Annotated in this window: 60 protein-coding genes and 1 pseudogene (1 of these 61 running past the window's edge); 20 read left to right on the top strand and 41 right to left on the bottom strand. The window is 70.0% G+C overall.

The window, feature by feature from the left end:
• A protein-coding gene (locus ACIPQB_RS23255) for a TonB-dependent receptor (RefSeq protein ID WP_446487623.1) crosses the window boundary here: on the bottom strand, positions 1-508 show its beginning. Its footprint begins 2246 nt before the window's first position; only the first 508 of its 2754 coding nucleotides appear in the window; its start codon is at positions 506-508; its stop codon lies off the left edge, out of view.
• A gap of 218 nt (positions 509-726) precedes the next feature.
• Here ACIPQB_RS23255 and ACIPQB_RS23250 point away from each other — a divergent pair, with 218 nt between their 5' ends.
• Entirely contained in the window at positions 727-1785 is a 1059-nt protein-coding gene (locus tag ACIPQB_RS23250; protein WP_446487622.1) for a phytase, read from the top strand.
• Here the strand turns inward: ACIPQB_RS23250 and ACIPQB_RS23245 are convergent, their stop codons facing one another.
• The 4 genes from ACIPQB_RS23245 to ACIPQB_RS23230 form a co-directional block, all read right to left on the bottom strand.
• A complete protein-coding gene (locus tag ACIPQB_RS23245) occupies positions 1786-2586 on the bottom strand; it encodes a response regulator (protein ID WP_446487621.1) in 801 nt (266 codons plus the stop codon). It lies immediately after the preceding gene.
• Between the two features lie 153 nt (positions 2587-2739).
• Positions 2740-3882 carry a hypothetical protein gene (locus tag ACIPQB_RS23240; RefSeq protein WP_446487620.1) on the bottom strand — a complete coding sequence of 381 codons (1143 nt, stop codon included), beginning with the start codon at positions 3880-3882 and terminating at the stop codon, positions 2740-2742.
• A gap of 88 nt (positions 3883-3970) precedes the next feature.
• On the bottom strand, positions 3971-5257 hold the full coding sequence (locus ACIPQB_RS23235) for an adenylosuccinate synthase (RefSeq protein WP_446487619.1): 1287 nt from the start codon (positions 5255-5257) through the stop codon (positions 3971-3973).
• Positions 5258-5375: 118 nt separating this feature from the next.
• On the bottom strand, positions 5376-5945 hold the full coding sequence (locus tag ACIPQB_RS23230; RefSeq protein ID WP_446487643.1) for an acyloxyacyl hydrolase: 570 nt from the start codon (positions 5943-5945) through the stop codon (positions 5376-5378).
• Positions 5946-6081: 136 nt separating this feature from the next.
• Between ACIPQB_RS23230 and ACIPQB_RS23225 the strand changes: the two genes are divergently transcribed.
• From ACIPQB_RS23225 to ACIPQB_RS23215, 3 genes are read left to right on the top strand one after another with little or no spacing between them, the layout of a single operon-like run.
• Positions 6082-7059 (top strand): threonine ammonia-lyase, encoded by a 978-nt coding sequence (locus ACIPQB_RS23225; RefSeq protein ID WP_446487618.1) that lies wholly within the window; start codon positions 6082-6084, stop codon positions 7057-7059.
• A gap of 24 nt (positions 7060-7083) precedes the next feature.
• Entirely contained in the window at positions 7084-7206 is a 123-nt protein-coding gene (locus ACIPQB_RS23220; RefSeq protein WP_446487642.1) for a hypothetical protein, read from the top strand.
• 43 nt (positions 7207-7249) lie between these two features.
• On the top strand, positions 7250-8920 hold the full coding sequence (locus tag ACIPQB_RS23215; RefSeq protein ID WP_446487641.1) for a M28 family metallopeptidase: 1671 nt from the start codon (positions 7250-7252) through the stop codon (positions 8918-8920).
• Positions 8921-9246: 326 nt separating this feature from the next.
• On the opposite strand, the gene ACIPQB_RS23210 is transcribed toward ACIPQB_RS23215, so the two are convergent.
• The 5 genes from ACIPQB_RS23210 to ACIPQB_RS23190 form a co-directional block, all read right to left on the bottom strand.
• Positions 9247-9648: a DUF4870 family protein gene (locus ACIPQB_RS23210; protein WP_446487617.1), complete on the bottom strand. Its 402-nt coding sequence runs from the start codon at positions 9646-9648 to the stop codon at positions 9247-9249.
• A gap of 2 nt (positions 9649-9650) precedes the next feature.
• A complete protein-coding gene (locus ACIPQB_RS23205) occupies positions 9651-10022 on the bottom strand; it encodes a DUF4870 family protein (protein WP_446487616.1) in 372 nt (123 codons plus the stop codon).
• A 93-nt stretch (positions 10023-10115) separates the two neighbouring features.
• Positions 10116-10694: a hypothetical protein gene (locus ACIPQB_RS23200; RefSeq protein WP_446487615.1), complete on the bottom strand. Its 579-nt coding sequence runs from the start codon at positions 10692-10694 to the stop codon at positions 10116-10118.
• Positions 10691-11104, bottom strand: coding sequence for a dihydroneopterin aldolase (folB, locus tag ACIPQB_RS23195; protein ID WP_446487614.1), 414 nt, complete (start codon positions 11102-11104; stop codon positions 10691-10693). The genes ACIPQB_RS23200 and folB overlap by 4 nt, the downstream gene beginning before the upstream one ends.
• Before the next feature lie 27 nt (positions 11105-11131).
• Positions 11132-11887: an SDR family oxidoreductase gene (locus ACIPQB_RS23190; RefSeq protein WP_446487613.1), complete on the bottom strand. Its 756-nt coding sequence runs from the start codon at positions 11885-11887 to the stop codon at positions 11132-11134.
• A gap of 177 nt (positions 11888-12064) precedes the next feature.
• Between ACIPQB_RS23190 and ACIPQB_RS23185 the strand changes: the two genes are divergently transcribed.
• A complete protein-coding gene (locus tag ACIPQB_RS23185; RefSeq protein WP_446487612.1) occupies positions 12065-12535 on the top strand; it encodes an NUDIX domain-containing protein in 471 nt (156 codons plus the stop codon).
• Positions 12536-12646: 111 nt separating this feature from the next.
• Positions 12647-14086, top strand: coding sequence for an aldehyde dehydrogenase family protein (locus ACIPQB_RS23180; protein ID WP_446487611.1), 1440 nt, complete (start codon positions 12647-12649; stop codon positions 14084-14086).
• 9 nt (positions 14087-14095) lie between these two features.
• Here ACIPQB_RS23180 and ACIPQB_RS23175 read toward each other — a convergent pair whose 3' ends face one another.
• From ACIPQB_RS23175 to ACIPQB_RS23150, 6 genes are all read right to left on the bottom strand, one after another.
• Positions 14096-15484 (bottom strand): L-serine ammonia-lyase, encoded by a 1389-nt coding sequence (locus ACIPQB_RS23175; protein ID WP_446487610.1) that lies wholly within the window; start codon positions 15482-15484, stop codon positions 14096-14098.
• Positions 15481-15975: an NUDIX hydrolase gene (locus ACIPQB_RS23170; RefSeq protein ID WP_446487609.1), complete on the bottom strand. Its 495-nt coding sequence runs from the start codon at positions 15973-15975 to the stop codon at positions 15481-15483. Before ACIPQB_RS23170 ends, ACIPQB_RS23175 begins: the two co-directional genes overlap by 4 nt.
• A 54-nt stretch (positions 15976-16029) precedes the next feature.
• Entirely contained in the window at positions 16030-17103 is a 1074-nt protein-coding gene (locus ACIPQB_RS23165) for a patatin-like phospholipase family protein (RefSeq protein WP_446487608.1), read from the bottom strand.
• A 28-nt stretch (positions 17104-17131) separates the two neighbouring features.
• Positions 17132-17929: a 3-hydroxybutyrate dehydrogenase gene (locus ACIPQB_RS23160; protein ID WP_446487607.1), complete on the bottom strand. Its 798-nt coding sequence runs from the start codon at positions 17927-17929 to the stop codon at positions 17132-17134.
• A gap of 94 nt (positions 17930-18023) precedes the next feature.
• Positions 18024-18791 (bottom strand): peroxide stress protein YaaA, encoded by a 768-nt coding sequence (gene yaaA, locus ACIPQB_RS23155; protein WP_446487606.1) that lies wholly within the window; start codon positions 18789-18791, stop codon positions 18024-18026.
• A 33-nt stretch (positions 18792-18824) separates the two neighbouring features.
• On the bottom strand, positions 18825-18965 hold the full coding sequence (locus tag ACIPQB_RS23150) for a hypothetical protein (RefSeq protein WP_446487605.1): 141 nt from the start codon (positions 18963-18965) through the stop codon (positions 18825-18827).
• 81 nt (positions 18966-19046) lie between these two features.
• Between ACIPQB_RS23150 and ACIPQB_RS23145 the strand changes: the two genes are divergently transcribed.
• The gene (locus tag ACIPQB_RS23145) at positions 19047-19490 is read left to right on the top strand and encodes a hypothetical protein (protein WP_446487604.1); all 444 of its coding nucleotides are present in this window, start codon (positions 19047-19049) and stop codon (positions 19488-19490) included.
• Between the two features lie 15 nt (positions 19491-19505).
• Here the strand turns inward: ACIPQB_RS23145 and ACIPQB_RS23140 are convergent, their stop codons facing one another.
• Positions 19506-20915 carry an FAD-binding oxidoreductase gene (locus tag ACIPQB_RS23140; protein ID WP_446487603.1) on the bottom strand — a complete coding sequence of 470 codons (1410 nt, stop codon included), beginning with the start codon at positions 20913-20915 and terminating at the stop codon, positions 19506-19508.
• A gap of 67 nt (positions 20916-20982) precedes the next feature.
• Here ACIPQB_RS23140 and ACIPQB_RS23135 point away from each other — a divergent pair, with 67 nt between their 5' ends.
• Both ACIPQB_RS23135 and ACIPQB_RS23130 read left to right on the top strand, forming a co-directional pair.
• Positions 20983-21267, top strand: a complete 285-nt coding sequence (locus ACIPQB_RS23135; protein ID WP_446487602.1) for a type II toxin-antitoxin system VapB family antitoxin — start codon at positions 20983-20985, stop codon at positions 21265-21267.
• Complete coding sequence (locus ACIPQB_RS23130; protein WP_446487601.1) at positions 21264-21662, top strand: type II toxin-antitoxin system VapC family toxin; 399 nt, start codon at positions 21264-21266, stop codon at positions 21660-21662. The genes ACIPQB_RS23135 and ACIPQB_RS23130 overlap by 4 nt, the downstream gene beginning before the upstream one ends.
• Here the strand turns inward: ACIPQB_RS23130 and ACIPQB_RS23125 are convergent.
• The 4 genes from ACIPQB_RS23125 to ACIPQB_RS23110 are packed head-to-tail and all read right to left on the bottom strand — an operon-like array spanning position 21659 to position 24922.
• The gene (locus tag ACIPQB_RS23125) at positions 21659-21976 is read right to left on the bottom strand and encodes a 1-deoxy-D-xylulose-5-phosphate synthase (protein ID WP_446487600.1); all 318 of its coding nucleotides are present in this window, start codon (positions 21974-21976) and stop codon (positions 21659-21661) included. The genes ACIPQB_RS23130 and ACIPQB_RS23125 overlap by 4 nt on opposite strands.
• A 6-nt stretch (positions 21977-21982) precedes the next feature.
• Positions 21983-22960, bottom strand: coding sequence for an L-threonylcarbamoyladenylate synthase (locus ACIPQB_RS23120; protein ID WP_446487599.1), 978 nt, complete (start codon positions 22958-22960; stop codon positions 21983-21985).
• Positions 22891-24234: a YceI family protein gene (locus ACIPQB_RS23115; protein WP_446487598.1), complete on the bottom strand. Its 1344-nt coding sequence runs from the start codon at positions 24232-24234 to the stop codon at positions 22891-22893. Before ACIPQB_RS23115 ends, ACIPQB_RS23120 begins: the two co-directional genes overlap by 70 nt.
• Before the next feature lie 58 nt (positions 24235-24292).
• The gene (locus tag ACIPQB_RS23110) at positions 24293-24922 is read right to left on the bottom strand and encodes a YceI family protein (protein WP_446487597.1); all 630 of its coding nucleotides are present in this window, start codon (positions 24920-24922) and stop codon (positions 24293-24295) included.
• 168 nt (positions 24923-25090) lie between these two features.
• On the opposite strand from ACIPQB_RS23110, the gene ACIPQB_RS23105 reads away from it, so the two are divergent.
• Complete coding sequence (locus ACIPQB_RS23105) at positions 25091-26836, top strand: acyl-CoA dehydrogenase (protein ID WP_446487596.1); 1746 nt, start codon at positions 25091-25093, stop codon at positions 26834-26836.
• Positions 26837-26859: 23 nt separating this feature from the next.
• Here the strand turns inward: ACIPQB_RS23105 and ACIPQB_RS23100 are convergent.
• Positions 26860-26980: pseudogene (locus ACIPQB_RS23100) on the bottom strand (hypothetical protein); the annotation flags it as partial.
• A 6-nt stretch (positions 26981-26986) separates the two neighbouring features.
• Complete coding sequence (locus ACIPQB_RS23095; RefSeq protein WP_446487595.1) at positions 26987-27469, bottom strand: redoxin family protein; 483 nt, start codon at positions 27467-27469, stop codon at positions 26987-26989.
• 111 nt (positions 27470-27580) lie between these two features.
• Here ACIPQB_RS23095 and ACIPQB_RS23090 point away from each other — a divergent pair, with 111 nt between their 5' ends.
• Together ACIPQB_RS23090 and ACIPQB_RS23085 are read left to right on the top strand one after the other, a co-directional pair.
• The gene (locus ACIPQB_RS23090) at positions 27581-28165 is read left to right on the top strand and encodes a YqgE/AlgH family protein (protein WP_446487594.1); all 585 of its coding nucleotides are present in this window, start codon (positions 27581-27583) and stop codon (positions 28163-28165) included.
• A 132-nt stretch (positions 28166-28297) separates the two neighbouring features.
• Positions 28298-29005: a hypothetical protein gene (locus ACIPQB_RS23085; protein ID WP_446487593.1), complete on the top strand. Its 708-nt coding sequence runs from the start codon at positions 28298-28300 to the stop codon at positions 29003-29005.
• On the opposite strand, the gene ACIPQB_RS23080 is transcribed toward ACIPQB_RS23085, so the two are convergent.
• The 12 genes from ACIPQB_RS23080 to coxB form a co-directional block, all read right to left on the bottom strand.
• Positions 28966-30633: a putative bifunctional diguanylate cyclase/phosphodiesterase gene (locus tag ACIPQB_RS23080; RefSeq protein WP_446487592.1), complete on the bottom strand. Its 1668-nt coding sequence runs from the start codon at positions 30631-30633 to the stop codon at positions 28966-28968. The two genes, ACIPQB_RS23085 and ACIPQB_RS23080, sit on opposite strands and share 40 nt — an antisense overlap.
• 39 nt (positions 30634-30672) lie before the next feature.
• The gene (locus tag ACIPQB_RS23075) at positions 30673-31251 is read right to left on the bottom strand and encodes a GNAT family N-acetyltransferase (protein WP_446487591.1); all 579 of its coding nucleotides are present in this window, start codon (positions 31249-31251) and stop codon (positions 30673-30675) included.
• 95 nt (positions 31252-31346) lie between these two features.
• On the bottom strand, positions 31347-32609 hold the full coding sequence (locus ACIPQB_RS23070; protein ID WP_446487590.1) for a M16 family metallopeptidase: 1263 nt from the start codon (positions 32607-32609) through the stop codon (positions 31347-31349).
• Entirely contained in the window at positions 32606-34009 is a 1404-nt protein-coding gene (gene thrC, locus ACIPQB_RS23065; RefSeq protein ID WP_446487589.1) for a threonine synthase, read from the bottom strand. Before thrC ends, ACIPQB_RS23070 begins: the two co-directional genes overlap by 4 nt.
• On the bottom strand, positions 34009-34698 hold the full coding sequence (locus tag ACIPQB_RS23060) for an SURF1 family protein (protein ID WP_446487588.1): 690 nt from the start codon (positions 34696-34698) through the stop codon (positions 34009-34011). The genes thrC and ACIPQB_RS23060 overlap by 1 nt, the downstream gene beginning before the upstream one ends.
• Entirely contained in the window at positions 34691-35053 is a 363-nt protein-coding gene (locus ACIPQB_RS23055) for a DUF983 domain-containing protein (RefSeq protein ID WP_446487587.1), read from the bottom strand. The genes ACIPQB_RS23060 and ACIPQB_RS23055 overlap by 8 nt, the downstream gene beginning before the upstream one ends.
• 71 nt (positions 35054-35124) lie before the next feature.
• A complete protein-coding gene (locus ACIPQB_RS23050; protein ID WP_446487586.1) occupies positions 35125-35997 on the bottom strand; it encodes a cytochrome c oxidase subunit 3 in 873 nt (290 codons plus the stop codon).
• Between the two features lie 130 nt (positions 35998-36127).
• Entirely contained in the window at positions 36128-36799 is a 672-nt protein-coding gene (locus ACIPQB_RS23045; protein WP_446487585.1) for a cytochrome c oxidase assembly protein, read from the bottom strand.
• Complete coding sequence (locus ACIPQB_RS23040) at positions 36780-36926, bottom strand: hypothetical protein (protein ID WP_446487584.1); 147 nt, start codon at positions 36924-36926, stop codon at positions 36780-36782. The genes ACIPQB_RS23045 and ACIPQB_RS23040 overlap by 20 nt, the downstream gene beginning before the upstream one ends.
• A complete protein-coding gene (cyoE, locus tag ACIPQB_RS23035; RefSeq protein ID WP_446487583.1) occupies positions 36923-37993 on the bottom strand; it encodes a heme o synthase in 1071 nt (356 codons plus the stop codon). The genes ACIPQB_RS23040 and cyoE overlap by 4 nt, the downstream gene beginning before the upstream one ends.
• A 97-nt stretch (positions 37994-38090) precedes the next feature.
• Complete coding sequence (gene ctaD / locus ACIPQB_RS23030; protein WP_446487582.1) at positions 38091-39758, bottom strand: cytochrome c oxidase subunit I; 1668 nt, start codon at positions 39756-39758, stop codon at positions 38091-38093.
• A gap of 24 nt (positions 39759-39782) precedes the next feature.
• A complete protein-coding gene (gene coxB, locus ACIPQB_RS23025; RefSeq protein WP_446487581.1) occupies positions 39783-40691 on the bottom strand; it encodes a cytochrome c oxidase subunit II in 909 nt (302 codons plus the stop codon).
• A gap of 341 nt (positions 40692-41032) precedes the next feature.
• Between coxB and ACIPQB_RS23020 the strand changes: the two genes are divergently transcribed.
• The 6 genes from ACIPQB_RS23020 (at position 41033) to lpxK (ending at position 46107) form a co-directional block, all read left to right on the top strand.
• Positions 41033-41359: a PadR family transcriptional regulator gene (locus tag ACIPQB_RS23020; protein WP_446487580.1), complete on the top strand. Its 327-nt coding sequence runs from the start codon at positions 41033-41035 to the stop codon at positions 41357-41359.
• Entirely contained in the window at positions 41356-41922 is a 567-nt protein-coding gene (locus tag ACIPQB_RS23015) for a DUF1700 domain-containing protein (RefSeq protein WP_446487579.1), read from the top strand. Before ACIPQB_RS23020 ends, ACIPQB_RS23015 begins: the two co-directional genes overlap by 4 nt.
• A 10-nt stretch (positions 41923-41932) precedes the next feature.
• Entirely contained in the window at positions 41933-42721 is a 789-nt protein-coding gene (locus ACIPQB_RS23010; RefSeq protein WP_446487578.1) for a GIN domain-containing protein, read from the top strand.
• Positions 42722-42824: 103 nt separating this feature from the next.
• Positions 42825-43853: a cation diffusion facilitator family transporter gene (locus ACIPQB_RS23005; RefSeq protein ID WP_446487577.1), complete on the top strand. Its 1029-nt coding sequence runs from the start codon at positions 42825-42827 to the stop codon at positions 43851-43853.
• The gene (locus tag ACIPQB_RS23000) at positions 43850-45103 is read left to right on the top strand and encodes a 3-deoxy-D-manno-octulosonic acid transferase (protein ID WP_446487576.1); all 1254 of its coding nucleotides are present in this window, start codon (positions 43850-43852) and stop codon (positions 45101-45103) included. The genes ACIPQB_RS23005 and ACIPQB_RS23000 overlap by 4 nt, the downstream gene beginning before the upstream one ends.
• A complete protein-coding gene (gene lpxK, locus ACIPQB_RS22995; protein WP_446487575.1) occupies positions 45100-46107 on the top strand; it encodes a tetraacyldisaccharide 4'-kinase in 1008 nt (335 codons plus the stop codon). The genes ACIPQB_RS23000 and lpxK overlap by 4 nt, the downstream gene beginning before the upstream one ends.
• A gap of 4 nt (positions 46108-46111) precedes the next feature.
• Here the strand turns inward: lpxK and ACIPQB_RS22990 are convergent, their stop codons facing one another.
• Entirely contained in the window at positions 46112-47191 is a 1080-nt protein-coding gene (locus ACIPQB_RS22990; protein WP_446487574.1) for a phosphotransferase, read from the bottom strand.
• A gap of 206 nt (positions 47192-47397) precedes the next feature.
• The gene (purD, locus tag ACIPQB_RS22985; protein ID WP_446487573.1) at positions 47398-48681 is read right to left on the bottom strand and encodes a phosphoribosylamine--glycine ligase; all 1284 of its coding nucleotides are present in this window, start codon (positions 48679-48681) and stop codon (positions 47398-47400) included.
• 182 nt (positions 48682-48863) lie between these two features.
• Here purD and ACIPQB_RS22980 point away from each other — a divergent pair, with 182 nt between their 5' ends.
• The gene (locus tag ACIPQB_RS22980; protein WP_446487572.1) at positions 48864-49790 is read left to right on the top strand and encodes an amidohydrolase family protein; all 927 of its coding nucleotides are present in this window, start codon (positions 48864-48866) and stop codon (positions 49788-49790) included.
• Between the two features lie 45 nt (positions 49791-49835).
• Here ACIPQB_RS22980 and ACIPQB_RS22975 read toward each other — a convergent pair whose 3' ends face one another.
• Positions 49836-50198 (bottom strand): TonB family protein, encoded by a 363-nt coding sequence (locus tag ACIPQB_RS22975; RefSeq protein WP_446487571.1) that lies wholly within the window; start codon positions 50196-50198, stop codon positions 49836-49838.
• Positions 50199-50264: 66 nt separating this feature from the next.
• Complete coding sequence (locus ACIPQB_RS22970; protein WP_446487570.1) at positions 50265-50666, bottom strand: winged helix-turn-helix transcriptional regulator; 402 nt, start codon at positions 50664-50666, stop codon at positions 50265-50267.
• Between the two features lie 73 nt (positions 50667-50739).
• Here ACIPQB_RS22970 and ACIPQB_RS22965 point away from each other — a divergent pair, with 73 nt between their 5' ends.
• A complete protein-coding gene (locus tag ACIPQB_RS22965; RefSeq protein ID WP_446487569.1) occupies positions 50740-51606 on the top strand; it encodes an NAD(P)H-binding protein in 867 nt (288 codons plus the stop codon).
• A gap of 277 nt (positions 51607-51883) precedes the next feature.
• Here ACIPQB_RS22965 and ACIPQB_RS22960 read toward each other — a convergent pair whose 3' ends face one another.
• The gene (locus ACIPQB_RS22960; RefSeq protein WP_446487568.1) at positions 51884-52282 is read right to left on the bottom strand and encodes a DUF3597 domain-containing protein; all 399 of its coding nucleotides are present in this window, start codon (positions 52280-52282) and stop codon (positions 51884-51886) included.
• 83 nt (positions 52283-52365) lie between these two features.
• On the bottom strand, positions 52366-53286 hold the full coding sequence (locus tag ACIPQB_RS22955; RefSeq protein ID WP_446487567.1) for a glutaminase: 921 nt from the start codon (positions 53284-53286) through the stop codon (positions 52366-52368).
• Positions 53287-53417: the final 131 nt, after the last annotated feature.

Below are 53417 nucleotides of genomic sequence, written 5' to 3'. Positions count from 1 at the left end.
CCTCGCCCTGGTCGTTGGCCACCGACACGCCCGGCAGGCGGCGCACGGCCTCGGCGACGTTCTGGTCGGGCAGCTTGCCGACGTCGTTGGCGTAGAGGGCGTCGACGAAGTTGTCGGCCACCTTCTTGACCTGCAGGGACCGGCGGTCGGCGGCGCGCTGGCTGGTGACCACCACTTCCTCGACCTCCTCGCCTGTCCCCAGCACCACGACCACCGGCGCGTTCAGGTCGGCGGCCGTCAGGGCGCGGCGGCTGGAGCCGTAGCCGACATAGTCGACGCTCAGTTGGTGATCCCCGTCAGCGACGTCGCGGACCTGGAAACGGCCGTCGGCGTCGGCGACCAGGGCCCGGCCGTCGAAGGTCACCGTCGCGCCGGGCAGGCCCGCGCCATGGCTGTCGACCACCCGGCCTCGGAGATCGGCGGCCAGGGCCGGCGTCGCCGCCAGGGCCACGAACATCGCCACGGTGCTGGACCGGCGCAGCAGAGCGCCCTTGAACCTGACCGACATGAATTGATCCCCGACTTCGACCGGCCCTTCATCGAGGGCTTTCCGGGAGCAGGTATTGGTCTGCCGCGACAGGGCGACGACAGTATCGTGTCAGATTTACGTACAGTATCGTCTTCGATCACTTCGACGCCAAAGATTACAGCATCCGACAATTTGGAAGATTGACTTCCTCTGGACCGCGCCGCATGGCCGTGGTCGCAAACGAGGCTTGTCTGTTCATGCGAATTCCGACTGCGCGGATCCTGGCGCCGACCTTGCTGGCCCTGCTGACGGCCGCCTGCGCGACGCGGCAGGCTCCGCCCTCGGCCACCGTATCGGTTCCGGCCGTGCGCGAGACCGCGGCGGTGGACTCCCTGCGCGACGCCGCAGACGATCCGGCCATCTGGCGCGACGCCCGGCGACCGGAGCGGTCGCTGATCGTCGCCACCGACAAGCAGGACGGCCTCTATGTCTACGGCCTGGACGGCAAGATCCGCGGCTTCCTGCGGGCTGGCCGGGTCAACAATGTCGACCTGCGCGGCGACGTGGTGATCAATGGCGCGCCCTCGGTGCTGGTGGCGGCCAGCGACCGGACCGAGCGCACCGACGGCAAGATCGCGCTGTTCGCCCTGAACACCGAGACGGCGGCCCTGACCGCCCTGGGGCGCTTTCCCGCCCAGGTGACCGAGGCCTACGGCTTCTGCCTCTATCGCCGCGCCGCCGACCGGGCGCTGTTCGCCTTCGTGGTCGGCAAGGACGGGACGATCAGCCAGCTGTCGATCGACGTGGCGGGGCCGACGCCCAAGGTCGCCGTGGTCCGGCAGATGAAGCTGGCCACCCAGTCGGAGGGCTGCGTGGCCGACGACCGCACCGGCCAGCTCTATGTGGCCGAGGAGGACGTCGGCCTGTGGCGGTTCTCGGCGGCCCCCGACGGCGGCGACGGCCGCGAGGCGTTCTTCAAGGTCGACGGCCAGCGCTTGGTCGCCGACGCCGAAGGCCTGGCCATCCTGCCGCGCGGCCGCGACGGCGGCTATCTGGTCGCCTCCAGCCAGGGCGATTCGGCCTATGCGGTGTGGAACCTGCGCGACGGCGCCTATCGCGGCCGCTTCCGGATCGTCGCCAGCGGCGGCGTCGACGGGACCAGCGACACCGACGGGATCGAGATCGCGGCCGGGGACTTCGGCCCCGACTTCCCCGGCGGCCTAATGGTCGCCCAGGACGGCGACAACAGTCCCCAGGCCCAGAACTTTAAGCTGCTGTCGTGGCGCGCAGTCGAGAAGGCGCTTGATCTGCGCTAGCTAGGCGGCGCGGCCGGCGTCCTCGCCCATGAAGCCCATCAGGACGTCGATGCGCGCGATCAGCTCCTGACGGCCCAGGGTCTCGGCGGTGGGGCCGGTCGTGCAGGCCTCGAGAGCGGCGGCGGCCTCGGCCAGACGCGGATCGCTGATCAGGGTTCCGATCTTCTTGAGCTCGACGGCCTGGGCGGCCAGGGCGCGGCGGGCCTGGCTCGGGTCGCTGTCGAGAGCCGTGGCGGCCGACTTGACGATGCGCAGCGCCTGGGACAACCGCGCGGCCGGGGTGCCGGCGGCGTCGGCCTTGCGCTTGCGCGGGCCCTTGTATTCGGCCGAGTTGAAGCGGCGGCGGTCGGGCCCGACATATTGCACGGCCTCGACCCAGTCGCGCGGCTTCAGCGTCACCGCTTCCAGCCGGCGCTCCAGGTCCTTGATCGTGAACGGCTTGCGCATGAATTCGTGGATGCCGGCGTCGCGAGCCCCGAAGATCGCCTCGGCGGTGGCCTCGGCGGTGCACATGATGATCGGGTTCTCGCGGCAGGCCAGGTCGCTGCGGCGGATCTTGCGGGCCAAGGCCTGGCCGTCGCAGCCGCTGGAGGCGTGCTCGACGAACACCAGCATCGGGTCGATCGTGCGGGCCATCGACCAGCCGGCCTCGACGGTCGGGGCGCTGAAGATCTGGACCTGGCCGACGTGGCGCAGCTGGTCGGCGAGCAGACGGACGGCCGGCGTGCTCGGGTCGACGATCAGCACGCGCTGCATCTTGGCGGCGATACGCTGCAGGGTGCGGATATTGCCGTCGAACACGAAACTCAGCGCTCCAGCTGTGACTGGCTCCCAGACTACCGGCTGATGGTAAAAATCCGCTTATTGACGCTGAGGTGCGTCAGTTTGTCGGCCTCTCGGGCCAAAACGGATCGATATCGGGCTTGACCGCCCCCTATCCGGTCATGCCGGCGCTCAGATCGCCAGGCTGACGTTCAGGCCGGCGTCGAAGTCCTGCAGGATGTCGACCGCCTCGTCGATGTCGGCGACCAGCGGCTGGCCGGCCGGGAAGCGGTAGCGCCAGAAGCTGGCGATGTGGGCGATGATCCCGACCTTCTCGCCCAGCGACAGGAACATGTCGGGGGCGCGCAGCAGGAATTCGCGAAACGCCTGCGGCCGGCCGTTGTCGATCAGGTCCTCGAAGGCCCGGTCATAGACGTCGAGCGACCGCATCACGGCCCGGCGCTCGGCGACGATGCCGTGGCGCAGGCGCTTGCGGGCGTCGTCGACATAGCGGCTGGTCTCGATGTCGCGATTGCCGGTGACCACCAAGCGGCCGATCTCGCCGCCGACCACGTCCAGCTCCGGCCACAGCCGGGTCAGCATCCATTTGTAATAGAGGAAGCCCTTCCAGCTGAAGACCCCCTCCTTGAAGCTCTCGCCGTCCATGACCAGGGTCTCGCGCAGCGGCTCCAGCCGCTCGTCGACGTCGGTGGACAGCAGGGCCTCGACCAGCCGCGCGGCGTGCGCCCCGGCGACCACCCGGCCGGTGTCGCGATAGGCCAGGTCGATCAGCCGCGAGATCTGCACCGAGACGAAGCTCTGCATCTGCTCCAGATCGCCGCCCGACAGGGCGAAGTAGCAAGGCGCCACCAGCAGGCCGTGGCGGCGCAGGTGCTCGCGCAGCAGGAACGGATCTAGCGACGGCAACTGGTCGATCATCCGCAGGGCCGCCAGGTCCCGCGCCATGTCGCTCTGCTCGTTGCAGGCCTCGCGCAGCAGGTCGACCCAGCCGCGCTGGCCCACGAAGAACGACTGGCCGCCCAGGCCCAGGTCGCTGCGTTCGAACGGGATGATGATCTTGGTGGCGTTGGGCCGGATCTCGTCGAACAGGAACAGGTCGTCGGCCCGCAGGCGGTGCTTGACCACCAGAGCCGAGTTGAGGATGCGGTTGCGGAACAGCGGCGCCTCGCCGTGCTCGGGCCGGTGACCGCTCTGGGCCTGGATGGCCAGCAGGTTCAGCACCCGGCTGGTCGAGGCCGTCCGCTCCAGCGCCCGCAGACTGCGCGTCAGACGGTCGGTCCGGTGGACGGACTTCAACTTGCGGCGCGCTGACAAGGACGGCGGCTCCCCCGAGGAAGCCGCCGTGATAAACCATGGGCTGCTAAAACATCCCTAACTTCACCATGGCGGCGGGGCGCAAGCCTCAGCCCTGGAAGGGATCGCGCATCAGGATGGTGTCGTCGCGCTCGGGGCTGGTGGACAGCAGGGCCACCGGCGCGCCGATCAGTTCCTCGACCCGCCGCACGTATTTGACGGCGTTGGCGTTGAGGTCCTTGAACGAGCGGGCGCCGGCCGTGCTTTCGCTCCAGCCTTCCATTTCCTCATAGATCGGCTCGGCGGCCTTCTGGTCGCGCATGCCGGCCGGCAGGTAGTCGACGACCTTGTCGCCGATGCGGTAGCCGACGCAGATCTTCAGGGTCTTCAGGCCGTCCAGCACGTCCAGCTTGGTCAGGGCCACGCCGTGGATGCCGTTGATGGCCACCGACTGGCGCACCAGCACCGCGTCGAACCAGCCGCAGCGGCGAGCCCGGCCAGTGTTGACCCCGACCTCGCGGCCGACGGTCGACAGGTGCCTGCCGACCTCATCGTCCAGCTCGGCGGCGAACGGGCCTTCGCCGACCCGGGTGGTGTAGGCCTTGACGATGCCCAGCACATAGCCCGTCGCCGAGGGACCCATGCCGCTGCCGGCCGAGGCCTGGCCGGCCACGGTGTTGGACGAGGTGACGAACGGATAGGTGCCGTGGTCGACGTCGAGCAGGGCCCCCTGCGCGCCCTCGAACAGGATCCTGCGGCCGTCCTTGTAGGCCTTGTCCAGCAATCTCCAGGCCGGCTGGGCGTAGGCCAGCACCCGCGGGGCCAGCGCCATCAGGGCGTCGAACAGCTCGGCCGCGTCGGCTTCCGGCAGGTTCAGGCCGCGACGCAGGGCGCCGTGGTGGGCCAGCAGCCGGTCGATCTTCGGCTTCAGGGCTTCCGGATCGGCCAGATCGGCGACGCGGATGGCGCGGCGGCCGACCTTGTCCTCATAGGCCGGGCCGATGCCGCGGCCGGTGGTGCCGATCTTCTGGGTCGAGGCGGCCTCGCGGGCCTGGTCCAGGTCCTTGTGCAGCGGCAGGATCAGGCAGGCGTTGTCGGCCAGCACCAGCAGCTCGGGGGTGATCGCCACGCCCTGCTCGGCGATCTTGTCGATCTCCGACAGCAGGTGCCAGGGATCGACGACCACGCCGTTGCCGATGACGGAGAGCTTGCCTTGCACGACGCCCGACGGCAGCAGGGCCAGCTTGTAGACCTTGCCGTCGACCACCAGGGTGTGGCCGGCGTTGTGGCCGCCCTGGAACCGCACCACGACATCGGCCCGGTTGCTGAGCCAGTCGACGATCTTGCCCTTGCCCTCGTCGCCCCACTGGGCGCCGACAACGGTCACATTGGCCATGTTCAGATATGCCTTATCACCTGCCGAAAAGCGCCCGCGGCCCTTCGACAGGACTCGGCGGCGGACGTTTCATCTGTTGTGATCGGCGTGACGGCCCGCCAGAAGGGGGCCGCCCGGTTCAGAACTTGTAGACCAGCCGGACCCCGGCGTCGTCAAGTCCCTGGTTCTTGCCCTGGTGGAAGATCTGGCCGTTCGACAGGTGGGTGTAGCTGAGCTCGGCCGACCAGCTGTCGCTAAGATCGTAGCCCAGGGCCAGTTCCGGCTCGAACAGCACCTTCGAGCCGAAGTCGATGCGGTGATAGTAGAGATAGGTGCGGCGGGCCCGCTCCTCGTCGCTGATGTTGGGGGCGTTGGCGGGCGGCAGGCCGGCCTTGCCGTCGGTATAGGCCAGGCCCATGCCGGGACGCAGGTAGAAGCCACCCGGCTGGCCCAGCTCGATCCGCCAGTCGAAGCCGGCGGCCACGAAGTTGGAGGTGTTCTTGCTGTTGATCGAGACCATGGCGTGGACCTGCGGCTTGCCCAGCCAGCGCAGGTTCTCAAGGCGGTTGGTGCGGTAGCCGAGGTGGACGTCGACCCCGTCCTCGCGGCCGGCGGCGCCCAGGCCGACGGCGTCGCCGATGAAGGTGACGTCGTGCTTGTAGACGCCGACGAAGGCTTCGCCCGCGACGGCCGGCACGGCGACGGCCATGGCGACGCAGGCCGCGGCGGCGAGAAGGGCTTTGTTCACGGAATGCTCCCCAGCAGGATCGTGTTTTCTCTTACGGCGTGAACGGCGGGGCTGGCAAAGGGTTTCGGCGGCGCGCCGACGGCGATAGACCTTGGTCATGACCATCGCCCTGTCCGACATCCAGGCCGCCGCCGCCCGCCTGGCCGGCCGCGCCGTCCGCACGCCGCTGATCGAGAGCCCGGCCCTGAACGAGCGCCTGGGCGGCCGGGTGCTGATCAAGGCCGAGACCCTGCAGCGGGCCGGGGCCTTCAAGTTCCGCGGCGCCTATAACCGCCTGTCGCAGCTGAGCCAGGACGAGCGCCGGCGCGGGGTGGTGGCGTTCTCGTCGGGGAACCACGCTCAGGGGGTGGCTCTGGCGGCCCGGCTGCTGGACTGCCCGGCCCTGATTGTCATGCCCAGCGACTCCCCGGCCGTGAAGGTCGAGGGCACCCGCGGCTTCAGGGCCGAGATCCGGTTCTATGACCGCTTCACCGAGGACCGCGTCGCCATCGCCGACCAGATCGCCGCCGAGCGCGGCTGCGTGGTCGTGCCGTCCTATGACGACCCGCACATCATCGCCGGCCAGGGCACGGTCGGGCTGGAGATCGTCGAGCAGGCGCGCGCCCTCGACCTCGATCTGGACCTGGTGCTCTCGCCGGTGGGCGGCGGCGGGCTGATCGCCGGGGTCTCGACGGCGGTCAAGGCGCTGTCGCCGGCGACGGCGATCTGGGGCGCCGAACCGGCCGGCTTCGACGAGACCCGCCGTTCCCTGGCCTCGGGCCGGCGCGAGACCGTCGACCCGCAGGCCCGCTCGTTCTGCGACGCCTTGCTGACCCCCACGCCGGGCGAGCTGACCTGGCCGATCAACCAGCGCAACCTGGCAGGCGTCGCCGCCGTCACCGACGCCGAGGTCGCAGACGCGATGCGCTACGCCTTCTCGGTGCTGAAGCTGGTGGTCGAGCCCGGCGGCTGCGTCGCCTTGGCTGCGGGCCTGGCCGGCAAGATCGACCTGAACGGCAAGGCGGCGGCCATCGTCTGCTCCGGCGGCAATGTCGATCCGGCGCTCTATGGGCGGGTATTGGGCGGGGAGATCTGACGCCGTGCGTCCTTCGAGGCTCGGCTGCGCCTCGCACCTCAGGATGAGGAAATCAGCAACAACGCTCCTCATCCTGAGGCGCCCGCGCAGCGGGCCTCGAAGGACGCACGGCGCGGCCCCCTAGCCGCCGCCCATCACTCCCGCTAGGGTCCCGCTCCACGACCAAGATCTGCTCCAAAGAGTGCCGATGATGAAACGCCTGCTGCTCGCGACCGCCCTGATCGCCGCGCCCATGCTCGCCCACGCGGCGGACGCGCCCAACATCGACCCCGCCCGGCTGTCGGCCCACATCAAGGTGCTGTCGTCGGACGCGTTCGAGGGCCGCGGTCCGGCCACGGCCGGCGAGACCAAGGCGGTCGCCTATATCGTCGGCCAGATGAAGGCCATCGGCCTGGAGCCGGCCGGCGATCTGCAGAAGGATGGAACCCGCGCCTGGACCCAGGACGTGCCGCTGGGCAAGTTCGAGATCAAGGGCCCGGTCGAGGCCCGGTTCACGGCCGGCGGCCAATCCGTTCCCCTGGTCCAGGGCGAGCAGATCGCCATCCGCGCCGCCATGACCAATGTCGACAGCGTGGCGATCAAGGACGCCCCGATCGTCTTCGTCGGCTATGGGGTCAAGGCGCCCGAGCGCAATTGGGACGATTTCAAGGGCTTGGACGTCAAGGGCAAGGTCCTGGTCGTGCTGATCAACGATCCCGACTTCGAGACCGGGCCAGGCACCAAGAATGGGGGCGACTTTGGCGGCAAGGCCATGACCTATTACGGCCGCTGGACCTACAAGTTCGAGGAGGCCGCTCGCCGCGGCGCGGCCGGGGTGCTGATCGTCCACGAAACGGCGCCGGCCTCCTACGGCTGGGCGACGGTCAAGAACTCGAACACCAACGTGATGTTCGACATCGTCCGCAAGGATCCCAAGGCGACCCATCCGGCGCTGGAATCCTGGATCCAGCGCGACACGGCCGTCGGCCTGTTCAAGGCCGCGGGCCTGGACTTCGACGCGCTGAAGCAGCAGGCCCAAAGCCGCGACTTCAAGCCGGTGGAACTGAAGGGCGTGACCTTCTCGGCCAATTACGGCGTCGACCATGCGGTGATCGTCTCCAAGAACATCGCCGGCCGCATCAAGGGCACGGTTCATCCCGACGAGACGGTGATCTACAGCGCCCACTGGGACCATCTGGGGGTCGGCCAGCCCGACGCGCGCGGCGACAGGATCTATAACGGCGCGATCGACAACGCCGATGGCATCGCCGCCATCCTGGAGCTGGCCCGGGCCTTCAAGAGCCAGCCGGCCCCGCAGCGCTCGATCCTGTTCCTGGCCGTCACCGCCGAGGAGCGCGGCCTGCTGGGCTCGGAATACTACGCCTCCAACCCGCTCTATCCGCTGGCCAAGACGGTCGGCGACCTCAATATCGACGCCCTGTCGGCCAGCGGGCCGGCCAAGGACATCACCACCTCGGGCGACGGCAAGGTCGACCTGCAGGACCTGCTGGTCGCCAAGGCCAAGGCCCACGGCCGCTATTTCACACCCGACCCCTCGCCCCAGGCCGGCCACTTCTATCGCTCGGACCACTTCCCGTTCGCCAAGCGCGGCGTGCCGGCCATCTCGGTCGGTTCGGGCGAAGACCTGGTCGAGGGCGGCAAGGAGGCGGGCGAAAAGGCCGAGGCCGACTACACCGCCAACCGCTATCACCAGCCGGCCGACGAATGGCGGGCCGACTGGGACTTGCGCGGCCAGGCCCAGGACATCGGGCTGTTCTACGAAGTCGGCGCCGACCTGGCCAATTCCAGGGCCTGGCCGCAATGGCAGGCGGGGTCGGAGTTCAAGGCCCTGCGCGACCAGACCAAGGCCGAGCGGCAGTAAGGCGGGTCAGGGCGGCGGCGAGCATCAAAGCCCCATGATCGCCGCCGCCCCACCCACGAACGGCCGGTGCGGCTCGCAAGGTCCGAAATCCGAGTTTGCGCCCCGTCCCCCAAGGCGCCGCAACCCGCGATAACGGACCCGATGTCGCCAGGATCAGTCCCAGAATGATCCCACGCGCCGAGCCGTCATGTCGCCCCCTCCATGACCGCGTTCGCAAGGAGCGGCACCTGACGCCACCGCCGCCGCCGCGTCGAGCGGTCTCAACCGCCAGGGGATAGCCGCGCCCCAAGCTGCGCGGCGACGGGCGCCGGCCGGGCGCGGCGCCTCTAAATCAGCCAGGATTGCGGCCGCGGATAGGGCTCGCCGCGCAGGAGATGGACCAGGCCCAGGATGGTCCGCACGGCGAACCACAGGCCGATCGCCCCGAAGATCGCGCAGGCCAGCACGATCAGCGGAATGCCGATCAGCACCACCGACAGGGCCAGGCCGACCAGGAACAGCGCCAGGGCGGCCAGGAACCAGCCGATCGACATCCAGAAGGTGCGGATCGCGAAGGTGTAGTGGCTGGCGTTGACCGGCCCCGCGTCGCTGCGATTGACATAGGCGACGATCAGCCCGGCCAGAAAGGTCAGGCCGTTGACGAAGCCCAGCAGGTAGAGGGCGTAGACCACGATCGGCAGGAGCTTGTCCTCCTCCGCGCGATCGGGAGTGTGAGCCAGGTCGCTCATCATCAGATCATCCAGTTGCGGGGCGTGGGATAGGCCTGGCCCTTCAGCAGCCAGGACAGGCCCAGGACGCAGCGCACGGCCATCCACACCCAGACGGCCGCGACGATCACGAACCCGATGCCGACGATCATCAGCATGAAGCCGAGCACCGTGAACAGCAGCGACAGCCAGAAGGTGCGGATCTGGAAGACGTAGTGGCTCTGCATCCACTCGGGCGCGGCGTCCTTGCTGATATAGGCCAGGATCACCCCGACCACCGCCGTCAGCCCGTTGAACAGCCCGACCAGATAGAGGGCGTAGACCACCAGCGGCATGGTCTTGTCGTCCTGCAGGGCGGGCGGCACGGCCGGGTCGGAGGGATCGGTCTGGGTCATGGAACGATGGTCGTCGAAGACGGCCGCCGATGCAAATGAAGGTCGTGTAAGGCGGGCGATCTTCTCCTCCCCCGTGCAACGGGGGAGGAGCGATCATCCCAGCGGCAGCAGTTCGTCCGGCAAAGCGTGCGGGTCCAGCCCTTCGCCGCGGCCCAGCCAGGGCAGGACCGCGGCCAGCAGGATCAGGACGAAGGCCATGCGCGCGGCGATGGCAATGGCGGCTCCGGCCATGCCGGGGGTGAAGGCCAGCAGCAGCATCACCGCCGTGCCCGCCGCCAGCAGGCCCATGACCCAGGTCAGGCCTTCGCGCGGGGCTAGGACGCCGGCCCGTTCGAAGCGGGCGCCCCCACGCTTGCCTGAGGGCGACAGGTCGGCGGCGACGGCGGCGACAGCGCGGACGAACAGCGAAAACGCGGCCAGGCGATCGTCGAAGCGGCCGGGCCCGGCATAGCTCTGGGCGGTCAGCACAGTCCTGCGGCGGCCGAACGCCAGGGTCAGCACCCGCCGCCGGCCGCCCTCGCGCGGCCGGGCCAGGCGAAAGACGGTCAGGGCGTTGAGCGCAAAGCGCCGTTCGCGCGGGCCTCGGCGCTCGACCAGCTCCGCGCCCTCCAGCGTCCAGGTCGTCTCCGGCTGGAACGGCGCGAGGCGGGCGCTGTAGGCCAGGATGGTCACCCCCGGACGGCGGTGATTTCCACGCCCGCCGCCGCGGCGTGAGGGGCCAGGGCCAGGGGCTTTTCGACCCGCACCCGGGCGCGGGTGACGCGGCTGTCGGCGAAGGCGGCCTGGGCCAGACGCTCGGCGAAGGTCTCGACCAGGTCGATGTGGCCGGCCTCGGCGATGGCCTGGGCGTCGCGCAGGATGGTCTCGTAATTGACGGTGTCGCCCAGGGTCTCGCAATGGCTGGCGGCGACGTCGAGCTCGACGTCGATGACCAGGGGCTGGCGGCGGCCGTGCTCATGGTCGTAGACGCCGATCCAGGCCTCGACCTTCAGGCCGCGCACGAACACCTTGGTGACGATCACCCGGCCCGGGCTGGGCTGCGGCGTTTCGGGCGAGGCGTGGGGCTGGGGCTGGGCGGACACGGCGAGAGGGCCCTTAAGGCTGTGGGGTCAGGAACCGACGACGTCCGGCGTGCGCCAGCCCAGATGCTGACCCGCGTCGACGGCGATCATCTGGCCCGTGACCGACCCGGCGTCAATGAGGTAGCGCAGGGCGGCGGCCAGGTCGTCGAGTTCGACGGGGCGTTGCAGCAGGGTCCCTGCCGCCTCGCGCTCGAACTCGCCGGGGGCTTGGTGCACCGAGGGCAACACCGGCCCGGGGCCGATGGCGTTGACGCGGATGCGCGGCGCCAGCGCCTGGGCCATGGTCTGGGTCGCCCACCACAGGCCGGCCTTGGACAGGCTGTAGCTGAAGAATTGCGGGTTGGGCCGCAGCACCCGCTGGTCGACGATATTGACGATCTGGCCGGCGAGGTCGTCCGGCAGGGCGGCGGCGAAGGCCTGGGCCAGGACGATCGGGGCCCGCAGGTTGGCGTCCAGGTGAGCGTCCCAGCTGCCGCGCGTCGCCGTGGCCAGGCGGTCGTCCTCGAAGGTCGAGGCGCTGTTGACCAGCAGGGTGACCGGGCCCAGCTCGGCCTCGGCGCGGGCGACCAGGCCGGCGGCCTGGGCCTCGTCGGTCAGTTCGGCGGCCAGGACCACCGTGCGCCGGCCCAGGGCGGCGATCGCCTCGGCGACCGCCTGGGCCTCGTCGGCCGCGGCCCGGCAATGCACGGCGACGTCGAAACCGGCCTGCGCCGCTTCCAGCGCCAGGGCCTTGCCGATCCGGCGGCCGGCGCCGGTGACGAGGGCCGCGCCGCGCGTGGCCATCGGCCTAGTCGATACGGCCGAATTCGAACTTGTTGAGAGCGAAGATGACGCCGAGGAAGATGGCGATGATGCCGATCGCGAGCATGGGCGCGGGTCCGTTGTTCAGACTGAAACGATGCAGCGGCTTTAGCCCTGCGCGAGGCTGACCGCAAGGCCGCGACGCGCTAGCCTGCCGCCATGCTCTGGCGCCGCCGTATCGAACCCTTCACCCGTCCCCTGGTCTATGCGTGGTTTCGCCTTCGCCGCGGGCTGACCCTGGGGGTGCGCGGCCTGGTCACCGACGCCGAGGGCCGGGTGCTGCTGGTGCAGCACACCTATGTGCCGGGCTGGCACCTGCCCGGCGGCGGGGTCGAGCGGCGCGAGACGGCCGAGCAGGCCCTGGCCCACGAGCTGCGCGACGAGGCCGGCGTGCGGGTCCTGGGCCGCGCCAGCCTGGTCTCGGTGCACAGCAACGAGCCGCGGCACCCGGGCGACCATGTGTTGCTCTATCGCGTCCACGCCTGGGAGCCCTGCCCCGCCGCCGCCCAGGGCGAGATCCACGAGGTCGGCTGGTTCGCCCTCGACGCCCTGCCGGCCGGCATCACCCGGGGCGCCCGCCGGCGGATCGCCGAGGCCTTGCAGGGCGCCGATTGCGATCCGATGTGGTGAGGCGGGTTGATCAAGCGCCCGCTCTAGTGATCAATGATCATCAAAATGAATGTTTGAACGCGGGCCGCCGTCCTTTCGGATGAGCGCGGCCCCGCCCCGGAGGAGCACGGCATGCGCGACTACCTGAAGTTCTACATCGACGGCCAGTGGGTCGAGCCCAAGGGTTCCAAGACCGTCGACGTGATCAATCCGGCCACCGAGCAGGTCGCCGGCCGGGTGACCCTGGGGACGGCCGAGGACGTGGACCTGGCGGTCCGCGCCGCCCGCAAGGCCTTCGCCAGCTTCTCCCGGACCAGCCGCGAAGAGCGGGTCGACCTGCTCGAGCGGATCGTCGTCGAGTACCAGAAGCGCTTCGAGGACATGGCCAAGGCCATTACCGAGGAGATGGGCGCTCCGTCCTGGCTGGCCCAGCGCGCCCAGGCGGCCATGGGCCTGGCCCACGTCCAGACCGCCCTACAGGTGCTCAAGGACTACCGCTTCGAGGAGGACCGCGGCGCGACCCGGCTGGTCAAGGAGCCGATCGGGGTCTGCGCCTTCATTACGCCGTGGAACTGGCCGGTCAACCAGATCGCCTGCAAGGTCGCGCCGGCGCTGGCCACCGGCTGCACCATGGTGCTCAAGCCCTCGGAAGTGGCCCCGTTCTCAGCCTGGATCTGGACCGAGATCCTGGCCGCCGCCGGCGTGCCCGCCGGGGTCTACAACCTGGTCAATGGCGACGGCCCGACGGTCGGCGCGGCGCTGAGCGCCCATCCGCAGGTCGACATGGTGTCGTTCACCGGCTCGACCCGGGCCGGGATCGAGGTGGCCCGCAACGCCGCCCCGACCGTCAAGCGGGTGCACCAGGAACTGGGCGGCAAGAGCCCCAACATCCTGCTCGACGACGCCGACTTCCAGCGGGCGGTGGCCGGCGGGGTGGCCTCGGTGATGATGAACTCGGGCCAGTCGTGCAACGCCCCGACCCGGATGCTGGTCCCGCAGGCCCGGATGGACGAGGTGATCGCCATCGCCAGGACCGCCGCCGAGGCCCACACGGTCGGCGACCCGAATGGCAACGCCAAGCTCGGTCCCGTGGTGTCCGAAGTGCAGTGGAACAAGATCCAGGGCCTGATCCAGAAGGGCATCGACGAGGGCGCGACCCTGGTGACCGGCGGTCCCGGCAAGCCCGAGGGGCTGGAGACCGGCTACTATGTCAAGCCGACGGTGTTCGCCAACGTCACCTCGGACATGACCATCGCCAGGGAGGAGATCTTCGGGCCGGTGCTGGCCATCCTCGGCTACGACGGCGTCGACCAGGCGGTCGAGATCGGCAACGACACCGAATACGGCCTGGCCGCCTATGTCTCCGGGACCGATCTCGACCAGGTGCGCGAGGTGGCCTCAAGGCTGCGGGCCGGCCAGGTGATCCTCAACGGCGCCGGTCCCGACCTGATGGCGCCGTTCGGCGGCTACAAGATGAGCGGCAACGGCCGCGAATGGGGCGACCACGCGTTCGGCGAGTTCCTCGAGACCAAGGCGGTGCTGGGCTATTCGGCCAAGATCGCGGCGGAGTGATCGGGCCTCTCAGCACTCCACCCGGTTGACCGACAGCCCCACCGCCAGGCCGCCCAGCGAGGTCTCCTTGTAGATCTCGCTCATGTCCTCGCCGGTGCGCTTCATGGTGGCGATCACCTTGTCCAGCGACACCGAGTGCTGGCCGTCGCCGAGCAGGGCCAGGCGGGCGGCGTCGATGGCCTTGATCGCCCCCATGGCGTTGCGCTCGATGCAGGGGATCTGGACCAGGCCGCCGATCGGATCGCAGGTCAGGCCCAGATTGTGCTCCATGCCGATCTCGGCGGCGTTCTCGACCTGGTCGTTGGTCCCGCCCAGGGCCGCGCAAAGGCCCGCCGCCGCCATCGAGCAGGCCACGCCCACCTCGCCCTGGCAGCCGACCTCGGCCCCGCTGATCGAGGCGTTGCGCTTGTAGAGCGCGCCGATCGCCGCCGCCGTCAGCAGGAAGGTCCGCACCCCCTGCGGCGTGCCCTGGTGGAAGCGGTGGTAGAAGCGCAGCACCGCCGGGATCAGCCCGGCCGCGCCGTTGGTCGGGGCGGTGACCACCCGGCCGCCGGCCGCGTTCTCCTCATTGACCGCCATGGCCCACAGGTTGACGAAGTCCATGGCCGCCAGCGGGTCGCTGATCTGGCGCTCCATCCGGCCCTGGATGGTCTGGTGGATCTGCCGGGCCCGGCGCTTGACCGACAGACCGCCGGGCAGGGTGCCGGTCTCGCGCATGCCGCGCTCGATGCAGGCCTCCATGGCCGCGAAGATGGCGTCGAGGCCGGCGTTCAGCGCCGCCTCGTCCATCCGGGCCAACTCGTTGGCGCCCATCACCCCGGCGATCGACAGGCCGGCGTCGGCGGCGCGTTGCAGGAGGTCGGCGCCGGACTCGAACGGGTGGGGAACCTCCGGCCCCGCCTCCGGCGGAACATTGCGACCCATCTCGCGCTCGTCGCGGACGAAGCCGCCGCCAATCGAGAAATAGGTGCGCTCGGCCAGGACCTCTCCCGCCTTGCCGTAGGCGGTGAAGGTCAGGCCGTTCGGATGCTGCGGCAGGCGCTCATGGCCGGCCCAGACGATGTCGCGGGCCGGATCGAAGCCGATGCCGACCTCGCCGCCGAGGGTGACCCACTGGCTGGCCGCGGCCTGGGCCAGGGCCGCCTCGCCGGCGTCGGGATCCAGCGTGGCTGGCGCAAACCCCATCAGCCCCAGGATCACCGCCCGGTCGGTGGCGTGGCCGCGGCCGGTCAGGGCCAGGGAGGCGTAGAGCCGCGTCTCCACCCGGGCGACGTCCGCCAGCTTGCCGGCCTCGCGCAGCCGTCCGACGAACAGGTTGGCGGCCGTCATCGGCCCCATGGTGTGGCTGCTCGACGGACCGACGCCGAGCTTGAACAGGTCGAAGACGGAGGCGGTCATCGCAGTTCCCGTTCGCCTGGGACGCGCGAGGCCGGCAGGGGCGCGCCCGCCTCCACCGCCGCCGCCGGGCCGAACCGTTCGAAGGTCGCGGCGATCACTGCGCGGGTCACGTCCCACTCGACCATGGCCAGGGCCGCGTCCAGCGACACGAACCGGGCCTCGGCCGCGTCGTCGCCGGCGACCGGCTCGCCGGCCGTCCAGCGGGCGGCGTAGTCGATCATCAGATAGTGGCGGGTGGTCTCGCCGCCGGCCGGCGCGGTGAACAGGCCGTCGACCACGTCGACCAGGCCCAGCAGCTGCGCCTCGACGCCGGTCTCCTCGCGAAGCTCCCGCAGGGCGGCGACGGCGGTGGTCTCGCCCCATTCGAGCCGGCCGCCCGGCAGGCTCCACTGGCCCAGGCGCGGCGGCGTGCCGCGCTTGATCAGCAGCACCTGGTCGCCGCGCAGACAGACGACGCCGACGGTGGGGACGGGAAAGGACGCGGAAGCCATGGCGTCAGATACGCCCGGCCCGCCTCCAGTCAAGCGCGATGAAGGCCGCCAGTCTCATGGAAAGCCGACCCGCAGGTCGAGGCTGGAACTGACCCCCACCTTGGTCAGGCAGTCGCCCAGCCAGGCGTCGGCCGCCAGCCGGCCACGGGCCTTCAGGTCGGTCAGGAAGCTCCATTCGGTGTCGAACTTGCTGGCCAGGGACAGGTCGGCCAGCGGCTTGTCGGCGGTGATGGCGTGCAGCAGCATCCGCCGGTAGCGGCCGCGGGCGTTGTCCTTCAGCAGTCCCTCGTCGAGCAGCTTCTGGACGAAGGCGATGGCCCGCAGCTCCGAGGCCAGGGCGGCGTTGAAGGTGATTTCGTTGAGCCGGTCCATGATCTCGCCCGGGGTCTTGGGCGTCTCCTCCCGGACGAACGGGTTGAGGGTGACCACCAGGATGTCGTCGGGCGTCTTGTCGTAGAACAGCGGCCACAGCGGCGGATTGGCCAGGAAGCCGCCGTCCCAATAGGGCTCGCCGTCGATCTCCACGGCCTGGAACAGCTGCGGCAGGCAGGCGCTGGCCATGATGTGACGCACGGTCAGCTCGCTGTCGCGGAACACCTTCGCGCGGCTGGTGCGCACGGCGGTGGCGGCGATGTAGAGCTTGATCGGCGAGCGCTGGCGCAGGGCCTCGAAGTCGATCTCCGCCTCAAGGATGTCGTGCAGCGGATTGAGGTTGAACGGATTGAACTCATAGGGGCTGAGCGACAGGGCGAAGGTCTCGGCCAGCCGCCAGCCGGGGGTGTTCTTGAGCCAGTCGGCGCCGCCGGCGAAGGCGTTGGTCCAGATGCTGGTGTCGCCGAACACGTTGCGCCCGCCGTTGCGGTTGACCTGCCGCCAGTAGGATTCGAGCCTGGCCTTGGCGGCGGCGCGCCCGCCGTCGGCGCCGCCCTCCAGCAGGCCCTGGGCCAGGCAGACGGCGTTCATCGCCCCGGCCGAGGCGGCGGTCACGGCCTGAATCTCCAGGCCCTCCTCCTCCAGCAGGCGGTCGAGCACGCCCCACTCGAAGGCCCCGTGCGCGCCGCCGCCCTGCAGGGCCAGGCTGATCGGGCGCGGGCCCTTGGGTTTCCTCTTCAGCGGGCCGATGGGCATGGGGCGCTCCGGTTCGGGAGATCGCGCCCTATTGGGCCGTCCAGCCGCCGTCGATGGCGAACGAGGCCCCGTTGGCCGAGGCGCCGGCCTCGGAGACCAGATAGAGCAGCAGGCCCGACAGCTGCTCGAAGGTCACGAACTGCTTGGTCGGCTGGGCGGCGAGGATGACGTCCTTCATCACCGCCTCCTCGCTGATGCCGCGGGCCTTGGCCTGGTCGGTGATCTGGGCCTCGACCAGCGGGGTCTTCACGAAGCCGGGGCAGATGGCGTTGCAGGTGACGCCGAAGGTGGCGGTCTCCAGGGCGACGGTCTTGGTCAGGCCCAATATGCCGTGCTTGGCGGCGACATAGGCCGACTTGAACGGAGAGGCGACCAGGCCGTGGGCCGAGGCGATGTTGACGATCCGCCCGCGCCCCTGCTCCTTCATGATCGGCACCGCCGCCTTGGTGGCGTGGAAGGCCGAGGACAGGTTGATGGCGATGATCAGGTCCCACTGATCGGTCGGGAAGTCTTCGATCGGGGCCACGTGCTGGACGCCGGCGTTGTTGACCAGGATGTCCAGCTCGCCGAACTCGGCCTTGGCGGCGGCCACCATCTCGGCGATCTGGCCGGGCTTGGTCATGTCGGCGCCGTTGTAAAGCACCTCGACGCCGTGCTTCTCGGCCAGGGCGGCGCGGGTCTTTTCGATGGCGGTCATCTCGCCCAGGCCGTTGAGGACGACGTTGACCCCTTGGGCGGCCAGGGCGTCGGCCAGGGCGTGGCCGATGCCGCTGGTCGAACCGGTGACGATCGCGACCTGTCCCTGCAACCCGAAATCCACCGCCATCGCGCACTCCTTGAGACTGCCCGTCTTGTTGCGGCGCAACATACAGCCGGCCTCGGCGGCGGGCGAGCGCTTATAAATTCATCGATAGATGAATTCAGGGCTGGGGGCGAGCGAAAACCCAGTCGGCCGGGGTCGAGAGATCCTGCCGGTAGCGGTAGCCGTCCAGGTCGAAGGCCTTGAGCGCCTCGGCCTGGTCGATGCGATGGTCGACGGCGTAGCGGGCCATGCGGCCGCGGGCCTTCTTGGCGTAGAAGCCCAGCACCCGAAGGGCGTTGCCCTTCTCTTCCTTGAAGTGGCAGGTCACGGTCGGCGGCTTCAGGGCCTTGGCGTCGACGGCCCCGAAATATTCCTGGCTGGCCAGGTTCACCACGGTCGGGTCGGCGTGATCCTGGACGGCGGCGTTCAGGGTCTTGGCGATGGTCTCGCCCCAGAAGTCGTAGAGATTGGCGCCGCGCTTGGTCTTCAGCCGCGTGCCCATCTCCAGCCGATAGGCCTGCAGGGCGTCCAGCGGCCGCAGCACGCCATAGAGGCCCGACAGGATCCGCAGGTGGTCCTGGGCCCATTCCAGGGCCGGACGGTCGAGCTCGCGCGCCGCCAGGCCGGCATAGACGTCGCCATTGAAGGCGATCACCGCCTGCAGCCCCTCCTCGACCTGGGCGTCGAAGCGCTGGAAGCGCTCGTGGTTCAGGGTCGCCAGCTTCTCGGAGATGTGCATCAGCCGCCGCAGGTCGGCCGCCGTCAGCTTGCGCGCCACCTTGGCCAGCTCGGCGATCTGCGGCTTCAGCTCGGGCGTCGTCAGCGGCAGGACCTGGTCCGGCGCGGTGAAGTCCAGCGACTTGGCGGGGGAGATGACCATCAGCATGGGCGGGGAGATAGAGACTTCAGGCGACGGCGGCTAGAGCAAGCTGCGCGATGTTGGCATCGCCTGGCTTGCTCTAGTTTTTTGTTTTCGCATCGCTTTGCGGAAAACCGGCGGCCACTTTTCCGCGCGATGCTCTGTGTCGAACGGTGCGCCGTTCTTGACGAGCGTGACCATTTCCGGTTCTGTCCTGCAACCTGAGCGGTGGACGCCGCTCGGCGGTGGCGTTCCCCCAAATCCAGAACATGGAGACCAGGCATGCCGCTTGGAGTTATCGCCGTCGCCGGCGCAGGCGCGACCGGCCCCGCCCTGCCGGCGCCCCTGCCGCCCAATACCGCCCAACAGGTCGCCAACGCCATCGGCCAGGTCACCGCCGGCAACATGTTCGGCAATCCCGGCACCTTCCTCGCCAACGTGTTCAACTGGCGGGTCGATCGCCAGAACGCGCCGGCCAATCAGATCAATGTATCGGTCCAGCGCAACGGCGTCGGGGCGCCCAGCACCATCGCCAGCGTGTTCGTACCCACGGCCCTGAACCTCGCGCCCGGACCCAACGCCGCCGTCAACGCCGCGCGGGTCAAGGAGCTGGAGCGGACGGTGCGCCGGGGCCTGGAACTGAGCCTCGCCAGCCACGCCGCCGGGGCGGCGGCCGGCGCCTTCGTCATCACCCGGTACATCGTCAACGGCGCCTACTCGGCCTGAGGCTCGGGATTTCGCCTAGAACAGCACCCGCGGGTTCATGATCCGCTTGGGGTCCAGGGCCGCGCGCACGGCGCGCAGGGCTTCGATCTCGACCGGGCTCTTGTAGCGCAAGGCTTCCACCGACTTCATCGTCCCCAGGCCATGCTCGGCGCTGATCGAGCCGTCGAGGGCTGCGACGATGTCGTGGACGATCCGCGCGCCCGCGTCGCGCAGGGCGTCGTGGGGATCGTCGGCCGCGCCCTCGGCCCGCAGCACGTCGTAATGGACATTGCCGTCGCCGACATGACCGAAGGCGACGACGCGGACGCCGGGCGACAGTCGCTCGACCGCCGCCGTGGCCTGATCGATGAAGGCGGCGACCTTGGAGACCGGCACCGAGACGTCGTGCTTCCAGGCCGCGCCCTCGGGCTTCTGGCCGCCGGACTGGTTCTCGCGCACCGCCCAGAAGGCGTGGGCCTGGGCGTCGGATTGAGCGACGGCGGCGTCCTGGATCAGGCCGCCTTCCAGCGCCCCGGCCAGCAGCCGCTCCATGGCCGCCTCGGCCGCGCCGGGCTCGCCCGAGGCGGTCTCGACCAGCACGTACCAGGGATGCACAGCCTCCAGCGGCTCGCGCAGGCCGGGGATGTTCTTCAAGGCGAAGGCCACGCCCAACCGGCTCATCAGCTCGAAGGCCTCGACCGCCCCGCCGGTCTCGTCCTTGGCGCGGGCCAGCAGGGCGATGGCGTCCTGCGGCGTGGCCACCGCGGCGATCGCCACGCAACGCGAGGCCAGCAGCGGATGGAGCTTCAGGCTGACGGCGGTGATCACCCCCAGCGTGCCCTCGGCCCCGATCAGCAGGTGCTTGAGATCATAGCCGGTGTTGTCCTTGCGCAGGCGCTTGAGGCCGTTCCAGACCTCGCCATTGGGCAGCACCGCCTCGATGCCCAGGATCTGGTCGCGCATCACCCCATAGCGCAGCACCGCCGTGCCGCCGGCGTTGGTCGAGGCCAGGCCGCCGATGGTGCAGGACCCCTCCGAGGCCAGGCTGAGCGGAAAGCGCCGGCCCGCCGACAGGGCGGCCTCGTGGGCGGCGGCCAGGGTGACGCCCGCCTCCAGCACCATCACGTCGTCGAAGGCGTCGACGTCGCGCACCGCCGTCAGCCTCTCGGTCGACAGCAGGATCTCGCCCTGGGGAATCTGGCCGGCGACAAGTCCGGTGTTGCCGCCCTGCGGGGTGATCGCCACGCCGTCGGCGGCGCAGATCCCGACCACCGCGGCGACCTCCGCCGTCGAGCGCGGCAGGACCAGCAGCGGCGTCTGGCCCGTCCAGCGCCCGCGCCATTCCTGCAGCTTGGGGGCCAGGCGATCGGGGTCCTGGCTCCACCCGCCCGCGCCGAGCACGACCTTCAGGCGGGACAGGGTGTCGGCGGGCACGGGCTTGGTCATGGGCGCGGAGGATACGCTTTCTGGACGGTCGCTGTCAGTATATACTGCCGTCTATATGGAGACCGTCATGGGCATCCTGATCAAGAACCCCGAGGCCGAGCGCGCGGTGCGCGAACTGGCCGAACTGACCGGCGAGAGCCTGACCACCGCGGTCGAGATCGCGGTGCGCGAACGCCTGGCGGCCAAGCGCAGCGAGGCGCGACCGCATCGGCCTCGGAGCGTCGCGGAAATGGACGCGATCACCAGGAAGTATCTGACGCCCGAAGCGCTGGCGGGTCTTCTACCGCCGATCACCAAAGCCGATTTCGACGAGCTCAATGAGATCCCCGGCTATGACGTGTCGGATTCGTGAGGATCGTTGTCGATAGCTCGGCGCTGGTGGCCATCGGGACTTTCGAGCCGGACAGGCCCGCCTTCATCCAGGCCATCGAGACAGCAAGCGAGATTCTGATCTCTCCGATCAATTACGTCGAGACCGGTGTCGTTCTGACGGGGCGAGGCCATTTTGTTTCGCGCGAAGGCTTCGGCGAATGGCTTTCCAACTATCGAGTTCAGATCGCCTCCGAACCTGTGATCGACGCCTCGGCTCTCGACGCCTACCTGAAATTCGGCAAGGGCCGCCACCCGGCACGGCTCAACCTCGCCGACTGCTTCGCCTACGCCCTGGCCAAGTCGCTGGACGCGCCTTTGCTCTACAAAGGCGACGACTTTCGGATGACCGACGTCCGCTCGGCGTTGGATGTCTAACTCGCTGCCGGATCCGGCACGCCCCGCACGTCGCGCCAGTATTCCTCGCGCACATCCTCATCGATCACCGGAGGATCGCCCGCGCCCTTGTACAGCCGGTCGTCGCCGCCCTTGCGCGCCTTGGCGATCCAGAACGGCTGGCCGGTCTCAGCGTCGCTGAAATTGGCCTTCAGGCCCGAGTTCCGCAGCGCTTCGAACGTGCGGCCGGCGTAGTAGAGCGTCTCTCCGGTCTTGGAGAGTCCGACACGCCCGATCCGCGCAGGCCCGTTCAGGCCCTTGGACTTGTCTTCGAGGTACATGATGCGGAATTTCATCGGGCCTTATCCCACGAACCCTGCCGCCCGTCTCAGTCGGTCGTTGATCGCCTCGCCCAGGCCCTCGTCGGGAATTGGGGCCACGGCGATGGCCGTCGGCCTGATGCGGTCGGCGGCGCGGAGGAATGAGAACAGATTGGCGGCCGCCTCGGTCAGGTCGCCGGACGGGCTGAGGTTGAACACTCCCTCCCCGTCCGGCCAGGGTCCGAACGCCAGGAACGCTTCGCCCGCCGCCGGGGCCGCGGCGTTGATCCGCACCGGCGCGTCGGGGGCGTAGTGCAGGGCCAGGCGGCCGGGCGAACGCTTGGCGTCGCCGGCGGCCTCGGCCAACGGACCGACCACGGCCTCCAGCTGGGCGCGGGTGACGGCGCCGGGCCGCAGCAGGCGCGGCGGGCCGTCGAGTACCGCGACGACGGTGGATTCCAGGCCCACCGCGCACGGGCCGCCGTCGAGGGCGACGGCGGCCTTGTCGCCGGTCTCGTCGAAGGCGTCCTGGAAGGTGGTCGGGCTGGGCCGGCCTGAGCGGTTGGCCGAGGGGGCGACCACCGCGCCGCCGAACGCCGCCAGCACGGCCCGCGACAGCGGATGGCCCGGCACGCGGACGGCGACGGTGTCCAGCCCCGCCCGGGCCAGGTCGCAGACGGCGGCGGCGTCGCGGACCGGGGCCACCAGGGTCAGGGGCCCCGGCCAGAACGCCTCGGCCAGGGCCAGGGCCCGGGCGTCGAGCACGGCGATCCGCGCGGCGGTCTCCAGGTCGGCGACATGGGCGATCAGCGGATTGAAGCGCGGCCGGCCCTTGGCCGCGAAGATCGCCGCCACCGCCGTCGGATCGGCCGCGTCGGCACCCAGGCCGTAGACCGTCTCAGTCGGCAGCAGGACCAGCCCGCCGGCCCGGAGGGCCCGCGCCGCGGCCTCTATGTCCTCTTGGCGGTGATGGCGAAGCTGACCTTCACCTTGCCACCGATCTGATCCGTCGACGCCCATTCGCCCTGTCCCACGCCGAACGCCGTCCGGTCGAGGGTGGTTACACCGCGGGCCGTGGCCGTGTCGCCGTCGATCTTCAGGCTGAAGGGCAGGCTGAGCGGCTTCTTGACCCCGCGCAGCTCCAGCGTCCCGTCGGCGACGAACCGGCCCTCGCCGGTCTTGCGGAACTTGCTGGCCGTGAAGGTCGCCTTGGGATGGCTGGCCGTAGCGAAGAAGTCGTCGCTGGGCAGGCTGGAATCGCGCTGCGCGTCGCCGGTGCTGGCTGAGGCCATGTCGATGCTGACGGTCAGTTTCGAGCGGTCCAGGGCCTGCGGCGAGAACAGGATATCGGCGGTCCAGCGCGTGAACTGGCCCTCGATGGCGTCGCCGGCCCAGCTGGCGGTGAAGCCCAGGGTGGAGCTCTTGGCCACGGTCCAGGCGACGGGGTCCTTCAGGGCCGTGTCCGGCGCGGCCGGGGCGGCGGGTTCGGCCGCAGGCGGCGTCGCGGCCGTGGGAGCGGCGGTGGCGGGCGTCGCCGGTTCGGCGCTCGGCGCCCTGACCTGGGCGTCGGCGATGTTGGCCGGCGCGGCGGGTGCGGCGTGGGGCTTGACGGCCGGCTTGTAGAGATAGCCGGCGGCGATCACCGCGACCAGGCCGGCGGCCGCCAGCCAGGCCCGCGGCTCCTTCCAGCCCGGCTTCGCGCCGGCCGCCATGTGGCCGAACACCTCGTCGCGATCGAGGAGCTGGTGCTTGGCCACCGCTCCCAGGTGCAGGGCCAGCAGGCCGAAGGTCAGATAGACCAGCAGGCCGTGGCCGGTCTCGCCGATCTCATGCCACAGGTGCTTGGGCCCGGCCGCCAGCTCCGGCAGGAAGGGCAGGTGCGGCCAGGGGATCGCGCCATAGAGCACGGTCGGAATGGTCAGCTTGCTGGCCGAGACCATGATCCAGCCGGTCAGCGGCAGGCCGATCATGATCACATAGAAGGCCGCATGCACGATCTGCGAGGCGACCGTCTCCCAGCGCGCCTGCCCGGCCGGATGCGGCGGCGGTTTGTGGAACAGCCGCCAGGCCAGGCGCGCCAGGCTGAGCAGCAGGATGGTGACGCCGATCGACTTGTGCAGCTGGAAGATGGCGTAGGTGGCCGGTCCCTTGGGCTCGGAGGCCATCCTTAGGCCCAGGATGATCTGGAAGACGATGGCGGCGGCGATCAGCCAGTGCAGGGTGATCGCCACCGTCGTGTAGCGACGTGCGCCGGCCGCCGCCGAGGCGGTCTCTTGGGTCGTCTCGGCGGTCATGCCGTACCTCGTCTCTAGGCGTCGTCGTTCGGCCGGAGCTTACTTCTTGGGCCGAAACTTATTTCTTGGGATTGAACTCGGCCTCGATCAGCAGGTCGACGTCGTCGCCGACCATCGGGACCAGATGGGTGAAGCCGAAGTCCGAGCGCTTGATCTTGCCGGTCGCCGAAAAGCCCATGATCTGCGAGCCGAACGGAGTCTTGGCGAAGCCGTTGTACTTGGCGTCGAGGGTGACCGACTTGGTCACGCCGCGGAAGGTCAGGTCGCCGGTCAGCTTGCCCGGCTCGATCTTGGTCGAGACGAAGGTGATCTTCGGGTACTGGGCGCCGTTGAAGAACTTCGGATCGGTGCCGATTTCCTTGTTGAAGTCCGGCAGGCCGGTGTCGACGGCCGTGGCGTCGATGGTGATCGACACCTTGGTGTCCAGCGGCTTGGCCGGGTCATAGGCATAGGAGCCGTCGATGGCGCCCTGGGCGAAGCGGAAGGTGTAGTTCGAGGTGCCGAAGTGGCGGACTCGCATGGTCAGGCTGGCGTGGCGCTTGTCGAGCGTCCAGTTGCCGGCGGGAGCCTGGGCCGGATCGGTCGCGACCTGGGCGGAGGCCACGGCCGGGAGGACGACGGACGCGGACAGGAGAGCGCCGGCCAGGATGGCGCCCCTGAAGAGCGAGGGGGCGATGCGGCGGTTCATGAAAGTCTCCAAATTGTGACAGCGACAGTTGCTGAACCCCCGACTTAAGAAGCTTGGCGTGAAGATGAAGGGCGCGGGGTTCACGAAGCCGTGATCCTGAGCGCTTTGCAGGGCGCGTCCCAGCATCTAAACGGGATTCAGTTCGCCGTCGCCAGATCGGATTCCCTCATGACCTTCCGCGCGCCCGTCCGCGACCTCGCCTTCGCCCTGCGCCACGTCGCGGGGTTCGAGCGGCTGGCCGACGCCTTTCCCGAGGCCGACGCCGACACGGTCGACGCGGTGCTGGAGGCGGCCGGCCTGTTCGCCAGTGAAGTGCTGGCCCCGATCAACCGGGCCGGCGACCTGACCGGCGCCCGGCTCGAAAATGGCGTGGTCCGCACCGCCCCCGGCTTCGCCGAAGCCTACAAGGCCTTCGCCGAGGGGGGCTGGACCAGCCTGGCGGCCGCGCCCGAGCACGGCGGTCAGGGCCTGCCCAAGACCCTGGAGATCGCGGTGCTGGAAATGGTCCAGGCCGCCAACATGGCCTTCGGCCTGTGCCCGATGCTGAGCCTGGGGGCCATCGAGGCCCTGGCGCATCACGGCTCCGAGCGCCAGAAGCGCCTCTACCTGCCCAGGCTGGTCTCCGGCGAATGGACCGGCACCATGAACCTGACCGAGCCCCAGGCCGGCTCGGACCTGGGCGCCCTGACCACCTTGGCGACGCCGGACGACGACGGCGGCTACACCCTGTCGGGCCAGAAGATCTTCATCACCTGGGGCGACCACGACGTCGCCGACAACATCCTGCACCTGGTCCTGGCCCGCACGCCCGGCGCGCCGGCCGGGGTCAAGGGCATCTCGCTGTTCCTGGCCCCCAAGGTCCTGGTCGACGACTCCGGCAGCCTGGGCGCGGCCAACGCCGTGCGGGTCGGGGGGCTGGAACACAAGCTGGGCATCCACGGCTCGCCCACCTGCGTGATGCTGTACGAGGGCGCCAAGGCCGAACTGGTCGGCGAACTGGGCCAGGGCCTGGCCCACATGTTCACGATGATGAACGCCGCCCGCCTGCAGGTCGGGGCCCAGGGCGTGGCCATCGCCGAGCGCGCCTACCAGCAGGCCCTGGACTTCTCGCTGGAGCGGACCCAGGGCCGCTCGGCCTGGACCGGGGCCTATCCGTCACGCCTGTTCGACCATCCCGACATCCGCAAGACCCTGGTGCTGATGAAGGCCCGGATCGAGGCGGCGCGCGGCGTCTGCCTGTCGACCGCCGTGGCCGCCGACCTCGCCAACCACGCCGCCACCGAGGCCGAACGGGCCGCCGCCCGGCTGCGCGAGGAGTTGCTGACGCCGATCGCCAAGGCCTGGTCCACCGACATCGGCGTCGAGGTCGCCTCGCAGGGCGTGCAGGTCCATGGCGGCATGGGCTTTATCGAGGAGACCGGCGCGGCCCAGCACTATCGCGACGCCCGCATCACCCCGATCTACGAGGGCGCCAACGGCATCCAGGCCATCGACCTTGTCGGCCGCAAGCTGATGCTCGGCGAGGGCCAGGCGATCGGCGACCTGATGGACGACATGCGCGACACGCTGGAGGCCCTCGAAGCGGCCGGCGGCGCGCTCGGCGGCCTGGCCCTGCGCTTCCAGGCGGCCCTCGACGGAGCGAGCGCGGCCACCGCCTGGCTGATCGAGCGCCGGGCCCGGGCCATGCCCGACGCCCTGGCGGGGGCCACGGCCTATCTGAGGCTGCTGGGCGACACGGTCGGCGGCTGGATGCTGGCCAAGGGGGCCCTGGCCGAGCCAGTGGGGTTGCGACTGGCTTTGGCGCGGGTCTATGCGGAGACCGTTCTGGCGACCGTCCCCGGCCAGGTGGCGGGGGTCACGGCCGGGGCCGGCGACCTGGAAGCCGTGACACCGGAGGCGCTGGGGGCGCACTGAGCCGGCCGAGGCGAGATCGCCCGCCGCCTTGCGTCCTTCGAGGCCCGCTGCGCGGGCGCCTCAGGATGAGGAATTCAGGGCAAAGTCGCCCTCATCCTGAGGTGCGAGCCGCAGGCGAGCCTCGAAGGACGCACCGCGGCTCAGCGACTCCTACAGCTGGGCCAGCATGTAGTCTGCCGACGAGACCTTGAATTCGCCGCCCTCTTCCACGTTCAGGGTCTCGACCACCCCGTCCTTGGCGACCAGCGAATAGCGTTGCGAGCGCAGGCCCATGCCGAACTTGCTGCCGTCGAACTCCAGGCCGACGGCGCGGGTGAAGTCGCCGTTGCCGTCGGCCAGCAGCAGGACCTCGTCGGTGATCCCCTGGTCGGCGGCCCAGGCCTTCATCACGAAGACGTCGTTGACCGAGACGCAGGCGATCGTGTCGACGCCCTTGGCTTTGAGTTCGGCGGCCTTGTCCTTGAAGCCCGGCAGGTGCTTGGCCGAACAGGTCGGGGTGAAGGCGCCGGGCACCGCGAACAGGGCCACGGTCTTGCCCTTGAACAGCGCGTCGCTGGTCAGGGGCGCGGGGCCCTCGGCCGTGAAGGTCATGAAAGTCGCCGAGGGAAGCGTGTCGCCAACCTTGATCGCCATGTGCGGGATTCCTGTTCGTTGAGGGAGCGGATCGGAGATAAAGCCCCGAACGCCGATCGCCAAGGAAAGGTTGGACTTGAATCCGTCGCCTTCCGCCCTGATCCTGTGATCATGGACCACGACGCCAACCACGGCCCCGCGTTTCTCGCCGGACAGATGCTGGTGGCCATGCCCGGCATCGGCGACCCGCGCTTCGAGCGCGCCGTGCTCTATCTGTGCGCCCACGACGCCGAGCAGGCCATGGGGCTGGCGGTCAACCGACCCGTCGAAGGCCTGACCCTGTACGAGCTGCTGAACAATCTGGGCGTCGAACCCGACGCCGAGGCCCTGGGCGACCCGGTGATGCTGGGCGGCCCGGTGGAGCGCGAGCGAGGCTTCGTGCTGCACACCGACGACTTCGTCTCGCCCGACTCCACGGTGCCGGTGGCCGACGGCCTGGCCCTGACCGTCACGCGGGACGTGCTGGACGCCCTGGGCAACCGGGCCCTGCGGCCGCGCCGCGCCATCCTGGCCCTGGGCTATTCCGGCTGGGGGCCCGGCCAGCTGGAGCAGGAGCTGCGCGACAATGTCTGGCTGATCTGCGAGGCCGACGAAACCCTGCTGTTCGGCGACGACTACGACAACAAATGGACCATGGCCCTGGCCAAGATCGGCGTCACCGCCGACCACCTGTCGGCCCAGGCGGGGCGCGCCTAACCGCTGAACTTCACAGTTTGATGAAAGCCTCCGACGGCGCTTGCCTTCGCGCAAATACAGGCCTTTCATTGCAGGGCTGGGACCACATCGGCATGCCCGTTCGCGGACATGCCGGGCCCACGGGCGGCGCCCATGATGTACTCGCGCTTGTCGCTCCAGCCCCAGGAGACCTGGGTCCAGCCGCGCTATGCCCAACCCCCGCCGCGGCGGCGGAACGGGTCGCGCCTGCTGCCGCTCATGAGCGCGATCCTGCTGATGGCGTGGGGCTTCTATCTGATGCTCCTCGACTACGGGCCGCCGGGAGCCGGGGCCGCGCCGTCCCTGATCGTGGAGCCGCCGGCCATCATCGAGAACTCCCGCCCACAGGAGGTCCAACCCGCCCGCGGCGTGAAGATCATCGTGGCCGAGCCCGCCCCCGCCAAGCCTGCGCCGGACACCTGGGCCGCCCTGCCCACGACCCTGGCCGCGCCGCTGGCCGCCGTCCCTCTGGCCGATCCGGTCGACCCGGCACGCCAGGCCGCCGCCTGCGGCGAGGCGACGAGCCTGGCCGCGCAGATGGTCTGCGTCGATCCGACCCTGGGGCTGGCCGATCAGCGCGCCGCGACCGCCTACGAGGCGGCCCTGGAGGCGGGCGTGTCGCCGGCCCTGCTCGGACGCTCGCAGGCCCATTGGCTATTGTCGCGGGATGCGGCGGCGCGGTCCTCGCCGGAAGATCTGCTGGCCGCCTACCAGGCCCGTGAGCGCCAGCTCAGCGCGGCGGCGGCCCTGGCCCGCCGGACTCCGGAGGCCGCGGCGGCGCCTCAGCCCCGCGCCTTGACCGGGGCGGCGCCGTCGACATAGGCCTCGTTCAGATAGACCTCGGCCTCCTGCGGCGACAGGGCCGGCGCATAGCCGAAGCCCTGGCCGTAGTCGCAGCCCAGCGCCTGCAGGGCGCGGGCCATTTCAGCGTTCTCGACGCCTTCGGCCACCACCTCAAGGTCGAGGTCCTGGCCCAGCTTGACCACCGAGCGAACGATCTTGGCCGAGCCGGCGTTGGCGCCCATGGTGCGCACGAAATAGCGGTCGATCTTCAGGGTGTCGAACGGCAGGCGGGTCAGGTAGGACAGCGACGAGAAGCCGGTGCCGAAGTCGTCCAGGGCCAGGCCGGCCCCGGCCTCGCGCAGCGAACGCAGGATCACCGCCGCCCGCTCGGGGTCGCGCATGATGTCGCTTTCGGTGACTTCCAGCTTCAGGGCTCCGCGCGGCAGGCCGTTGTCGCGCAGCACCTGGCGCACGTCGTGGACAAGGCCCGGGCGATCGATCTCGCCGGTCGACAGGTTGACGCTGACGGTCAGGGCCCCGACCGCTGGATGGGTGGCGCGCCAGGCGGCCAGCTGCCGGGCCGAGGTGCGCATCATGTGCTCGCCCAGCTCGCTCATCAGGCCCATCTCCTCCACCAGCGGGAGGAACTCGTCGGGCGGCAGCATGCCGCGGCGCGGATGGATCCAGCGGGCCAGGGCCTCGAACCCGGACAGGGCGCCGGTCGACAGCCGCACCACCGGCTGGAAATAGGGGGTGATCTCGCCACGGCCGATGGCTCCGCGCAGGTCGGCCTCCAGGGCCAGGCGCGACAGGCCGTCGGTCTCCATCGAGCGGCCATAGGCGGCCGCCCCGCCGCGCCCGCCCGAGGCCGCGGCCTCGACGGCTAGCTCGGCCCGGCGCAGCAGCTCGGCCGCCTCGGGGGCGTCCTCGCCGCCCTCGACCGCCACGGCCCCGATCGACAGGGTGGGATGGATGTCAAAGCCCGCCACGCGCAGCGGCTGCTCCAGCGACGCGCGCAGCAGTTCGGCCGGCTCGAAGCCGGCGGGATCGCACAGCACCGCGAACTCGTCCTCGCCGATCCGGCCCAGCAGGGCTTCGGACGGGAAGGCCGCGGCCAGGCGCGAGCCGAGGGCGGCCAGGACCAGGTCGGCGCGCTCGTGGCCGAGGGCTTCGTTCAGGCGGCGCAGGCGGTCGACGTCCGCCACCACCAGCTCGTGCGTGCCCGGCTGGGCCAGGCGTTCGCGGGCCTGGATGATGAAGCTCTTGCGGTCCAGCAGGCCCGTCAGGTCGTCGCGCCCGGAGGCGGCGAACTTGACCTCGGGAACGGCGACCCCGGCGGCGCGCACGCCGTCCTCCAGCCACACCCCGCGCCAGATGCAGGTCTCGCCGCCGCGCATGCGCAGCCGGGCGACGATCTCGCTGCCCGGCTCGCGCACCCGCAGGATGTCTTCGGCCTGGGCGCGGTCCTGCGGCAGGGTCAGGGCGCGCAAGGCGGCGGACGAACAGTCGGGCGCCAGAGGACCCATGCCCAGCGTGCGGGCCGCGCCGTTGACGCGCAGGCGGTCGAGCTCGGGTTCCCACAGCCACAGCGCCACTTCAGCGGCGCCCAACGCCTCCAGCGTGGCCGTGGCGTCCCAAACGCGTCGCTGACTGATCTTGAACGACATGCCTTGATCCCGCGCGCAAAGCGCATGTCCGGGTCCGCGCTACTTCGGCGCGACCATCCCGAACAGACGATGATCTCGCCATTCGCCGTTAATTTTCAGATAAGCGGCGGCATATCCTTCTTCGACGAAACCGGATTTCAGCAGCAGGGCGGCCGAGGGTCCGTTCTCCGGCATGCAGGCCGCCTCCAGCCGATGAAGGCCCAGGCCGTTGAACGCGAAGTCGATCGCCGCCTTCACGCCGTCGCGCATGTAGCCGCGCCGGGCGAAGGGCTCGCCGATCCAGTAGCCCATCACCGCGCTCTGGGCGACGCCGCGGCGGATGTGGAACAGGCGGACGCCGCCGATCAACGCCCCGTCCTCGTGGCGGAACATGAAGAACGGGAAGGCCTCGCCGGCCTCAAGCTCGCGAGCATAGGCGTTCAGGCGGGCGCGGAAGGCCGGCCGGGTCATGTCGTCCTCCGGCCAGGTCGGCTCCCAGGGCTTGAGGAAGGCGGCGGACTGGGCCCGCAGCGCCGACCACGCCTTGTAGTCCGACAGTCGCGGCAGGCGCAGGAACACCTTGGCGCCCTCAAGACGCGGGCCGGGATCGGTGTGGAACAGGCGAAGAAAGGCGGACAAGACAGGTTCCCGGGAAACGCCGCACCTTTCAGCGTCAAGCGCTTGAAGACAAGGGCTTTTCGACGCCGGCCGAGGCGAGGCGGCGCCCCGCCGGCCTAGCCCAGCGCCCGCGCGAAGGTCTCGCCCGCCTTCAGCGCCCCCTTGGCCCCGAGAATGGCGCTGGCCGACCGGGCCGGGCCCAGGATCGTCCGGCCCAGCCGCCGCAGGTCGTCGGGGGTCACCGCGTCGACGGCGGCGGCCAGTTCGGCCGGGGCGTATAGTCGGTCGAACATCAGGGCCTGGCCGGCCGCCTGCTCGGCGCGCGACAGCGGCTGCTCGCGGGCCATGAACATGTGGGCCTTCAGCTGGGCCTTGGCGCGGGCCAGTTCGGCGTCCTCGATCCGCTCGGCCAGGCCGACGATCTGGTCGGCGCAGACCTTGGCCGTCTCGGCCGCGTCGGAGGCCGCGCAGCCGGCATAGACGCCCAGCGCCCCGATGTCGGCATAGGTGTCGGCATAGGCGTCGATGTTGTAGGCGAGGCCGCGTTTCTCGCGGGCTTCCTGGAACAGCCGCGACGACATGCCGCCCCCCAGGACCTCGGCGAAAATGCGCAGGGCGAAGTAGTCGTCCTCCCGGGCGCTGACGCCCGGCAGCATGAACACCAGCTGCGCCTGTTCCAGCTTGCGGACCTGGCCCTTGCGCCCGCCGACGAAGGCGGGGACCACGAAGGCCGGGGCGCCGGGCGCGGCCGGCAGGTCGCCGAACGCGCGGCGGGCCAGGGCCAGCACCTCGTCGAGCTCGACCGCGCCGGCGGCGCTGACCACCAGGCGGTCGGCGGCGTAGAGGGCCGAGCGCCAGGCCGCCAGGCCCTCGACGGTGGCCGCATTGACGCTGTCGACCGTGCCCAGGATCGGCCGGGCCAGCGGATGCTCGCCCCAGGCGGCGGCCTGGACCAGGTCGAAGACATAGTCGTCCGGCGCGTCGGCGGCCTCGGCGATCTCCTGGGCCACCACCTGCTTCTCGCGGGTGAGGTCGGCCGGGTCGAGGGTCGGGCGCAGGATCAGGTCGGCCAGCACGCTCATGCCCAGGTCTAGGCCGCCCTTCAGGGCGCGGACCTGGAAGCTGGTGCGCTCGTAGCCGGTGGCGGCGTTGATCGAGCCGCCCTGGCTTTCGATGACCTCGACGATGTCGCGGGCCGAGCGGCCGCCCGCGCCCTTGAACACCATGTGCTCCATCAGGTGCGACCAGCCCGAGCGGGCCGGATCTTCATAGGCCGCGCCGCGGCCGGCCACGATCGACAGGGCGATCGTCTCCAGTCCCGGCATCGGGTCGCAGATCACCCGGACGCCGTTTTCGAGGGTGTGGAGAGTGGCGGTCATGCTCCCGCCGAGGCGAAGACGCGGACGAAGGCCTTGACCGTTTCGGCGTCGGCCGGCAGGCGGTCGAACTTTTCCGGCTTCCTCGACAGGTCCGGCGTCGCCCGCGGCGTGGCCGGGGTCAGGCCGGCGGCGGCCAGGACCGCTTCGGGGAACTTGGCCGGATGGGCGGTGGACAGCACCACGACCGGGGTCGCCGGGTCAGCCAGGCGCAGGCGGGCGGCGGCCGCGACGCCGACGGCGGTGTGGGGGTCGATGACCTCGCCGGTCTCGTTCAGAGTCGACAGGATGGTCTTGGCGGTGTCGGCCTCGCTGACCGACGCGCCCTGGAACAGCTCGCGCATCTTGCCGTGAGCGCTGGGCGGGATGTCGAGCAGGCCGGTCCCGGCGAAGGCGCGGAAGGCCCGGCCGGTCTCGATCCCGTCGCGGCCGACCGCCTCGAAATAGAGCCGCTCGAAATTGCTGGCCACCTGGATGTCCATGGCCGGGCTCTGGGTGGCGGCGACGGCGCCGCGGGCGTAGCGGCCCTCCTCGAAGGCCCGGGCCAGGATGTCGTTGGAATTGGTGGCGGCGATGATGCGGGCGATCGGCAGGCCCATGCGGCTGGCGACATAGGCGGCGTAGGCGTCGCCGAAATTGCCGGTCGGGACCACGAAGGCGACCTTGCGGGCGGGGGCGCCGAGGGCGACGGCGGCGGTGAAGAAATAGACGCTCTGGGCGGCGATCCGCGCCCAGTTGATCGAGTTGACGCCCGACAGATCGACCGCGTGGCGGAACTGGTCGTCGGAGAAGGCCTGCTTGACGATGGCCTGGCAGTCGTCGAACGAGCCCTGGATCGAGACGCAGGCGACGTTGCTGTCGGTCGCCGTGGTCATGAACCGGCGCTGGACCTCGCTGATCCGGCCTTCGGGGAACAGCGCCACGATGCGGGCGTTGGAGCGGCCGCGGAAGGCCTCGACCGCCGCGCCGCCGGTGTCGCCCGAGGTGGCGCAGATGATGGTCATGGTCCGCGACTGGCGCGACAGCACGTAGTCGTAGAGCCGCCCCAGCAGCTGCATCGCCACGTCCTTGAAGGCCAGGGTCGGGCCGTGGAACAGCTCCAGCAGGTGGCGGCCGGGGGCCAGCTGCTTCAGCGGCGCGACGGCGGCGTGGGCGAAGCTGGCATAGGCCTCCTCGCACATCTCGGCCAGGTCCTGGGCCGGCAGGTCGTCGCCGACGAACTTGCCGATCACCGCGGCGGCGACCTTGGCGTAGGGCTGGCCGGCGAAGGCGGCGATCTCTTCGGCGGTAAAGGTCGGCCAGCGCTCGGGCACATAGAGGCCGCCGTCGGGGGCCAGGCCGGCCAGCACCGCTTCCAGGAAGCCGATCGACGGGGACTCGCCCCGGGTGGAGACATAGCGCATCAGGATCTCATCTTCCGCCAGAGCATGGCGGCATAGATAATGAGCAGGGTCACGGCAAGACCGAACCACGTCAGGGCGTATTCCAGGTGCCGATTGGAAATTTCTGCCGGCAGGGGCGCGGGGGTGACGCCGGGCGGGACGGGGGTCGCGGTCTCGACCATCAGGATGTAGGGCGCGGGCCGTTCCGCGGCGAAGCGCTGGACCGTCGCTTGGCGGTCGCCGCCCAGGGATTTGGGCGCCATCAGCACGCCGACCGCCCGGGCCGGGGCGGCCAGGGTCACCGGCGCCGGCGTCGGCTGGCCGGTCAGCGCCTTGACGACCCCCAGGTCGAGCAGGATGACGCCGTAGCCGGCGGCGGCGGTCCGGCAGGGGGCGGTGGCGCGCCAGACGATGTCGCCGTCGCGCACGCCGTAGACCAGCGGCAAGGTTTCCGCTCCGGCCGGCGCGCAGTCGACCGAAGCCCGAGTCCAGGCGACATCCTCGCCCTTGTCCGCGCGAGCCAGTACGGCGGCCAGGGGCTGGGCCGGCGCGGTCTTCAGCACCTCGATGCGGGCCAGCAGGTCTTCCTTCCAGGCCAGGCGCTTGATCTGCCAGACGCCCAGGCCGCACAGGATCGCCAGGGCGATCAGGGTGGCGATCGTCAGGCCGATCGGGAAGCGGCGGTCCTTGGGGACAGAAGCGTCAGACATCGTGGCGGCCGGCCTCCGAGGCCTTGTTGGCGACCTGGGCGGCGACCATCAGGCCCTTGGCCGGGCGCATCAGGCCCAGGCACGCCAGCAGCGTCAGGGGCAGCCAGACCAGCAGCAGCAGCCAGACCGGCCAGCTGAAGGCGAACATCGTGAACAGCGCCCCGAAGGCGCACAGGAAGCCGGCGATCAGGATCACGAAGGTCGCCGCCCCGTCGCCGGTCTCATAGGCGCCCAGGTCGAAGCCGCAGGCGTCGCAGGTCCTGGCCACCCGCAGGAAGCCTTCGAACAGCACGCCCTCGCCGCAGTGGGGACAGCGGCCGGTCGCGCCGGCCAGATAGGGATTCACATGGGCCATGGGGCGGGATCCAGAAAGCAAAAAGGCCCGGAACGCTTTGCGGCGTTCCGGGCCCCTGCGAAGCGCGTGATCTAGTGGTGAGCGCCGAAGATCACATAGACGAAGGCGAACAGGAACAGCCAGACCACGTCGACGAAGTGCCAGTACCAGGCGGCGGCCTCGAAGCCGAAGTGCTGCTTGGGGGTGAAGGCGCCGTTCATCAGCCGGATCAGGCAAACGATCAGGAACAGGGTGCCGACGAACACGTGGAAGCCGTGGAAGCCGGTGGCCAGGAAGAAGGTCGAGCCGTAGAGGCCCGAATTGGCGGCCGCTTCCGAGTAGAACAGATGCTCGTGGTTGATGTGGCTGTACTCGTAGATCTGGATCGTCGTGAACAGCGCGCCCAGCAGGATGGTCAGGATCAGGCCCCACTTGGCGCCGTTGCGGTCGCCCTGCTGCAGGGCGTGGTGCGACCAGGTGATGGTGGTGCCCGACAGCAGCAGGGTCAGGGTGTTGACCAGCGGCAGGTGCCAGGGCGACACGGCCTCGACCCCGGCCGGCGGCCAGGTGGCCCAGGCCGTGCGCACTTCCTCGATGCCCGACAGGGTGCGGTGATGGTGGAACAGGGCCATCTCGAAGAAGATCCAGAACCACGCCACGAAGAACATCACCTCCGAGGCGATGAACAGCACCATGCCGTAGCGCAGGCCGATCGACACCACCGGGGTGTGGTCGCCGGCGTTGGCTTCCTTGATGACGTCGCTCCACCAGCCGAAGAAGGTGTAGAGCACGCCCGAGATGCCCAGGGCGAACAGCCACCACTGGCCCTTCTCGATGCCGAACACCCCGCCCTTGATCCAGGCGATCAGGCCCAGGGCCATCATGGTGGCCGAGGCCGAGCCGACGAACGGCCACGGGCTGGGGGGCAGGATGTGATAGTCGTGTTTGACGGCGCCGTGGGCCATGTGCGTGCTAACCCTTTAATCCCTCAAGAGCGTGATCGCCGAAGGTGGAAGCCGGTTTCGGCGACCATCCGCTCTCACCTGTATCAGGCCCCGCGGCCGGTCCCCCCGCCGCGACGCCCTGTGTGAAACGCTATAGCCCCGACGGCGGCTTGCCGCCAAGGGGTTGAACGATGCGCGGCGTCGTCGCCGCCTGTTTCGCCCCCGACGCGTCAGCAACGGCCGGGAAGAAGGTGTAGGAGAGCGTGATCTCCTGCTTGCCCTTGGTCTCCGGATCGTCCGCGAAGCGGGGGTCGACGAAGTAGACGACCGGGAACTCGACCGTCTGGCCCGCCTCGATCGTCTGGTTGGAGAAGCAGAAGCATTCCAGCTTCTGGAAATAGGGGCCGGCCTGCTCGGGCACGACGTTGTACAGCGCCCGGCCGGTCAGCGGCTTGTCGCCCCGGTTGGTCACCTTGAAGAAGGCCAGGCCCGTGTCGCCGATGCGGATGTCCTGGCTGACCTGCATGGCCGTGAAGTCCCAGGGCAGGCTGCGGACATTGGCGTCGAAGCGGATCTCGATCTTGCGGTCGAGAATCCGGGTCGGCTTGGCCTTGGCCTGGCGCACCGTGCCGTCGAAGCCGGTGGCCTGGCAGAACAGCTTGTAGAGCGGCACCGCCGCATAGGCCGCCCCGACCATGCCGAAGAAGGCGACGAGGCAGATCACCGCCACCTTGGCGTGGTGACGGCCGTCGCGCCTGGGGCCGGTCCCGGCCTTGTCGTCCTCGGCGATCTTGCGCTGGTCTTCAGAAGTGAGGGCCAACATTGCCTCCCAGCTTCACCAGGGTGACCACGAAGACCAGGATCACGAAGGCCGCCAGGCCCAGGCCCAGGGCGATGTTGCGGCCGCTGCGGGCCTTGTGGGCGGGATCGTCCTTGCGCGGCGAGGTCATAGCGGCAGCTCCAGGACGGGCAGGTGTAAGATGGGCAGACCCAGCACCGCCTCGGCCAGCAGGGCGGCGAACAGGGCGAACAGGTAGAGGATCGAGAAGGCGAACAGGTTGCGGGCGTGCCGCGCGTCGCCCCCCAATGCTTCCTTGGCCGGCTTGCCACGCTTGGCGGCCGCCTCGCCGACCTCATAGAGGTCGCGGTCGGCCGGACGCGGATCGGCGGCGTCGCCGGCCGCGCTGGCGAACACCCGCCAGGCCAGGGTCAGGAACACCAGGCCGCCCAGGCTCGAGACGGCCAGATAGAGCCACCCGCCCAGGCCGGTGACCGCCGGCGCGATGCAGATCGGGATCAGCACCAGGCTGTAGAGCAGGATCTGCTTGCGGGTTTCCTTGGCGCCCTTGACCACCGGCAACATCGGCACCCCGGCCTTGGCGTAGTCGGTGCTGATGTACAGCGACAGGGCCCAGAAGTGCGGCGGGGTCCACAGGAAGATGATCAGCACCATCAGCCAGGCGTTCAGCGGCGCGTGGCCCGTGGCCGCGGCCCAGCCGATGGCCGGCGGCAGCGCCCCGGCCAGGCCGCCGATGACGATGTTCTGGGCGGTCCAGCGCTTGAGCCACATGGTGTAGACCACCGCGTAGAACACGATGGTGAAGGCCAGCAGGCCGGCGGCCAGCCAGTTGATCGCCATGCCCATCAGCATCACCGACAGCAGACTGAGCACCACGCCCAGGGTGGCGGCCTCCTCGCCCTTGACCAGCCCCATGGGCACGGGCCGGCCGCGCGTGCGGCGCATCTTGGCGTCGATGTCGGCGTCGTACCACATGTTCAGCGCGCCCGAGGCCCCGGCCCCGACGGCGATGCAGAACACCGCCACCGCGCCGAGCAGCGGATGGATCGGCGTGCGGGCGGCCAGGAGACCCGTGAGCGCCGTAAAGACGACGAGCGACATCACCCGCGGCTTCATCAGCTGGAAATAGTCCTGCCAACGGGCGTGGCGGACCACGGGGGCCGCCTCGGCGTCGGGGGTCAGGACATCTCCGGGAGTGAGGACGGGCGAACGGGGCATTTTACTTAAGGGTTTTCAGGTCCGGATGGGCGAAGGGCGCGGACTGGACTTTCATCCGGTCCGCGCCCCCGCGCTGTGCGTATTTAACAGGCCAGGATCAGTGGCTGTCGGCCTTGATCACCGGCGGCTCGCTGAACTGGTGGAACGGCGGCGGCGAGGACAGGGTCCATTCCAGGGTGGTGGCGCCTTCGCCCCACGGATTGGCCTCGGCCTTGCGGCGACGGATGGCGGCCTCGATCAGGATGATCAGGAACACCACCACGCCGACGGCGGTGATCGCATAGCCGACCGACGAGACCATGTTCCACTTCGCGAAGGCGACCGGATAGTCGACATAGCGGCGCGGCATGCCCTGCAGGCCCAGGAAGTGCTGCGGGAAGAACACCAGGTTGACGCCGATGAACATGATCCAGAACTGCATGCAGCCGAGGAACTCGTTGTACTTCACGCCCCACATCTTCTCGAACCAGTAGAAGAAGCCGGCGAAGATGGCGAACACCGCGCCGAGCGACAGCACGTAGTGGAAGTGGGCGACGACGTAGTAGGTGTCGTGCAGGCTGTAGTCGATGCCGGCGTTCGACAGAACCACGCCGGTCACGCCGCCGACGGTGAACAGGAAGATGAAGCCGATCGCCCACAGCATGGGCGTCTTGAAGCTGATCGAGCCGCCCCACATCGTGGCGATCCACGAGAAGATCTTCACGCCGGTCGGCACCGCGATGACCATCGTCGCGGCCACGAAATAGGCGCGCAGATTGATGCTCATGCCGACGGTGTACATGTGGTGAGCCCACACGATGAAGCCGACGAAGCCGATGGCGACCATGGCGTAGGCCATCGCCAGATAGCCGAAGATCGGCTTCTTGGAGAAGGTCGAGACGATGTGGCTGATGATGCCGAAGCCCGGCAGGATCAGGATGTACACTTCCGGGTGGCCGAAGAACCAGAACAGGTGCTGGAACATGACGGGGTCGCCGCCGGCGGCCGGGTCGAAGAAGTGGGTGCCGAAGTTGCGGTCGGTCAGCAGCATGGTGATGGCGCCGGCCAGGACGGGCAGCGACAGCAACAGCAGGAAGGCGGTGATCAGCACCGACCAGGCGAATAGCGGCATGCGGTGCAGGGTCATGCCCGGGGCGCGCATGTTGAAGATCGTGGTGATGAAGTTGATCGCGCCGAGGATCGACGAGGCGCCGGCCAGGTGGAGGGCCAGGATCGCCAGGTCCATCGAAGGCCCGGTGTGGCCGGTGGTCGACAGCGGCGGATAGATCGTCCAGCCGCCGCCGAAGCCGCGGCCCGGGCCGCCGTCGACGAACATCGAGGTCAGCAGCAGGCACCAGGCGGCGACCAGCAGCCAGAACGAGACGTTGTTCATCCGCGGGAAGGCCATGTCCGGCGCGCCGATCATGATCGGCACGAACCAGTTGCCGAAGCCGCCGATCATCGCCGGCATGACCATGAAGAAGATCATGATCAGGGCGTGGGCGGTGACCACGGCGTTGTAGCCGTGCTTGGACTGCTCGACGAGGCCCAGCAGGTGGACCGACGAGTTGGGCCCGAAGATCTGGATGCCCGGCTCGGCCAGTTCCCAGCGGATCAGGCCCGAGAGCGCGCCGCCCACCAGGCCCGCCATGATGGCGAACAGGATGTACAGCGTGCCGATGTCCTTGTGGTTGGTCGAGAAGAACCAGCGCTGGAAGAACGGCGGCTTGTGGTCGGCGTCATCGTGCGACGCGTCGTGGTGATCGATGTCAGCGGCGTGAGCCATCGGACTTAATCCTGCAATCGTATCTTAGGCCGCCGGCGCGGCGGGAGCCGCGGCCGGAACGGAAGCGGGAGCGGCGGCTGGCGCGGCGGCGGCGGTGGCCGGGGCGGTCTTGGACTTCACCCAGGCGTCGAACTCGGGCTGGCTGACGACCTTGATCTCGATGGGCATGTTCGAGTGGTCGACGCCGCACAGTTCCGAGCACTGGCCGTAATAGGTCCCGACCTTCTCGGCCTTGAACCAGGTTTCGTTCAGGCGGCCGGGGATGGCGTCGGTCTTCAGGCCGAAGGCCGGCAGGGCGAACGAGTGGATCACGTCAGCGCCGGTGACCTGCACGCGGATCACCTGGTTGACCGGCACCACCAGCGGCTTGTCGGCGGCCAGCAGGTAGGGCACGCCCTTGGCGTCGGCCTCTTCCTTCTTCAGCGGCACCGAGGTGATCTCGCTGATCTTCTGGTCGGGATATTCATAGCCCCAGTACCACTGGTAGCCGGTGGCCTTCACCGTCATGTACGGCTTGGGCATGTCGTTGTAGTCGAACAGCAGCCGGAACGAGAAGATGGCGATCACCATCAGGATGATCACCGGCACGATGGTCCAGATGATCTCGACCGTGGTGTTGTGGCTGAACTTGGCCGGGACCGGATTGGCCTTGGCGTTGTAGCGGATGACGATCCAGACGATCAGGCCCAGCACCAGCAGGGTGATGGCCGTGATGATCGGCATCAGGACGAGGTTGTGGAACCAGATCGCGTGGTGCTTCAGCGGCGAGGCCGCCTGCTGCAGATCGATCGCGCCGGGCGTCGGCTGGCCCAGCAACTCGGCGCTCTTGGCGAGGGCTTGCCCCGCGAACGCTCCCGAAAGCAACGTCGTCATGGCGGCGACGGCGGCTACGCCCGCCAACATCCGCCGCATCCCCTGAATTTGCGCCTTCATATCCCTCACGGCCCGTTTCGGCGGCGATTTGGCGTCAAACGACCCACGCCGCGCCGACATGCACAATACGACTAGCGACTCTAAGGGCATGGCGATCGAGTCGAGGAATCGAAGGCCCGCCCCAGCGTCTCTGGCCGGTCGCTGGCGTGCATACGCGCATCAAACCCGGTTGCCAAGCGCCAGAGGCGTCGGGGCAAAGCTCCAGGGCGCCATTTCACCAAGGCCAGCAGAAACTGCCCGCCATGTCGCCGTTCGACCATTACTAACATGTAATGACAGCTACCTTGCATTAGGCACTACCTTGCGTCACAAGAGTCTCCAGCAACGGGAACCGAACCGCCGTGACGGAAGCCATCGAAATTCAGCTGAAGAAGGGCGTGCTGGCGCTTTGCGTGCTGGCCCTGCTGTCGCGCGCCGACAGCTACGCCTACGAAATCGCCAGCCAGCTCGCCAAGGACATCGATATGGGGGAAGGGACGATCTACCCGCTCATGCGCCGCATGCAGTCGGACGGCCTGGTCGAGACCTATCTGGTCGAGTCCCAGAGCGGCCCGCCGCGCAAATATTATCGCCTGACCGATGCCGGTCGAACCAGCTTCACGGCCCAGAAGGCCGAATGGGCGGCCTTCGTCTCGGCCGTCGACACCATCCTGGGAGCCGCCGCATGACGCGCGCCGAATTCCTCACCCGCCTCAAGCGCGGCCTGGCCGGCCTGCCCGCCTCGGCGATCACCGACATCGTCGCCGACTACGAGGCCCATTTCGCCGACGGCCTGGCCGCCGGCCGCACCGAGGCCGACGTCGCCGCCGCCCTGGGGGATCCCGACCGCCTGGCCCGTGAGCAGCGCGCCGAGCAAGGCGTCAAGCGCTGGGAGGAGACCAAGACCCCCTCGGCCGCCAGCGGCGCGATCTTCGCCATCCTCGGCCTGGGGGCGATCGACATCATTTTCCTGCTGCCCCTGCTGATGGGCGTGCTGGGGACGCTGTTCGCCTGCTTCATGGCCGCCATCGGCGTCTTCATCGCCGGCGGGGTGGTCACGGCGGTGGGACCGTTCGCCGGACCGCCGGGCGGGCCCGCCGTCGCCTTCCTGGCCGGCATCGGCCTGATGGCCATCGCCACCACCCTGGCCGCCGTCACCACCCTGCTGACCATCGCCCTGGTCAACGCCCTGGTCTGGTTCGGGCGGCTTCACTACCGGCTGCTGAAGCCGGCCATCGAAACCCAGGTCTGAGGGGAACGCCATGATCCGCAACCTGACCATCGTCGCCGTCGCCAGCTTCGTCCTGGCGGTCGGCTGCTTCACCGGGGCCGCGGCCCTCGGCGGACGCGACATCCTCAAGCACGGCTGGAGCTTCCCCGCCGACTGGCACGTCGAGATCAATGACGACGACGACCATGTCAGCATCAATCCGGTCGGGGTCAGCGACGCCGAGCGGGAGAACCTCGTCCGCGACATCCCCTGGACCGGGGCCGCCGCCCTGCAGATCGACGTGCCCGCCGACGTCATCTACACCCAGGCCGCCCCCGGCGCCGCCGCGACCTTCCGGGTCAGCGGGCCCAAGTACCTGGTCGACCGGGTGGTGATCGACGGCGACCGCATCCGGCTGAAGGAGGACGGCGCCGGCCTGACCGGCCACGACTTCCACATTTCGCGCGACCGCGAACTGACGATCCAGGCGAGCGCCCCGGCCGTGCGCAGCTTCACCCTGAACGGCAGCGGCGAGCTGAGCCTGCGGTCCTATGACCAGCCGACCCTGGCGCTGGAGATCAACGGCAGCGGCGACGCCGACGCCCAGGGCAAGGCCCAGAAGGTCGACCTGCGAATCTCCGGTTCGGGCGAGGCCGACCTCAGCGGGCTCGACGGCGGCGATGTCGAGGTCGCGGTGGCCGGCAGCGGCTCGGCCCGCATCGCCCCGCACGGCGCGGCCAAGGTCGAGGTGGCCGGCAGCGGCGAGGTCAATGTCACCACCAAGCCGACCAGCCTGGTCAGCGACGTCGCCGGCTCGGGCGAGGTGAACCAGAACTGGTGAGGCGGAGGGCCCAGGAAGGCGGCCGCGAGCCGCCGCCCCGAATCGCGACCGCCCTGGCCTGACGGCGATTGATCCGCCGCCGCCTTGGTGGGAAGAAGGCCGCATGCCGCACGACCACGCCGATCCCGCGCACGACCATCATGACCACGACGATCATGACCACGACCATGGGCCGGGCCACGCCAAGGGTCATGGCCACCACCATCACGGCCATGACCACGGCCCCGGCGGCCACAGCCATGCGCCCAAGGACTTCGGCAAGGCCTTCGCGGTCGGGGCGGCGCTGAACATCGGCTTCGTGGCGGCCGAGACGGTCGCCGGCCTGATGACCCATTCCCTGGCCCTGCTGGCCGACGCCGGCCATAACCTGTCGGACGTGCTGGGCCTGTTCATGGCCTGGGGCGCGGTGGTGCTGGCCAAGCGCGCCCCGGCCGGCCGCCGCACCTATGGCCTGCGCAAGGGCACGATTCTGGCCTCCCTGACCAACGCCGTGGTGCTGCTGGTGGCGGTCGGGGCCATCGCCTGGGAGGCGGTGCGCCGCTTCGCCGACCCGCAGCCGATCTCGACCGGGCCGGTGATGGTCGTGGCCGCCATCGGCATTGCCATCAACACCGCCACCGCCCTGATGTTCATGCGCGGCTCCAAGGACGACCTCAACATCCGCGGGGCCTTCCTGCACATGGCCGGCGACGCCGCCGTCTCGGCCGGGGTGGTGGTCGCCGCCCTGGCCATGGCCCTGACCGGCTGGCTGTGGCTGGACCCGGTGGTCAGCCTCGGCATCGTGGCGGTGATCGTGCTGGGCACCTGGAGCCTGCTGCGCGACTCCCTCGACCTGGCCCTCGACGCCGCCCCCCGCGGCATCGACCCCAAGGCGGTCCGGGCCTGGCTGGCCGAGCGGCCGGGGGTCAGCGAGGTCCACGACCTGCACATCTGGGCGATGAGCACCACCGAGACCGCCATGACCGCCCACTTGGTCCGGGCGCCGGAACCGGGCCAGGCCCCTGACCACGACCAGTTCCTGCACGATATCTGCGGAACCATGGCCAGCCGGTTCAACATCGGCCACGTCACCATCCAGATCGAGCATGGCGGCGTCGGCCCCTGCCACCTGGCCGGCGCGGACGCGGTGTGAGCCTTCCCCTTTCCCTGCGCCTCTACCGCGCGGCCGCCGCCGGGCTCGAACCGTTCGCGCCGCTGCTGCTGGCCCGCCGGGCCAAGGCCGGCAAGGAGGACGGCGCCCGGCTCCACGAGCGCCTGGGCCGCCCCACCCTGCCCCGCCCCGCCGGCCGGCTGGTCTGGCTGCACGGGGCCAGCGTCGGCGAGAGCCTGTCGATCCTGCCGCTGGTCGAGCGCCTGCGGGCCGAGCGGCCGGACGTCGCGGTTCTGGTCACCTCCGGCACCGTCACCTCCGCCCGGCTGCTGGCCCGCCGCCTTCCGCCGGGCGCGATCCACCAGTTCCTGCCGGTCGACACCCCCGGCGGGGCCCGGCGGTTCCTCGACCACTGGCGGCCCGACCTGGCGGTGTTCGTCGAGAGCGAGCTGTGGCCCAACCTGCTGCTGACCGCCAAGGACCGCGGCGTTCGGCTGGCCCTGGTCTCGGCCAAGCTGTCGGACAGGAGCTATGCCGGCTGGCAGGCGCGGCCGTTCGCGGCCTGGCGGCTGTTCAGCGGCTTCGATCTGATCCTGGCCCAGGACGGCCGCGCCGCCGACCGTCTGACCAGCCTGGGCGGGACCGTGGCCGGCGAGGCCGACCTGAAGTTCGGTTCGGCGCCGCTGCCGGCCGACGCCGCGACCCTGGCCAGCCTGCGGGTCCGGCTCGGCGACCGGCCGTTGCTGCTGGCCGCCAGCACCCATCCGGGCGAGGACGAGATCGTGCTGGCGGCCTGGTCCGCCCTGGCCGATCGGCCGCGCCTGGTCATCGTTCCGCGCCATCCCGACCGCGGCCCCGCCGTCGCCGCTCTGGCCTCGGCGGCCGGCGCGACGGCCAGCCTGCGCAGCCGCGACCCCGACGACCTGGCCGAGGTCATCGTCGCCGACACCCTGGGGGAGCTCGGCCTCTGGTACCGCCTGGCCGGCCTGGCCGTGGTGGCCGGCAGCCTGGTTCCGGGAATCGGCGGCCACAATCCACTGGAGCCGGCCCGGCTGGACTGCCCGATCGTCTCGGGTCCCCATGTCGAGAACTGGCTGACCGCCTATGCCGACCTGCGGGCGGCCGGCGGCGTCCCCTTCGCCGACGCCGCGGTGCTGGGCGAGCGCCTGGCCGCCCTGCTGGCCGCGCCGCCGGCGCTTGAGGCCCAGGCCGCCCGCGCCCGGGCCTTCGTCGCCGCCCGCGACGCCGAGGCCCGCGCCGGCCTCGACCGGATCCTGGAGCTGCTGGCATGAAGCTCTCCACCCCGCGCTGGTGGTATCGCCGCGAGGGCGCGCCCAGCCCGGTCACCCGCGCCCTGCTGACGCCGCTGTCGTGGCTCTGGGCCGCCCAGACCGCCCGGCGCATCGCCCGGACCCAGCCGCGCGGCGCCGACGCGGCGGTGATCTGCGTCGGCAACTTCACGGTCGGCGGCGTGGGCAAAACCCCGATCGTCCGCGAGCTGCTGCTGGTCCTGACCCAGCGCGGCCGCCGGGCCCACGGCCTGGCCCGCGGCTATGGCGGCCGGCTGAAGGGGCCGTTGCAGGTCGATCCGCGGCGCCACGCCGCCCGCGACGTCGGCGACGAGCCGCTGATGCTGGCCCAGGACTTTCCGATGTGGATCTCCGCCGACAGGGTGGCCGGGGCGCGGCGGGCCGCCGCCGCCGGAGCCGAGGTGGTGGTGATGGACGACGGCCACCAGAACCCCGACCTGCGCAAGACCCTGTCGCTGGTGGTGGTCGACGGCGAGACCCGCGAGGACGAATGGCCGTTCGGCGACGGCCGGGTGTTTCCCGCCGGGCCGATGCGCGAGCCGCTGGCCGCCAGCCTGGCCCGCACCGATGCGGTGATCGTGCTGCTGCCCGCCGACCTGCCGGCCGCCGATCCGGCGCTGCTGGCGCTGTTTGGCGACACCCCGGTGCTGATCGCCCGGCTGGAGCCCGCCGCCCGGCCGCCGCCCGGCCGCCAGGTCGGCTTCGCCGGCATCGGCAAGCCCTGGAAGGTCGAGCGGGCCCTGAAGGCGGCCGGCTGCCATCTGGTCGACTTCGCCCCCTATCCCGACCATGGGACCTATGACGCGGCGACCCTGAAGTTCCTGTGGGAGCGGGCCCAGGCCTACAGCGCCGGCCTGGTCACCACCGAGAAGGACTGGGTGCGGCTGCCGGCCGAATGGCGCGACAGGGTCACGCCGTGGCCGGTGCGGGCCCGGTTCGAGGACGAGGCGGCGCTGGGGCGGCTGCTGGCGGAGGCGGGGCTGTAGCGGCCTAAGCCCCGGCCCGCCTGGCGAAGTCCCAGGCGCTGACGGCCAGCAGCGGCACCCGGGCCTCCATCTGTTCGGCGTGGGCGCTGGCGGCGGTGCCGTCGCGGACCCGGCCGACGATGCCCTGGCAGATGCCGGCCAGGCGGAACAGGTTGTAGCTGAAATACCAGTCGAGGTTCGGCAGGCCTTCGCGGCCGGTCAGGGCGCAATAGCGCGCCACCGCCTCGTCGATCGTCGGCACGCCATAGGCGGTCAGGTCGGCGATCTCGGCCAGGCCGCCGCGCTGGTCGGCCGGCATCACCCAGTTCATCAGGAAATAGCTGAAGTCAGCCAGCGGATTGCCCAGGGTCGACAGCTCCCAGTCCAGCACCGCCAGCACCCGCGGCTCGGTGGGGTGCAGGATCATGTTGTCGAGCCGGTAGTCGCCGTGGACGATCGAGGTCTGGTCGTCGGCCGGGGCGCTGGCCGGCAGCCAGGCGATCAGCCGGTCCATGGCCTCGATCGTCCGCGTCTCGCTGGCCCGGTACTGCCGGGTCCAGCGGTCGATCTGGCGGGTGAAATAGTTGCCGGGCTTGCCGTAGTCGGCCAGGCCCACCGCCGCGTAGTCGACCCTGTGCAGGGCCGCCAGGGTGTCGATCTCGGCTTCATAGATCGCCCGGCGCTCGGCCGGGGCGTAGCCGGGCAGGGTCCCGTCCCACAGGATCCGGCCCTCGACATGGTCCATGACATAGAAGATCGTGCCGATCACCGCCTCGTCCAGGCACAGGGCGTAGGCCCTGGCGACCGGGAACTGCGCCTGGCCCAGGCCCGAGATCACCCTGAATTCGCGGTCGACGGCATGGGCGCTGGGCAGCAGCTTGCCCGGCGGCTTGCGGCGCAGGACGTATTTCTTTGTCGGCGTGACCAGCTGATAGGTCGGGTTGGACTGGCCGCCCTTGAACTGGCGCACCTCCAGCGGGCCGGCATAGCCCTCGACATGGGCCGCCAGCCAGGCCGCCAGTTTGACCTCGTCGATGGCGTGGCGCGGGTCGACGGGCTTGGTGCCGGAATTGAGATCCTGCACGGACGGCTCGGCCACGGCCATGGCGCTTCTCCCCAACACTTGTTTGAACGGGAGTTTAGAGGGTGGGGCGGCGGGTGCAACGCCAAATACCCCCTTCCCGTTGGCGGATGGGGGAAGGGTCGGGATGGGGGTGACTGCTGAGCTGGCGGCGAGATGAATGCTTCGCGTTCATCCCCATCCGACCTGCTTCGCAGGCCACCTTCCCCCATCAAGGGGGAAGGGAATTTCTAATAGTGCTGTAACGCCCGCCAGCCGATGTCGGTGCGGTAGAAGCCGCCCTCCAGCGACACCGTGCCCAGGGCCGCATAGGCGACGTCGCGGGCCTCGTGCAGGGTCGCGCCGAGGGCGCAGACATTGAGCACCCGGCCGCCGGACGCCACCAGCCGGCCGTCGGCGTCGCGGGTCGTGCCGGCGTGGAAGATCACCGCCTCGCCGCCGAACTCGCTGTCGGCGCCCTGGATCAGGCCGCCGGTCACCGGGGCGTCGGGATAGCCCTCGGCCGCCAGCACCACGCAGATCGCCGCCTCCTCGCGCCAGACCGGCGGCGGCGCCGCGGCCAGCTCGCCCCGGGCGGCGGCCAGCAGCAGCGGGACGAGATCGCTCTCCAGCCGCAGCATCAGGGTCTGGCATTCGGGGTCGCCGAAGCGGGCGTTGTACTCGACCAGCTTGGGGCCCTGCGGCGTCAGCATCAGCCCGGCATAGAGCACGCCGACATAGGGGCAGCCCTCGGCGGCCATGCCCCGGACGGTGGGTTCGATCAGTTCGCGCCAGGCCTGGTCGACCAGGGCCGGGGTCAGGACCGGCGGCGGCGAATAGGTGCCCATGCCGCCGGTATTGGGGCCCTGGTCGCCGTCATAGGCCCGCTTGTGGTCCTGGGCCGCGCCGAACAGCATCGCCGTGTGGCCGTCGCAGATCGCGAACAGCGAGGCCTCCTCGCCGTGCATGAACTCCTCGATCACCACCCGCGCCCCGGCCGCGCCGAACCGGCCGCCCAGCATGTCGAGCACGGCGGCGTCGGCCTCTGCCCGATCGGCGGCGATCACCACCCCCTTGCCGGCCGCCAGGCCGTCGGCCTTGATCACGAACGGCGCCTCGAGCGCATCGAGGAAGGCCCCCGCCGCGACGGCGTCGGTGAACACGCCATAGGCCGCGGTCGGCAGGCCGTGGCGGGCGCAGAAGTCCTTGGTGAAGGCCTTGCTGGTCTCCAGCCGCGCCGCCTCGGCGCTGCCGCCGAAACAGGGGATGCCCAGGGCGCCCAGCCGGTCGGCCAGCCCGGCCTCCAGCGCCGATTCGGGGCCCACCACCACCAGGTCGGCGGCGATCTCCTGCGCCAGGGCGACCAGGCCGTCGACGTCGACAGCCTTGATGTCGCGCAGTTGCGCGACGGCTTCGATCCCCGGATTGCCCGGCGCGGCCACCAGCCGGCCGCACAGCGGCGACTGGGCCAGCTTCCAGGCCAGGGCGTGTTCACGGCCGCCGGAGCCGACGAGGAGGATGGTGAGCTTTTCCATGGGGCTGGGATGTCGCGCGGCGACGGCGCGGGGTCAACGCTCAATGCTGATCGTCTGGTCGGGATGAAGATCCGGACGGCGCCTGGATCGACGCCGATCGCCTCAATGTCTTCGCCGCCAGGCGTCCGCCATCGACACCCGAGATGGGTTAGGGCAGCTTGCCTGGCGGCATGGAGGTGAGGATGGGGGCGTTTCTACTGGCGATGGCGGCGAGCGCCGCCGTGTCGACATGTTCCGGCGTGGCCGAGCCGATCATCGACGTCCATCTCCACAGCTACGAGCACGATCGCCGCTTCACGCTGCAGATCCCCAATCCCGGCTCTGGCGGCCCGATGATCGTCGAGAACGGAAGCCAGCACGCGAGCGCGACCGTCGCGGCCTTGCGGGCGGCGGGCGTCGTACGCGGCGTCGTCGGCGGCCACAGCCGCGCCACCGACGATCGGATGATCGCGCTGGACCCCGATCGCCTGCGCGGCGGGTTCGAGATCGACGCCGTTCCGACGCCGGAGATGCTCGCCGAGATCCGGGCAAGGCGCGCCGCCGGCAAGCTGACCATGATCGGCGAGGTCGAATATCAATATGAAGGCGTTCGGCACGACGACCCGCGGCTTGAACCCCTGTGGACGCTGGCCGAGGAACTCCAGGTCCCGATCGCCGTGCACTCGGGCGCCGGACCGGCGGGCATCGTCTATATGGGCTCGCCGCTGCATCGCGAACGGTTCGGCGATCCGGCCGCCTTCGAGGAAGTGCTGGTCCGTCACCCGAAGATGAAGCTGATCATCATGCACGCCGGCTGGCCGTTCCTGGACGACACCCTCGCGCTGATGCACGCCTATCCGCAGGTCTATGTCGATCTGGGCGCCGTCGACTGGGCCGAACCGGCGCCGGGCTTCGACCACTATCTGCAGACCTTGATGACCTACGGCTTCGGCAAGCGGATCCTGTTCGGCTCGGACCAGATGGTCTGGCCGGACGCCACGGCCCAGGCCATCGCCAGATTTCGCGCCGCGCCGTATCTGTCGGCGGAGCAGCGACGCGACATCTTCTTCAACAACGCCGTGCGCCTGTTCGGCTGGACCGACCTCCCGGCGTGCGCGGGTCCCGGATGAGCCTCAAGGGAAGCCTTTCCCTCAAACACAGTGCGAGCGTCGCGATCAGCGACTAGGCCGAAAGACGATGGGAATGATGACCTTGCCGCCAGCCACCGGCCGGCCTGCGGAGTCCTTGGGTTCCATCTTGAAATATTTGGCGACCTTCAAGGCTGCTTCGCCGAACCCAAGCTCCGGAGGATCTTCCCGAGAAATCGAGCAATTTTCCATCCGCGCCTTGGCGTCCACGTCGCACGCAATGGTTCCCATGCCCACCTGGACGTGCGCACGGATCGCGGCTTGGGGATAGAAGTACGAAACTTGATCCGCGGTTGGCGTTCGCGCCCAGGAAGGCTTCGTGATCGGCGGATCGACCGAAGCCGACTGCGCCGCGCCCAAGGCCAGGGCGGCGCTCAGAAGAACCAACATGACCTAGCCCCAGACCGAAACAACTGAACCATCAAAGCAAGATCGACCCTCGGTCCAGCGGTAAATTCAACCACCCTCCCCTTCCGCCGCCACCGCCCGCGGCCGCGCCAGCTGCTGGCCGAACTCGCCCAGCAGCTTGAAGGCCGGGTGCAGGCCGGCGCCGAGGTCGGTGAGGCCATAGGTCGGGCGGTCGGGCGGGTCGGCGGCCTGACGGACGACCAGGCCCGCGGTCTCCAGCTCGCGCAGGTTCCGCGTCAGCTCTTTAGCGCTGAGCTGGGGGATGGCCCGCAGGATGTCGTTGTAGCGCTGGGGGCCGCCGAGCATCAGCGCCCGGATGACCAGCAGCTTCCACCGCCCGCCGATGATCCAGATCGCCCGCTCGACCGGGCAGGTGGCGGCCGCCTCGGGGAAGGCCGTTTTCGGTCGAGGCCGCCGGGGTCGCGCGCTCGCGGCTGATCGGCACGTCACATACCTCGCGGTGCGTTGATGGGCTTGGCTTCCGACCTGATCTTCCGGTCCAGCATAGGGAGAGGATCTGATCATGCGAAGCCCGAAGACACCGACGGTTCTGGTCATCGGCGCCACCGGCAAGACCGGCCGGCGGCTGGTTCCCGACCTGCAGGCGCGCGGCGCCACGGTGCGCGCCGCCGGCCGCCGGGCGGCCGAGGGCCTGACGCCCTTCGACTGGGGCCGGCCCGAGACCTTCGCCGCGGCCCTGCGCGGCGCCGACGCGGTCTATCTGGTTCCGCCCGCCTTCGTCGGGGACCCGACGACGGCGACCGGCGCGCTGCTGGACGAGGCGCGGCGGGCCGGCGTCGGCGCGGTGGTGCTGCTGTCGTCGCTGGGCGCGACCTTCGTCGGCGAGCCGGAGGGCTCGGGCCGACGGCGGCTCGAACGCCAGGTGACGGAGTCGGGCCTGGACTGGACGATCCTGCGGCCGACCGGCTTCAACCAGAACTTCTCCGAAGGCTTCCTGCTGCCGGGCATCCTGCAGGCCGACAAGGTCGTCACGGCCGCCGGCGACGGGGCGGTGGCCCATGTCGACGCCGGCGACATCGCCGCCGTAGCCGCCCTCGCCCTGACCGCGCCGGGCCACGCCGGGGCCGCCTACGCCGTCACCGGGCCGCAGGCTCTGGGCTTCGACGCCGCCGCGGCCCTGATCGGCCAGGCCGCCGGCCGCACCATCACCCATGCATCGCTGCCGGGCGCGGCGTTCGGGAACATCCTGAAACAGGCGGGGGTGCCGGAAGACTACCTGGCCATGGTCCTGCGCGACCAGGCGGGGATCGAGGCTGGCGAGGCGGCGGTCGTCACCGACGTCGTCGCGCGCGTCACCGGCCGCCCGGCCATCGCCTTCGCTGACTATACGCGCGAAGCGGCGGGCGCCTGGGCGCGGGCGGCGGCATGAGCGGGCGGCGCTTCGATCCTGAACGGAGGCCGAAGACCCTTGACCCGCGCTCAAGGGGCCTTGGCCTGAAACCTCACTCCCCCGTCCGGGCCTTGGCCCGCTCGGCCAGCAGGGTCGAGACCTGGCCATAGGCGAGGGCCACGCCAAATGCGGCGAAGGCGGAAAGGACGAGGGCGAGGAAGGGCGTCATCGGGCGACTCCGTTGCGAGAACGGCGAAGCTTGGTCCGACGGCGCGCCGGCGGCCTTGATCTGGCGCAAGCCTTCCTCGCCGGAAGCCTAGTCCGCCAGCTCGGCCGGGACCTTGCCGCCGTTCTCCGACAGCTTGCGGATGACCTGCTTGTGCAGCCAGATGTTCATGCTGGCCGAGTCCGACTTGTCGCCGGTGTAGCCCAGCTCGTCGGCCAGTTCCTTGCGCTCGGCCAGGCTGCTTTCCATGCCGACCAGCTTCATCAGGTCGACGATCGAATGCCGCCAGTCCAGTTTCTGGCCGGCCTTGGCGGCGAGGTCGTCGAGCACGACGGCGACGTCGACCACCTGGGGCGGCGGGGCCGGAGCGACGGCGACCGCGGCGGGCGGCTGGCCCGGCGGCGGCATGACCTGGGGCGCCGGCGCGGCGGGCGCGGCCGCAGGCTTGTGGCCGAAGATCTTGCCCATGATGCTGCTGAAGATACCCACGTCGCGCTCCCTCTGGTGCCCGGCCCAGACTCAGGCCGGTTGAGCGCTAACGCCAGCCCAAGCTTCAGGGTTGCATGAAGGTTTTACAGCACCGAGCAGTTGGTCAGCTGGCTGAACCGCTCCAGGGCGACCGTTCCGACCACCGAGGTGCCGAAGCGGTCGAGCTCCGGCGACCAGACGGCGATGGTCGCCTTGCCGGGGACCACGGCGACGATGCCGCCGCCGACCCCGCTCTTGGCCGGCAGGCCGACGCGATAGGCGAAGCTGCCGACGCTGTCATAGATGCCGCAGGTCAGCAGCAGGGCGTTGAGCCGCCGGGTCAGGCGCTCGGGAAAGATCGTCTCCTCGACCAGGGGCGAGAAGCCGCCGGCCGCCAGGGGCAGCATGGCCCGGGCCAGTTGGCGGCAGCTCATGGTCAGGGCGCACTGGCGGCAATAGGCGGCGACCACCGCCTCGGGGTCGTGGTTGATCGTGCCTTGGCCGCGCATCAGGTGAGCGATGGCCCGGTTCTGCCAGGCGTTGGCCAGTTCGGAGGCGGCCACCGCCTCGTCGATCTCCACCGCCTCGCCGGTGAGGAAGCTGGCGAAACCGCGCACCAGGGCGGCCGGGTCGCGCACCGAGTCCAGCAGCAGGTCAGTGATCGCCATGGCCCCGGCGTTGATGAACGGATTGCGCGGCGTGCCGCCTTCCGCCTCGAGTTGGGAGAGATGGTTGAACGGCGTGCCCGACGGCTCCTTGCCGACCCGGGTCCAGACCTCGTCGCCGAAGCGGTTCAGCGCCAGGCCGAGCGAAAAGATCTTGGTGATGCTCTGGACCGAGAAGCCCTCGTCGGCGTCGCCGATCACCGCCTCCTCGCCCTCGACGGTGCGCACCGCCATGCCGAACTTGCCCGGCGGCACGCTGGCCAGCTGCGGGATGTAGTCGGCCAGTCGGCCCTTGCCGAAGTGCGGTTTGACCATCACGGCCACCTCGGCAAGGACATCGGCGATCGAGAAGTCGTCCATGGCCCTAGTGTCCTGACTCAGAAGTTCGCGGACTCGGTATCGACTCAGTCGTGACAGACTCTCTTGGTTTTAGGGAGGCTGCGGGATGGTGGGTCGGGAGTTGCCGGCGGTGGAGTTGGAAGAGGCGGAGC

Source organism: Caulobacter sp. LARHSG274 (genome assembly GCF_052871235.1).
The sequence above is the reverse complement of the archived record's forward strand: the minus strand, read 5'-3'. Positions and strand labels throughout refer to the sequence as shown.

Bases quoted from the DNA above. Each gene is read 5' to 3' on its own strand.
- ACIPQB_RS23015 (WP_446487579.1), top strand. From the start codon at position 41,356: ATGACGCGCGCCGAATTCCTCACCCGCCTCAAGCGCGGCCTGGCCGGC.
- ACIPQB_RS22980 (WP_446487572.1), top strand. From the start codon at position 48,864: ATGGGGGCGTTTCTACTGGCGATGGCGGCGAGCGCCGCCGTGTCGACA.
- ACIPQB_RS23185 (WP_446487612.1), top strand. From the start codon at position 12,065: ATGCTCTGGCGCCGCCGTATCGAACCCTTCACCCGTCCCCTGGTCTAT.
- ACIPQB_RS23125 (WP_446487600.1), bottom strand. From the start codon at position 21,976: ATGAAATTCCGCATCATGTACCTCGAAGACAAGTCCAAGGGCCTGAAC.
- ACIPQB_RS22975 (WP_446487571.1), bottom strand. From the start codon at position 50,198: ATGTTGGTTCTTCTGAGCGCCGCCCTGGCCTTGGGCGCGGCGCAGTCG.
- ACIPQB_RS23210 (WP_446487617.1), bottom strand. From the start codon at position 9,648: ATGAGCGACCTGGCTCACACTCCCGATCGCGCGGAGGAGGACAAGCTC.
- ACIPQB_RS22990 (WP_446487574.1), bottom strand. From the start codon at position 47,191: ATGGCCGTGGCCGAGCCGTCCGTGCAGGATCTCAATTCCGGCACCAAG.
- ACIPQB_RS23180 (WP_446487611.1), top strand. From the start codon at position 12,647: ATGCGCGACTACCTGAAGTTCTACATCGACGGCCAGTGGGTCGAGCCC.
- ACIPQB_RS23250 (WP_446487622.1), top strand. From the start codon at position 727: ATGCGAATTCCGACTGCGCGGATCCTGGCGCCGACCTTGCTGGCCCTG.
- coxB (WP_446487581.1), bottom strand. From the start codon at position 40,691: ATGAAGGCGCAAATTCAGGGGATGCGGCGGATGTTGGCGGGCGTAGCC.
- ACIPQB_RS23040 (WP_446487584.1), bottom strand. From the start codon at position 36,926: ATGACCTCGCCGCGCAAGGACGATCCCGCCCACAAGGCCCGCAGCGGC.
- ACIPQB_RS23145 (WP_446487604.1), top strand. From the start codon at position 19,047: ATGCCGCTTGGAGTTATCGCCGTCGCCGGCGCAGGCGCGACCGGCCCC.
- cyoE (WP_446487583.1), bottom strand. From the start codon at position 37,993: ATGCCCCGTTCGCCCGTCCTCACTCCCGGAGATGTCCTGACCCCCGAC.
- ACIPQB_RS23230 (WP_446487643.1), bottom strand. From the start codon at position 5,945: ATGGCCGTCGCCGTGCCGGCCGTCGCGGGCGAAGCCTTCGTCGGCGTC.
- ACIPQB_RS23055 (WP_446487587.1), bottom strand. From the start codon at position 35,053: ATGGCCCATGTGAATCCCTATCTGGCCGGCGCGACCGGCCGCTGTCCC.
- ACIPQB_RS23160 (WP_446487607.1), bottom strand. From the start codon at position 17,929: ATGGCGGTGGATTTCGGGTTGCAGGGACAGGTCGCGATCGTCACCGGT.
- ACIPQB_RS23120 (WP_446487599.1), bottom strand. From the start codon at position 22,960: ATGGGCGTCGACGGATCAGATCGGTGGCAAGGTGAAGGTCAGCTTCGC.
- ACIPQB_RS23150 (WP_446487605.1), bottom strand. From the start codon at position 18,965: ATGGTCACGCTCGTCAAGAACGGCGCACCGTTCGACACAGAGCATCGC.
- ACIPQB_RS22965 (WP_446487569.1), top strand. From the start codon at position 50,740: ATGCGAAGCCCGAAGACACCGACGGTTCTGGTCATCGGCGCCACCGGC.
- ACIPQB_RS23225 (WP_446487618.1), top strand. From the start codon at position 6,082: ATGACCATCGCCCTGTCCGACATCCAGGCCGCCGCCGCCCGCCTGGCC.
- ACIPQB_RS23175 (WP_446487610.1), bottom strand. From the start codon at position 15,484: ATGACCGCCTCCGTCTTCGACCTGTTCAAGCTCGGCGTCGGTCCGTCG.
- ACIPQB_RS23115 (WP_446487598.1), bottom strand. From the start codon at position 24,234: ATGACCGCCGAGACGACCCAAGAGACCGCCTCGGCGGCGGCCGGCGCA.
- ACIPQB_RS23170 (WP_446487609.1), bottom strand. From the start codon at position 15,975: ATGGCTTCCGCGTCCTTTCCCGTCCCCACCGTCGGCGTCGTCTGTCTG.
- ACIPQB_RS23215 (WP_446487641.1), top strand. From the start codon at position 7,250: ATGAAACGCCTGCTGCTCGCGACCGCCCTGATCGCCGCGCCCATGCTC.
- lpxK (WP_446487575.1), top strand. From the start codon at position 45,100: ATGAAGCTCTCCACCCCGCGCTGGTGGTATCGCCGCGAGGGCGCGCCC.
- ACIPQB_RS23010 (WP_446487578.1), top strand. From the start codon at position 41,933: ATGATCCGCAACCTGACCATCGTCGCCGTCGCCAGCTTCGTCCTGGCG.
- ACIPQB_RS23090 (WP_446487594.1), top strand. From the start codon at position 27,581: ATGGACCACGACGCCAACCACGGCCCCGCGTTTCTCGCCGGACAGATG.
- ACIPQB_RS23190 (WP_446487613.1), bottom strand. From the start codon at position 11,887: ATGGCCACGCGCGGCGCGGCCCTCGTCACCGGCGCCGGCCGCCGGATC.
- purD (WP_446487573.1), bottom strand. From the start codon at position 48,681: ATGGAAAAGCTCACCATCCTCCTCGTCGGCTCCGGCGGCCGTGAACAC.
- ACIPQB_RS23105 (WP_446487596.1), top strand. From the start codon at position 25,091: ATGACCTTCCGCGCGCCCGTCCGCGACCTCGCCTTCGCCCTGCGCCAC.
- ACIPQB_RS23060 (WP_446487588.1), bottom strand. From the start codon at position 34,698: ATGTCTGACGCTTCTGTCCCCAAGGACCGCCGCTTCCCGATCGGCCTG.
- ACIPQB_RS23095 (WP_446487595.1), bottom strand. From the start codon at position 27,469: ATGGCGATCAAGGTTGGCGACACGCTTCCCTCGGCGACTTTCATGACC.
- ACIPQB_RS23140 (WP_446487603.1), bottom strand. From the start codon at position 20,915: ATGACCAAGCCCGTGCCCGCCGACACCCTGTCCCGCCTGAAGGTCGTG.
- ACIPQB_RS23205 (WP_446487616.1), bottom strand. From the start codon at position 10,022: ATGACCCAGACCGATCCCTCCGACCCGGCCGTGCCGCCCGCCCTGCAG.
- ACIPQB_RS23135 (WP_446487602.1), top strand. From the start codon at position 20,983: ATGGGCATCCTGATCAAGAACCCCGAGGCCGAGCGCGCGGTGCGCGAA.
- ACIPQB_RS23005 (WP_446487577.1), top strand. From the start codon at position 42,825: ATGCCGCACGACCACGCCGATCCCGCGCACGACCATCATGACCACGAC.
- ACIPQB_RS23045 (WP_446487585.1), bottom strand. From the start codon at position 36,799: ATGTTGGCCCTCACTTCTGAAGACCAGCGCAAGATCGCCGAGGACGAC.
- ctaD (WP_446487582.1), bottom strand. From the start codon at position 39,758: ATGGCTCACGCCGCTGACATCGATCACCACGACGCGTCGCACGATGAC.
- ACIPQB_RS23235 (WP_446487619.1), bottom strand. From the start codon at position 5,257: ATGGCCAATGTGACCGTTGTCGGCGCCCAGTGGGGCGACGAGGGCAAG.
- ACIPQB_RS22955 (WP_446487567.1), bottom strand. From the start codon at position 53,286: ATGGACGACTTCTCGATCGCCGATGTCCTTGCCGAGGTGGCCGTGATG.
- ACIPQB_RS23080 (WP_446487592.1), bottom strand. From the start codon at position 30,633: ATGTCGTTCAAGATCAGTCAGCGACGCGTTTGGGACGCCACGGCCACG.
- ACIPQB_RS23070 (WP_446487590.1), bottom strand. From the start codon at position 32,609: ATGACCGCCACTCTCCACACCCTCGAAAACGGCGTCCGGGTGATCTGC.
- ACIPQB_RS23050 (WP_446487586.1), bottom strand. From the start codon at position 35,997: ATGGCCCACGGCGCCGTCAAACACGACTATCACATCCTGCCCCCCAGC.
- yaaA (WP_446487606.1), bottom strand. From the start codon at position 18,791: ATGCTGATGGTCATCTCCCCCGCCAAGTCGCTGGACTTCACCGCGCCG.
- ACIPQB_RS23110 (WP_446487597.1), bottom strand. From the start codon at position 24,922: ATGAACCGCCGCATCGCCCCCTCGCTCTTCAGGGGCGCCATCCTGGCC.
- thrC (WP_446487589.1), bottom strand. From the start codon at position 34,009: ATGCGCTATGTCTCCACCCGGGGCGAGTCCCCGTCGATCGGCTTCCTG.
- ACIPQB_RS23165 (WP_446487608.1), bottom strand. From the start codon at position 17,103: ATGCCCATCGGCCCGCTGAAGAGGAAACCCAAGGGCCCGCGCCCGATC.
- ACIPQB_RS23085 (WP_446487593.1), top strand. From the start codon at position 28,298: ATGATGTACTCGCGCTTGTCGCTCCAGCCCCAGGAGACCTGGGTCCAG.